Source organism: Bradyrhizobium sp. CB2312 (assembly GCF_029714425.1).
Taxonomy (GTDB): Bacteria; Pseudomonadota; Alphaproteobacteria; order Rhizobiales; family Xanthobacteraceae; genus Bradyrhizobium.
In genome coordinates, this window is sequence record NZ_CP121668.1 from 7,356,451 (window position 1) to 7,413,116 (window position 56,666).

A 56,666-nucleotide genomic window follows, 5' to 3' on the forward strand; every position below is an offset into this window, starting at 1 on the left:
GCGAGCATCCTGTCGATTGCCGCGGATGAAAGCCTCGACCTACTGGTCATGGGCGGTTACGGCCATTCTCGACTTCAGGAAACGGTGTTCGGCGGCGTCACGCGGGAGATGTTCCGCAGCATGACCGTTCCCGTCCTGATGTCGCACTGATGGAGCGCGACGTGACGAGAACCGTACGTGCCATCGCAGGCACCATATTTGCTGCGAGTTTGCTTCTCTCCTCAAACCCAACTGCGGCTTCAAGCGTCGAACAAGGCCGACGTCTTGCGCTGCAGTATTGTGCAAAGTGCCACTCGACGGACAAGGTCAGCCCCAGCCCGCTCAAGATCGCTCCCCCGCTCAGGACGTTACACGAACGATACCCGATCGAGATGCTGCAAGAGGCCCTGGCCGAAGGCATCGTCACTGGGCATCCGACAATGCCGGAATTTCGTTTCGATGCGGACCAGGTCGGCGATTTCATGGCGTTCCTGAAGACGTTAGAGCAATGAGGGCTCGTGGCGCTGCCTCCACAAGGCTCTGATTGACCTAGAAAGTTGAGTCGCTCCGTCCTAGCCTTCAGATGCATCCCTTTCGACTACTAGAACAATCAACTCGCGCGGTCTTTGGATTTTTCGGCGTGCTTCCCGGCCTTCGGATTGCGGCCATCGTGGTTCATCGAAAGTCGACCCGCAGAGCGCCGATCGGAAAGCCCGCCGCTGTTGTTGCGCGGAGCTGACTGTCTGCGAGGCATGAATGAATCGTCGATCCCTGCTTTTCGGAACGGGTGCCATGTACGCCGCCCGCATGCCGATGGCCCGCGCCTCGCAGCCCTCGACCTACGAGGAGGCCGTGCACCTTGTGTGGCGTCCACTCGACCCGGCGCGCGGAGCTCGCGAGCTCGTACGCGCAGCGACGCTGGCCGCGAACAGCCACAACACGCAGCCGTGGCGGTTCATCCTTTCCGACAACGAAATCACCATCCGACCGGATCTCGCCCGTCGTTGCCCCGCAGTCGATCCCGACGATCATCACCTCTTGCTTCACTTGACTGCGCGGCTGAGAACATCGTGCAGGCTGCCCCCATGCTCGGCTTGAATGCCAATGTTGCGGTCGACACCGCCGATCCGGGTTCGGTTTCCATCGCTCTCGACCGCACTGCGCCGTCGCACCACGCGCTCGCAGATGCGATCACGCAGCGGCAATGCACGCGCGCAAAGTATGATGGCCGTGCCGTCAGCTCAGAGGACCTGCGCACGGTCGAGACCGCCGGCGCGCTATGTGGCGTCGAGTGTTTCATTGTGACCGAGCGATCGCGCATGGAGGCAATTCTCGACTACATCATTCAGGGTAACACGATGCAGATGCGCGATCCCGCGTTCATGGCAGAGCTCATTTCCTGGATCCGCTTCAACGATTCCATGGCGATCGAGCGGTTGGACGGGCTCGCCGCGCGGAGCTCCGGCAATCCGGCGCTGCCGGCTTGGCTTGCGCGTCGCCTCCTGAAGTTCGTGCTCACCGAGAAGGGAGAGAACGACAAGTATGCCGAGCATGTCCGCTCGTCCGCGGGCATTGCCGTCTTCATCAGTCCGCGTAACGACAAGGCAGGCTGGGTTGCTGCCGGACGCGCCTACCAGCGTTTCGCGCTGCAAGCGACGAAGCTCGGAATTCGGAATGCTCTTCTCAATCAGCCGGTCGAGGTGTCTTCCCTGCGTCCGCAGATTGCAGACTATCTGGGGCTTGGCGTCCGGCGCCCGGACCTGATGGTGCGATTTGGCCGCGGCGCATCACTGCCACCTTCGCTGCGTCGGCCGGTGACCGCTGTGATTGATGCCTCCTGAAGCCCGAGCGAAACTTTCACTTGGGTTCATGCTGGTTGCCCTCATTTGTGCGGGCGCTTTGGTCTATTGGCGCGGCGCCTAAAAATCACCTCCGTCGTGGTCGTCCTCAAGGCGACCTTCGACCGCTTGTTGCGAAATCCCCAATCACGTGAAGCCGAGATTGCGGACCAGCATATAGATCGCCACCGCAAATATCAGGGCCGCGAATACGGTGTTCAATGCGCCTTTGCGCGCGGCGAGCGAGCTGGCCGAGCCGGCGCCGAGCATCCCGCCAAGAACTCCGCCGGAGATAAACAACGCGGCGAGATACCAATCCACGAAACCGGACAGGGCGTAGTTGGCCGCCGTCAGCCCGAAGGCTGTCACCGCCACAAGGGAGGAACCGACCGCATAGAGGATAGGCATGCCGGTGGCCGCAATCAGCGCCGGTACGACTAGAAAGCCACCGCCGATCCCGAAGAAGCCGGACAAGGCTCCCGTGAGACCTCCCAGCGCGAAGAGTTTCGGCAGGTTCTCTCGGTTGAGCCGGACCGATGGCTCGCCCGCGCCGGCGCGGCCCTTCAGCATCAGCGCGCCCACCGCCATCATGACGATAGCGAACAGCGCCAGCAACTTCTGTCCTTCGATGACCTTGCCAAGGGTAGAGCCGAGAAAGGCGCCGGCCATGCCTGCGAGCGCGAACACGGAGGCGCAACGCCACTTCACATTGCCAGCCCGAGCGTGGTTGACGAGGTTCACTGCAGCGTTTGCCGCAACTGCGATCGCACTGGTGCCGATCGCCACGTGCGGATCCGACACCCCGACGAGATAGACGAGAAGCGGCACGGCCAAGATCGAACCGCCTCCTCCGACCAGCCCGAGCGAAAAGCCGACCAACGAGCCAGAGGCGAGACCGAGCGCACCTTGGGTCAGCGACAGCATAGTGGGCAACTCCTCATTTTAAGGCACTGTCACGTGGCCCGCGTGGGCGGGGCGTAGACGCTGCGGTTCCAAGGCGCGCGCATGAGAATCCGGGCCATGCCGCAAAAGCCCGTGACACCAGCCGCGAACAGCCCCGCACCGACGAAGGCCGGCACAGCAAAGAACCACGGCGATACGAAGAGCCCGAGCAGCGTGCCCACGACAGCAAGACTGCCGGCCCCGATCTGCACTTGGCGCTGAAGCTCCAGCGGTTGGCGCCGGTCGTTCACGACCGGTAGGCCGGCCTTGCGCCAGGCGTCGAGCCCGCCTTCGACGATAAAGGCTTCGCAGGGTTCGCTCAGCTTCGTCGCGAGCCGTGGCGCGTTGGCCTGAGTGCGGGCGCCGCTTTTGCAATGAAAGATGACCGGCTTGCCCTGATGCAAGGCGAAGTCGGCCTCGTCGAGCTTCGACAGGGGAAGGTGCCGCGCGCCCGGAATTTTCGCGCGGGCGTGCTCATCAGCTTCGCGGATGTCGATCAGGAGGGCACCACTGTCGAGAAGGCGGCGTGCCTCGGTCGGCTTGATTGTGGGTAGTGACATGATTAGCTCCTCTACTCTCCTAAATCAGCTCTTCGCCTTGACGGGCTTGCAATAGAGCTGGTGCAGCGTCGCAAAGAGTTGCTCGATGCGCGGATCGGCGATCCGGTACCAGAGCGTCTGGCTTTCGCGCCGAAAGGTGACGAGGCCCTCGTCGCGCATCCTCGCGAGGTGCTGCGACAGCGCCGATTGCGACAGCCCCACGGCTTCCGCGAGGGCATTCACGTTGCTCTCGCCGCATTCGACGAGGTTGCACAGGATCATCAGGCGACGCTCGTTGGCGAGCGCGCGCAGGATTCCGGCGACCTCAACGGCCTTCTTTTCGAATGTCTCCAGATCGAAGGCCCGGGAGGCCATTGGTCAACTCCATATATTAGATATTTCTTATTTAGGACTTACTAATATATATGTCAAGTTCAAACGAACCGGTGACATCAGGAGATTCAAGCCATGTCAGGACAACCCATCATCCGAGCGTTCTTCGACGAGCCGACCAACACGGTGAGCTATCTGGTCGCCGATCCGGCGACCAAGAAGGCCGCTATCATCGACCCCGTATTTGACTACGACCACAATTCGGGCGAGGTGGACACGCGATCGGTTGCGTCCATGCTGAAGAGCGCCGTAGAGGCGGGCTACACGATCGAATGGGTGCTCGAGACGCATGCCCATGCCGACCATCTCTCGGGCGCCCCCTTCATCAAGGCGAAGACAGGTGCCCAAATCGGCATCGGCGAGCACATCAAGGACGTGCAGCGCATCTTCCGGCCGATCTTCAATGCCACCGACCTGAAGACGGACGGCAGCGACTTCGATCGCCTCTTCCGGGACGACGAGCGCTTCAAGGTCGGCGAACTCGACGTGGAGGTGATCTTCACGCCCGGGCACACGCCCGCCGACGTTTCTTACAAGATCGAGGATGCCCTGTTCGTCGGCGATACCCTGTTCATGCCGGACTACGGCACGGCGCGGGCCGACTTCCCAGGCGGCGACGCGCACAAGCTCTACCGGTCGATCAAGCGCCTCCTGGCGCTGCCGCCCGAGACACGGCTATTCATGTGTCACGACTACAAGGCGCCGGGCCGCGACACATACGCCTGGGAGACCACGGTGCACGAACAGCGCGAGAAGAATGTCCAGGCCAAGGAGGGCGTCACGGAGGCTGAGTTCGTGGCCATGCGCCAGGCGCGAGATGCCACGCTCTCGGCGCCCAGGCTGCTGCTGCCGTCTATCCAGGTCAACATCCGCGCCGGCAAATTTCCGCCTGCCGAAGCCAACGGAGTACGCTATCTCACCATTCCCGTGACGCTGAAAGGAGGAGCGGAGACCTGCGTTTGAGGCAGGCCAGCCGCTATCGTCAGTGATGTCGTCTTCTGGACCCAGAGCTGACGAAAGTGAAGCAAGATTACAGAATGCTACCGCTCATCGTCAGGGGGCTGGCGCCAACCTCTGGTCGCGGCGAGCGAGCAAAGCGGCTGATACGATTCCACTCACGAGCAGCCCCCAGTCCTGCGGCACGTGCAGCAGGATTGCCGCGCTGCCGCCGATGAGCGACCAGAGGACAGGAATGATCAGCAGCACGCGGGGAATCGGCCGGATTGCGAGCAGCAGCATCCCGAACGTGAAGATCGTGACGGGGCATGGCGTTACACCGAACGCAGGCAGTTCCGCAAGGTCATGACCGGTCGCCACGCCAAGAAGCGAGTAGATGGCTGCCGCATAGAGAACGAATGCAATGCCAATCCATGCTACCGGACCGTTGCTCCGGCCGAAAGTCATTCGCCCCTGTATGACACCAACGTATCCAAACGCCATGGCCTGAACTGCGAACAATGCACCGAATGCATAGGCCATCTTGTTGATGGGCGCGAAAAATATCAAATGATAGATGAGCCCCGTCCACGCCCACATCACAGCAAGGACACCGGCGATGATCTCGTCGGACCGCTTGCACCTGCGGAATACCAGTGCGAACGCCAGGCCCCCTATCATCAAGGCAACGATCTGTGCCGGCCAAATCGCTCTGTTGTAGCTTGCGAAGACCCCGAAAAATTGCTCGACAGAAAACGGCAACATAATCCTGTTCCGCTGGCGATTTAACGTTAGCTGCTTCCGATGCCTGTCATTTGACGCGGATCAAGTCGGAGGACCTGTTGAGGAGCCCGCCAGCCCCCGTTCGACCTGCCGCGTACCCGGAGACATTACGAGCGCATCGATCTCACTGAGGCGGCCGCATCGCCGGCGCCCCACGACCTCTCCATGCTTGAGGACCGGCGACGGGTTGATCTGTCGCAAATCGGGCTCCTCGGCGAGCCCTATCCTCGCTTCGCCGCGACAAAGAAGTTTTCATCGATGAACGCCATTCCACCCGCCCGCGCCCAGCTCAGATCCCGCCGTGTCAATCTCGACACCGGCCGGGAAAACGTCGTTGTAATCTCCCGCCGCTCAACGGCGCTGCGGCCGGACCTGTTTCGAGGATTTTCGAGAGTCGAGCTGCGTAGCGGCTCGAAGACGCAGCTGGCGACGGTCCTTCTCACCGATGACGACAGCCTGGTCGGGCCCGACGAGCTTGGCATGGCCGAGCCTGCTTTTCGCCGCTTTGGCCAGCCGGCAGGCAGCTACATTGCGGTCACCCCTGCTCCTTCGCCAGCAAGTCTGGACGCGGTTCGCTCCAAGATTCAGGGCAAGACCCTCGAGGCTTCCGAGATCGGCGCCGTCATCGACGATCTCGTGCACTATCGCTATTCGGATATGGAAATCGCCGCGTTCCTCGTCAGCTCCGCCAATTTCATGACATCCGGTGAGTTGATCGCTCTTACGGAGGCCATGGCGAGAGCCGGAACGCAGCTCAGATGGAATGCCAGGACCGTCGTCGACAAGCATTGCATTGGCGGCATTCCCGGCAATCGCACGTCCATGATCGTGGTCCCGATTGTGGCTGCGCACGGACTGACAATCCCGAAGACGTCGTCGCGCGCGATCACGTCGCCTGCCGGAACGGCCGATACCATGGAGGTACTGGCCCGGGTCGACCTCAGCGTCGAAGCGATGAAGGAGGTCGTTGCCTCCTGCAATGGCTGCCTTGCCTGGGGCGGACACGTCAATCTGTCGCCGGCAGATGACATCCTGATCGGCGTCGAGCGGCCGCTGGCGCTGGATACGCACGAACAGATGGTTGCATCCATTGTGTCGAAGAAGCTGGCCGCCGGCTCGACGCATCTTCTCATCGACCTTCCCGTCGGGCCTAACGCCAAGCTTACGACTGCATCGCAGGCTATGCGGCTCCGCAAGCTGTTTCAGTTCGTCGGCGATCGGTTTGGCCTCGAAGTGGAGGTCGTGACCACCGATGGACGGCAGCCCATCGGCAACGGTATCGGCCCGGCGCTTGAGGCCCAGGACGTGATGGCAGTCCTCGCCAATGAGCCCCAGGCCCCGCGCGATCTTCGAGAGAAGTCGCTACGCCTTGCCGCACACCTTCTGGAACACGACCCTGACTTGCGCGGAGGCGCTGGCTATGCACGTGCAAGCGAGCTCCTGGAGAGCGGGGCGGCGCTTCGACAGATGGTGAAGATCATCGAGGCCCAGGGCCCAGCGCCTTCCGCCAGCGAAATCGGTAGTCTTACCCTCGACATTCACGCCGCAAGAGACGGTGTCGTCTCCGCGATCGATTGCTTGCGCCTCAACCGGCTGGCGCGGACGGCAGGCGCCCCGCTCGACAAGGGCGCAGGCATCAAGTTGTTCAAGAAGATTGGCAATCGGGTCGAGCAAGGGGAGCCGCTCTATCGCATTCACGCGTTCGAGCCCTCGGGGTTTGACCTCGCTGTCGGCATGGCCCAGCTGGACTCTGCTTACCGGATCGAACCGCAAGCCGGGGCAGCGCCATGATCAGGAGTGCAGCTCAATGGCTGCCCACCTCCACCCATTTCGGGCCTCGGCTTGCTGAAATTCTGGGTATTGTCGGCCATGAAATCCTCTTGCATCGATTTCCCGATGGGGAGCTGCGGGCAACCGTCGGCCCAGCGGCGACCACCACGATAGTCTGTTGCTCGCTCAATCAACCTAATGAAAAGCTGATTGCGCTGCTGTTTGCTGCGGAGGCCTTGCGGCGCGATGGAGCCAAGCGTCTCGTGCTCGTTTCGCCATATCTCGGCTACATGCGCCAGGACGCGGCGTTCCATCCGGGTGAGGCGATTAGTCAGCGCGCAATCGGCACCCTTCTGGCGAACACCTTCGATTGCGTCATCACGTTTGATGCGCATCTCCATCGGACGCCGAACCTCGCCGAGGTCTTTCCTGGTATTGAAGCGCACAACCTGTCGGCGGCTCCTGCGATCGAAGCTGTGCTTCGTGCCGAGACAGTCGCGCCCACGACCGTTGTGGTCGGTCCCGATGAAGAATCGCGATCTTGGGTGGCCGACATTGCCGGCCGTCTCGGACTTGCGTACAGCGTGGCGCGAAAAGTACGCCGGAGTGATCAGTCGGTGCAGATCGCCTTCACAGACGCGTCGCTGTTCGCCGGCCGTCCCGTGCTCTTCATCGACGACATCGTGTCGTCCGGTGGGACCCTTACCGCCTGTGCGGAAGCTCTTGCCGCGTCAGGAGCCTCTTCTATCGAGGCCATCATCGTTCACGCACTATTTCCGCGCGCACTGATGACAGCGTTCGGTCGCGCCGGCATTCGTTCCGTCCGATCCACCAACAGCGTGCCACATCCAACCAACGCCATCCGCCTCGACGAACTTCTCGCTCGCGCGTTGCGGCGGGAAGTTGTTGGCATGCCGGAGACTGGGAGCCCCCCGTGAGCGTCACCATCCAGTTTTGCGGCGCCGCCCGCACCGTTACCGGCTCCTGCTATCTCTTTGCTACGCCGAAAGGACAATTCCTGGTCGATTGCGGGCTGTTCCAGGGACCGAAAACGTTGAAAGCGCTGAACTATGGTGCATTCCCGTTTTGCCCCGCGGATGTCGATGCCGTTTTGCTGACGCATGCCCACATCGACCACAGCGGGCTCCTGCCGAAGCTCAAGCGTGAGGGCTTTTCAGGCCCGATCGTGGCGACGCGCGGCACCATCGACCTCTGCTCCTACATGCTTCCCGACGCAGGCAACATCCAGGAAACGGAGGTTGCCGCCTTGAACCGCCGAAACGCCGCCCGAGGGCGGGCCGCCGTCACGCCCATCTACAGCCAGGCCGATGCGATTGCGACGCTCGATGCCTTCCGCCCGGTCGAATACCAGACGTGGCACACGGTGGTGCCGGGCGTACGCGCCCGCTATTGGAATGCCGGCCATTTGCTCGGCTCGGCTTCGATAGAGCTGGAATTCGCCGATCAAGGCAAAAACGGAGGGCCGTTGCGTGTCTTGATGTCGGGTGACATCGGCCCAGACGCCAAATTGCTGGAGCCGGATCCGGAGGCACCGACCAACTTCGATTACGTATTTTGCGAGTCGACCTACGGCGATAGCGACCGCCCGTCCACAACTCACGCGCTGCGGCGCGCGCATCTCGCCCAGGAGGTGCGCGATGCCGCCAGCGGACGCGGCGCGCTGCTAATCCCCGCTTTTGCGGTAGAACGCACCCAGGAGCTGATCGTCGACCTGGCCGACTTGATGGCCCGCGGCGAGATTCCGACCGCACCGATCTTCCTCGATTCGCCTTTGGCGATCCGTGCGACGGAAGTCTTCCGGAATAACGCGGCCAGCCTCGATCCGAGCGTCGGTCTGGACCGGCTTCTGACCTCCAGTCAGTTGCACTTCACGGAAACCGTTGATGAAAGCAAGTCGATCGCCAGGCTCTCCGGCTTTCACATCATCATTGCCGCAAGCGGAATGTGCGACGCCGGCCGCATCCGCCATCATCTGAAGCGATGGTTGTGGCGCAGGGAGTGCACGGTCCTGCTTGCGGGATTCCAGGCTCAAGGCACCCTAGGCCGCTTCCTGCGAGATGGCGCGAAAGCGGTGAGGATTCAGGGCGAAGAGATCAAAGTCGCTGCGAGGATTCGATATATCGACGAATACTCCGGGCACGCCGACGGTCCGGAACTCGCGCGCTGGATTGCCGCTCGGCGTCCCATTCATCGTGGTCTGTTGATCGTGCATGGGGAAGAGCACGCGCTCGGAGGCCTTCTGCACCGGGTCGCCGAACGGACCGTGCCAACAGCGCAGATTTTCACGCCGATGCTGGACGACGTCTACGAATTATCGACAGCCGCGCCGACACCGATCGACGTTGCTCGCCGCCGCAGGCTCGCTCCCGATGCAGTCGTCAACCTCGATTGGCACAACGATATGTCCAAACTGCTTCTCGATATCAACGACCAGATCGAAGCGGCCGCAGACGATCGATCACGGGGCGTGATCATCCGAAAATTGCGCAGAGCGCTCGAAGAGATGTGAACGGCCCGAAATGTCGAAGATGCACTTGATCAAAGTAGCCTTATTCGAGGCGCGGCAAGGCCAGTGAACCAGGTCAGCAAGGTGGCAAAGACGGTAAGAAGGGCGATGCCCGTGCCGCTGACTATGACTTGAGCGAGCACGCCGTCAAATACGGTTCTCAGAAAGATATATGCCGCAAGGGACAACAAGACGCCCACACAGTAGATCTCAAGCGAATTCTCTCCGCAACGAACGGCTCCCAGCAGCGCGCTCGACCGCAAAGCGGCCCAATGCGCCGGCACGAGATTGGTGATACAGATCGACAGCGCAAGGAAATGCAGAAGTCGCAGCGGATCAAGGTCCGGCTTGTTTATCGGGTAGATCAAGCCTTTCAGGAACTGCGGAACTGCGAGCTCAAGAGCCGGACTGATCCAGCTCATTGCAACAGCTAGCGACCAAATCAGGTATGCGGCCGACAGTGCGAACACCGGACGTGACGTCACGAGTGGCATTAGCCGCCAGCGCCCCACCACCACCCACCATCCACCCAGCGTGACGAGAAACTGCCAGGCGAGCGGGTTGAAGTACCAGTCGTTCGTCGGCCATCCCCGAAAATTCCAGCCGTATATCTGAACCAGGCCATACAACAGGGCCGAAGCGGCCAAAACGGCATTTGGCCATCTGAGCAAAAGCAAAAGCCACGGTGCAAACAGCAAATGGAAGAGCACGAAGGTCGGCAGCACATCCGTATTGACGGGCCGGTATTGCAGGATTGCCGCACGCGACAGCGCTTCTCCCGGCTTCTGCAAGACGATCGCCACATTTGCCTCGTCTGCGAGGTCGGCATCCATCCAATGAACGGCCACGACCAGAAATAGCGTCAACAGCAGAAATGCCGAATAAATCTCCCAGCTCCGTCGAACCGTATGACAGATCGTCGCCCAAGTCCCAGCGCTTCTGAACACGTGTCCATATGCCATCGTACACGTCAACCCCGAGACAAACATGAAGACTTCCGTGGTGTCGCTGAATCCATAGTGGCTCAAGGTGAGCCAACTGCAGATATTCCCCGGGATGTGGTTGATGAAGACGAACCAGAGTGCAATGCCTCTGCAGGCATCGAGCCGAATGTCTCGGTCTGGCATATCGTCGAGCGGGCCCATCGCAATTGTTCAGAATATCTCTGCCCGGCCAATCCTACTCCCTTAAGGCTCGCCCAGGCTCCCTAAGACAGCTCTCCAGCGCTGTAAGCATCTGCATTCGGCCAACGATACCCACGACCTTTCTCTTGCGGAGCACCGGCACCTGCGAGATCTGGTAGACATCCATTTCCTTGACGACCGCATCGATCGTCGCATTCTCGTCGACGCAAACGGGGTGACGGCTCATGACCGCTTCGACCCGCAGTCCCCTGGTTCGCTCACGAGCGAGCTCGCCTTCCTGCTTCCCCAGTAGCCATTCGAGCCAACACCCCTCGGGATAGGTGACGCCTAGCTCATGACGATGGAGGAAATCGCCTTCGGCAATGATGCCGACCAAGGCCCCTTCATTATCGAGGACCGGCAGGCCGCGTTGATTGGTCTCGAGCAGGAGATGGAGGGCCTCCAGCAACGGCGCTTCCGGCTTCACGGTTGCGAACGAGGTCCGCATGATATCTGACGCCCTCATTGCTTCTCTCCCATCGGAACCGTGTCTCGACCCTCATGATCGCGGCATTGAGCAGCCATTAATTGACCCGAATAGAAGGGGCGTTGCGCGCCTAGTGGGCCATCAGCAGGCAGACTCGCGCCTGTTGGAGGAGGCTATGCGTCATGCCGCCAAATATCCATTCGCCCAACCTGCTATGTCCATAGCCTCCAGTAACGATGAGGTCGGCACCGACGCCCGCGGCAAGGCGAATGAGATAGTCAGCATCCGGCTCCGCCGTATGCACACGAACTTCGTGCTCGCAGCTCACGCCATGTTTTTTGAGATAGTTGGCCACATCCCGGCCCCCGCCATGTGCCGCATCCTGTTCGTCCGGTGTGCAGATTTCGGCGATCGTGACCTTCGACGCCCGTATCAAGAACGGCAGCGCTTCGCGAACGGCGAGACGCGCTTCCCGAGTATCCTTCCAGCCGATCACGATGCGATCGCCGGCCAGTTCCGTCACACCGTCCGGCACCGAAAGCGTGGGACGGCCCATTCGCAACATGGCGCCGGCGGAATCGAGATACCGGGGGGTCATTGGCCTTAAGCTGTTTCGCTTGACGACAACAAGGTCAGCAGCCCTGGCTTGCTCAGCAAGAAACTCAGTCGGGAATCCGATTGCCGAGCGCCATTCAACCTTTTCGCTTGGAAGGCGGACAATTCGCCTGAACCACATCTCTTTGGCCGACAGCGTTGCCCGTATGCGCTCGAGATCCTCGGCTGTCGTCTCCTGGATTATCACGCCCTCGGCAGCTATCGTGGGTTCTGTCGCGATCGCCGCGACACCGAGGATGGACGCCTCAAATCCACGCGCGATGCCTTCCGCGACGGCAATCTGCCCTTCTTCCTGCTGCTCCGGATGGACGTAGACCATGACGCTGGCGAAAGACATGTCGGCACTCCGATGGACTAGAATTAGTGGTCAATAATCGCGCGTCGGGCCGCCTCACGGCTTGATGCACATCAAGCGCGAAAATGTGCTCTCGCAGCACAGGCTGCCCCCCTGCGAGCAACCTGCCCTACTCGTCCAGCAAATGCCTTTCGATGTCACCGACCGGATGCCTGGTGAGGTCTTTGGCAAGCTCCGCCACGATCCGTCGCTTTACATCAGGATGAAAATCCGACCGAAGCGCCGCCAGAGTGCGCGGCGGTGCGACGATGATCAGCGCCGTCGACGGCTCGCCGCGTACAATGCGCTCCACGGCAACCGCCACCTGCTTCACAAAGCGGCGCTCCTCGAGCTCATGCCAATCGGTGGCCTCCAAGGCGCTTCTCTGCCCGCTATGCGAGGCTTTGCTCACCCGGCCAGGCCGATCGCTTCCCTGGTCATGAGCCGGCGGGTTCTGATCCTCGAAGGCGGCTTCTACCTTCAAATGCGGGAACTTCTCGTCGCCTTCGTTCCGGAAGAATAGCGCCTTTCGCCCGTCGCCGACGAACACTACGGCACGATGCGGTATCTTGGTCATGCGAATTTCCTCCCTAGAAGGTCGACAATTCTGACCGCTCGGCAGGCCCCCTCGCTTGATCCCGATCAATCTCGACCGCTCTCAATCCGGCAAGATGCCGACAAACTGAAGCTGAGCGATTGATACGGAGGTTGTCATGCAGGCACGCACCGTCCGTGGCCGAACGAACGGCCATCCGCGTAGCGGCCGAAGCTATTCCTGGCGTCGTGACGGTGAATGATCACCTGCTTGAGACACCGACCTTCGTGTATTGACGCGAAGCAGAACGCCGGATTTGCGTCAGGAGGTATGCATGGCACATTTTGTCGTCCGCTTTATCAAAGATATAGTCGGCGACCAGGGCCAGCCTTGCGAGGCGTGCCAGCACACGATCGACGTCGATGCGCGGGACGAGACGGAAGCGGCTCGCCTGGCGAAGCAGAAATTCTGCGAGGGGCGCGCGATTCGGGACTGGTCACTTCACGCCGATCGGATCGACGTGGAGCCGGCCGACTTTCCGTCTTAAGCGGATCGGCAACGCGCTGTGGCGATCGATCGAGCAACGTGCCGGCCAAGAGATGCAGCGCCGCGACGATCTGCTCGCTGTTCGCCGCGGATCCTATAGCCGCGGCTCTCGCTTCTCATCAATCGACGAGCAGTCAGTGGATCGTGCTCAGTTGATGCAAATCAACCCACCAAGGCGCTGGGGGAGTAAGCAGACTCTGCAATCACGGGACGCTTCGGCTGCTCGGTGACAGAGGACATCCGTCATGCAACGCCGGCAGGCGCCTTTCCGTCCGAATCCAATTCGGAGCGGGACCTACGCTCTTCTTGCGCTCGCACTTAGTTTTCTGCCTTCAGTGTCGATGGCGGAAGACGAGGTGAAGCTAAGCGCCGCGCAGGCTCAGAATCTCGGAGTCCGGGTGACGCATCCGGTATCGAGCCGTACCGACCAGACGTTGCCCTACCCGGCACAGATCGTGATCCCAACGCCGCAATTATGGGTCGTCAGCGCTCCCGTTGCGGGGATGGTCTCCAATCTGGCTGTCGCTCGCGGAGATCGTGTCAACGCCGGCCAGCCGCTCGTCACGCTGGAAAGCCCAAGCTTCGTTTCGCAGCAACGCGAGTATCTGCAAGCGGTCGCGCAAGAAGTTCTGGCTGCCCAGCAGCTCAAGCGCAACGCCGACCTGTTTGAAGGCAAGGCGGTGCCGCAGCGTGTGCTGGAGGCGAGCCAGACCGAGGCGCGGCAAGCGAGCATCACGGTCGCAGAGCGACGCCAGATGTTGCGCCTGAGCGGATTGTCCGATGAAGCCGTCTCGCGGCTGACCAACGAGGCGGCGATCAGCGCGAGGCTGACCGTCCAGGCACCGCAGGCGGCTTCCGTCGTTGATATCGCGGTTTCGCCAGGCCAGCGGCTCGAGCAGTCCGCGCCGCTCGTCAAGCTCGCGCAGCTATCGTCACTCTGGGCAGAGATCGCGATTCCAGCGGCCAACATCCGTGCGATCCGCACCGGTGCGAAGATTGAAATCGAAGGCTATGCCATACCGGGCACCGTCGTGCTGGTCTCCGAGACCACGGATGCGGCAACTCAGACCATTTTGGTGCGCGCGGAAATCCCCAACAATGGTGAGCTGCATCCTGGCCAGACAGCTGCGGCACGCATCGGCTTCCTCTCCGCCGGCGAAAGCGCTTGGGAGATTCCCTATAGCGGGCTGGTCCGCCGCGGCGAACAGACTTCTGTCTTCGTGGCCATCGACGGCGGCTTCCGCGTCGTTCCAGTCACTCTGCTCGCGGAAGATCAGGACCACGTCGTGGTCTCCGGCCCTATCACGGACAAGAACGAGATCGCGATCGGTGGCATCTCGGCGCTTCGCGGTATTCTCTCTGGGTTGGGGCCATAGATGCTCCAGCGCCTCGTCGCATTTGCACTTTCGCAGCGACTGTTCGTCGTCCTGAGCGCGCTGCTGTTGATTGGTGCCGGCGCCGTGTTTCTGCCAAGCCTGCCGATCGACGCCTTTCCGGACGTATCACCGGTTCAGGTGAAGATCATCATGAAGGCGCCGGGCCTCACCCCCGAGGAGGTCGAACAGCGCATCACGGTTCCCATCGAGCTTGAGCTTCTCGGACTCCCCAACAAGAAGATTCTGCGCTCGACCACCAAATATGCGCTGGCCGACATTACCGTCGATTTCGAGGACGGCACCGACATTTACTGGGCGCGTAACCAGGTCTCGGAACGCCTGTCAAACATTTCACGCGATTTTCCGGACGGCGTGAGCGGTGGGCTTGCGCCGATCACGAGTCCGTTGGGCGAGATGTTCATGTTCACCATCGACAGCCCCGAGCTCTCACTCGCGGAGCGGAGGACCCTGCTCGACTGGGTGATCCGCCCGGCCTTGCGCACCGTTCCCGGCGTTGCTGATGTCAACGCGCTCGGCGGCTATGTGCGTGCCTTCGAGATCGTTCCGCGGAACGACGCACTTGCCGCCCGCGGCATCTCCTACGACCTGTTCCGCCGGGCCATCGAGGCCAACAGCCGCAATGACGGCGCGGGCCGCGTGAACCAGGGCGAAGACAGCGCGCTGGTTCGCATCGAAGGCAGCATTCGCGGCGTCGAAGATATCCGTTCCATCGTCGTCGATACCCGCGACGGCATTCCGATCCGGGTCAATGACGTGGCACGCGTCAAGGTCGGCGCGCTGACCCGCTACGGGGCGGTCACGACCGACGGCCGCGGCGAGACCGTCGAAGGGCTGGTGCTCGGCCTGCGTGGCGCCAATGCCGGCCAACTCGTCCGCGACGTCCGGGCGCGGATTGCGGAACTGCAGCCGTCGCTGCCAAAGAGCGTCTCGATCAACGTGTTCTACGACCGCAGCCATCTGGTCAACCGTGCCGTCGGCACCGTGGTGCGGGCGCTCGGCGAAGCCACTGTACTTGTGATCGTGCTTCTGCTGCTGTTCCTAGGTAACTGGCGTGCCTCGCTCGTGATCGCACTCAGCCTGCCGCTCGCCATCGTGATCGCGCTGCTCGTCATGCGTGCGGTCGGGATGTCGGCCAATCTGATGAGTCTCGGCGGCCTTGCGATCGCGATCGGAATGCTGATCGATGCACTTGTGGTCGTAGTCGAGAACATCGTCGGCAATCTCAGCAAGCACGATCCCGGCAGAGCCACGCCGCTGATCCACATCGTATTCCGCTCGGTTTGCGAAGTCCTGCAACCCGTCGCTTCCGGCGTCCTGATCATTATCATCGTGTTCGTGCCGCTCTTGACGCTGCAGGGACTGGAGGGAAAGCTCTTCATTCCCGTAGCGCTCGCAATCATTTTTGCCCTGGCCGGCTCGCTTCTGCTTGCACTCACCGTCGTGCCAGTCGCGACCTCCTTCGTGCTCAAGTCCGCCTCGCATGGCGATCCCCTCCTGATCCGGGCCGCGCAGCGCGCCTACGCGCCTGCCCTGGGTTGGGCGTTGAACAACGAGCGCAAGGTCGTCGCGGCAGCGCTGATCGGCCTGATCGCCGCAGGCTTTGCCTACACAAGACTCGGCAAGACCTTCATGCCGACCATGGATGAGGGCGACGTCATCGTCAGCGTGGAAACACTTCCTTCCGTTAACCTGGATGAATCGCTCGCCATCAATGCCAGGCTGCAATCCGCGCTGTTGAAGGTGCCGGACATTGGCGGCATCATCGCCCGGACCGGGTCGGACGAGCTCGGCCTCGATCCCATGGGGCCCAATCAAACCGATACGTTTCTCGTGCTCAAGCCGGCGGCAGAGAGACAGACTACGCACAGGGAGGCCCTGCTGCAGAAGCTTCGCGAGGTTCTGGCCGGCTTTCCCGGCATCTCGCTCAGCTTCACCCAGCCGATCGACATGCGTGTGCAGGAGATGATCAGCGGCGTACGCGGCGACGTCGCGGTCAAGATCTTCGGTCCGGACATCGTCAGGCTCAATGAGATCGCGGCGAAACTGTCCTCCACCCTGTCCGGCATCGATGGTGCCGAGGACGTCTACACCACGCTCAACGAAGGCGCCCAATACTACACTGTAGCCGTGAATCGGATGGAGGCCGGCCGCCTCGGCCTGACGGTCGATTCCATTGCGAACTCGCTGCGCACGCAGATCGAGGGCCGCACGATCGGGACGGCGCTCGAGGAGGGACGCCGCACGCCCATCCTGGTCCGCGGCAGCGAGACGACTCGGGAGGCGCCGACCCTGCTCGCCAGCCTGCCATTGACGCTCGCGTCCGGGCAGCACGTCGCGCTGTCGCAGGTCGCTCGTATCCAGCGCGTCGATGGACCCGTGAAGATCGACCGCGAAAACGGCAATCGCATGAGCGTAGTTCGCGCCAACGTCCGCGGCCGCGACATGGTCGGATTCGTCCAGGCAGCTCAGCAGAAGGTTGCCGCCGAGCTTCCGCTGCCAGACGGCTATCGGCTGACCTGGGGCGGCCAGTTCGAGAACCAGCAGCGCGCCGCCGCCCGGCTCTCAGTCGTGGTTCCGGTCGCCATCGGCCTGATCTTCGTGCTGCTGTTCACCACATTCGGCTCGGTCCGCCACGCCCTGCTGGTGCTGGTCAACATCCCCTTCGCCCTGATCGGCGGCGTATTCGCGCTGGTTTCGAGCGGCGAATATCTGTCCGTTCCGGCGTCGGTCGGATTCATCGCACTGCTCGGCATAGCCGTGCTGAACGGCGTCGTGCTGGTCTCCTACTTCAACCAGCTGCGCGCTCATGGGCTGAGCGAGGGGCGCATCGTCGTCGAAGGCGCCATGCGAAGACTGCGGCCCGTTCTAATGACGGCCAGTATCACGGCCCTCGGATTGATCCCGCTGTTGTTCGCCTCGGGTCCTGGATCCGAAGTGCAGCGACCGCTGGCCATCGTCGTCATCGGGGGTTTGGTCTCGTCCACACTGCTGACGCTGATCCTGCTGCCGATCCTGTACCGCCGCTACGGCGGCGCTGCGAAGGGGGCCAAATGACGAGCGATTCCGTCTGCCTCACGCTGATCCTTCCGAGCCCGCTTCGCGATGAGCTGTTCGACTATCTCGGCGAGCAAACCGATCTGGTGAGGGGGTTCACCGCCTCCGATGCTGCCGGACACGGCGCCGGCGTGCGGCTCCAAAGCCCGGCCGAACGCGTCAAAGGGCACGCCGATCAGGTCATTGTATGGATTATCCTGCCAGGGAGCGATGCCGAGCGCCTGCTGGACCGGGTTCGGGCTTCGTTTACCGGCACCAATCTCGTCTATTGGATCCTGCCCGTGGCAGAATTCGGCACTATCGACTAATCAACAGGGCTTTGTCGCCTGGCGCTTAGACTGCGTAAAGCTCGCCCCTGATTACTGCGCGGACACCGCTTCGTAAATGTCCTCCTCTTGAGCAGTATGCATGCGCACCAGCGTTTCGATCGCCTCGATAACACGTTGGGCGTCCCGTATAAGATAACGATCTATCTTTTCTGACGGTAGATCCGCCGCGATCCGCGCGAGCAGCCGCGCAAGGTGTAGGATCTCGCGGTGCGCGCGGCTCATAGCCGAGAGGCCGTGGCGTTCTCGCAGCACCTCTGCAATTTTGGGATAGACGCTGCCCTCGTCCTCGCGCTCGTGCGTCACAACGCTGCCCTGGACCAGGCGATGAGCCTCTTCGATCAAGGTCGCCGCGGTGTCTGGGGTCGCATCGTCAATCGCATCGACGATCTTGCGCAGCCGGTCGAGATCCCTGAATAGCGCCTGATGCTCGTGATGCAGCGCCAGCCCCTGCTCTGCGGAAATCCGGCGACTGGTAGTCCCATGGGCTGGAGTGAGCGCCCGAAGCGCGTTCAGGATGACGGCAACATCGATCACCTCCTGCACGATCGCTGCCGGCACGGGATTCAGCCAGCCGACGGTGGCGGCCACCATGGCCGCCATCGACAATCCCATACCAATAATGATGCTCTGGAGGGCAATACGCCGTGCTCGCTGCGCAATTATGATCGCTTCGCCCACGCGATCAAGCCGATCGGTCAGGATCACCACATCTGCCGCCTCGGACGAGGCGCTCGCGCCGCGCGCGCCGAGCGCGACTCCGATATCGGCCACGGCCAGTGCCGGGGCATCATTGATGCCATCGCCGACCATGATGGTCGGATGCAGCCGCTGTTCCGTGCGCACGGCCTCGACCTTGTCAGAGGGAACGCGATCGGCCAGCACGGCATCGAGGTCGAGCGCTGCTCCGATAGCCTGAGCCGCTGCAGCGCGATCGCCCGTGACCATCACCATTCGCGCAATGCCCGCATCGCGAAGTAACCGGATCGCTCGCGGCCTATCAGCCCGGAGCTCGTCGGCCAGCAGCAGCGCACCGACCGAGCGGCCGTCCACGGCAACAAAGACGATCAGCGCCGAGCGCCAAGATGCGCGCCGGATTGCCCGCAGCTCCCACGGCGACAGCTCGGCATGTGAGCGAACTAGCTCTCGCGAGCCGGCGGCGACATGGCGGCCGTCGATCAGGCCGGACAAGCCGGTGCCCATGGTCTCCTTGACCTGTTCGGGCGTTCTCAGTTTGAGGCCGCGATCGACGGCGGCAGCGACGACAGTCTTGGCGAGGACGTGATGCGAGGCCTGCTCAAGCGATGCCCCGAGGGCGAGGATCTCGTCCGGATTTTCCCCTGGGGCGACTTCAACCGAAAGCAGCCGGGCACCTCCCACCGTCAGCGTACCGGTCTTGTCGAACAGCACGGTGTGCGCGCGAGCCAGCGCCTCCAGCGCGCCTCCACCCTTGGCCAAGATTCCACGGCGGGCCGCTTGCGCCACGCCTGCGATGAAGGCGACCGGTGCGGCCAGAATCAGGGGACAAGGTGTCGCCGCCACCAGCACGGCGAGGCTGCGGGTCAGATCGCCGGAGATCTGCCACGCCAGGAAGGCGATGGCGAGGGTCACCGGGAGAAAGATCAGCGCATAGCGGTCGGCCAAGCGCACAAAAGGCGCCTTCGCCGTTTGCGCGGCCGTTACCATGCGCACAATACCAGCGTAGGTGCTCTCGCCGGCCGGTGCGGTAACGATCAACTCGAATGTCTCACCCGCATTCAGCGAACCAGAAAGAACGGCACTGCCCCGCGTCTTCTCGACTGGTATCGGCTCTCCCGTAACGGCGGACTCGTCGATGGTCGCCCCGGCCGAATGGACGATGCCGTCGACCGGAACGATCTCGCCGGCGCGTACCAGCAGCTCATCGCCGACGGAGACCACCTCGACCGACACCTCCTCGACCCGCTCGCCGGTCTTGCGATGTGCCTGGCGCGGCGCACGGTCGACCAGCGACCGCAAGTCGTGCTCCGCTCGTGCGATCGCGATATCCTCCAGCACGTTGCCGCCGGAATACATCAGCGCGACCACGGCGCCGGCAAGCGGCTGGCCGAGAGCCAATGCCGCGCTCATCGACAGGAGAGCGATCGCGTCCACCCCCAGGCGGCCGCCCAGCAAGTCCCTGACGATCGAGACCGCCAGTCCTCCTATCACGGGTGCCGTGCCGATTGCCCATGCGAGATCGGCCAGATCAGGCCGGCCCACGGCCCGCGCAACAATGCCCGCGGTCAATCCCACGATTGCGATCGCAACCAGGGTCCACGGCAAAACCCGCTCAAACGAGATGGTTTGGTTCGGCATTTTCACATGCAGATCACTCTCTTCCGAAGCCAGCCTCCTTGCTTGAGCGGAATCAACAACATTGGGAATGCTACGACCCTAGAGACGGCCACCCTGCAGAGATCGTTTCGGCTTCGGTGATTCCTGGACCGACTTCATGTAGTTTAGGACTGCCTCGGCATCATCCCTGTTGAAGCGAAAGGTCGGCATTGCAGGATGAATGCTGCTATAGCCATCCTGAAGTCGCTGCAGAAAGTCGCTGTCGTAGAGCTTGGTTTCGCTAAAGCTGCGAAAAGGTGGCGCCTGCCTGTTCGGACTCGCGCCGGTCCTGCCAACTGAGTGACAGCGGGCGCACATTTTTTGCAGCAGCTCCCTGCCATGTCGATGCTCCTCGTCGAACGCGTGGGCGCCGGTGCTCGACCAGAGAGTGATTGTCGAAAGTATAAGCAAGCATCGCATCATCGCAGTCGTTCCCGCGAAACAGTTCACCAGCGCGAGGTCGCCTTCCCACACGATGTCACCGCCGCTGAAGGCCAGCTTGATGCAGCTCAAAGGATGAGCTCGGTTGACGATAGGACTCGCAATAGCGGCAAGCATGACCACCAAATGGCACCGCGCCGCCCAAAGCGATTGGCGCAACTGCTCTCAGGGGTATAGACAGGCCAGTTGCGCCCAGGGTTGACGGCCGGCTGCTCCGATACTTGACCTGCCTCAAAACGTGCAAGCCACTTCGGGGCTACACTGGTCCAACTCGGAGGCGACCAATGGACGAAGCGTTCAGGCGGAAAATCCTTCGGCTCCTGGATCAGCACCGGACCACGAGGATCGCGACGTTGCGATCTGACGGCTGGCCCCAGGTGACCACTGTCGGCTACGCCAATGACGGGCTCGTCATCTATTTCCTTTGTGGAGCGGACAGCCAGAAGGCAGCTAACCTGGCGAGGGACGATCGAGTCTCGCTAACGGTGGACGACGATCCCGCCCAAGTGATGGAGATCGCCGGCCTATCGATGGCGGCACACGCGAAGCTTGTAACCGATCCCGCCGAATTTGAAAAAGCCTTGCGGCTCCTGATCTCGCGATATCCGAACCAAAAGGGCCTCGATCTTCCCATGCCGAAAACTTCGGATGTCTGCGTCTTCCGCCTGACACCGACGATCGTCTCCCTGCTCGACTACTCAAAGGGATTTGGACATACCGACCTGATCGCGTGCTAAGGAGCCGCGGCTTCCGCCAAGGCGCGGTTGCGCTCGGCCATTTTGCCTGCGTCCGCCGGAACCGCTGATCGGCAGGCGGTTTTGGCGATGAGGGTGCCCGCAGGCGCTCGCGCGATTTTGCTGTGAGTGCCCGACCGTGAGTTGAGACAGAACATGTTCCGCACCATACGCGTCGATATCAGTCTCGCGATCCTGATCGCACTAGCAGCATTGTTTCTCGTCCGCGTGCACAAGGCGGACGGATCCAAACTTGCTGCAGATAGGGCGTCGGAAGGACGTCGCCTCGCGGAAGCATGGTGCAAGCCATGCCATGCAATCGAACCGCACATGGCGGGGATATCGGATCAGGCACCGGGCTTTGCGGCAATCGCAAACAGGCATGGAACGACAGCTCTTTCGCTGAAAGTGTTCCTGAAGACCAGCCACCAGAACATGCCGAACCTGGTCATCGCACCCGATCAGGCCGACGCTCTCGCGAACTATATCCTTAGCCTAAAGACTCAGGACTAGGGCGTGGACTCATAACGCGCGGCCAACCATATCCTGATGGACGCGAGTTGAACGAAGGCCAGATAGTTGGCAGCAAGCCTGTCGTAGCGCGTCGCCACCCACGACATTGTTTGATCCTGTTGAAGAACCGCTCGACCCTGTTGCGGGCGCGGTAGAGATAGGGGCTGAAGCAGATCGGATCGCTGCGGTTGCTTTTCGGCGGGATATTGGCCGACGCGCCCTTTTTCAGGGCAAGCTCTCTGATCCAGTCTGCGTCATAGCCACGGTCAGCAAGCAGCATTGCCCCGATTTGAGACGAGACAACATTCTTCCTGCAAGTCGAACATCATGGGCCTCACCGGGACTCAGCGCCAACCGCACCGGCAAACCATTGCTATCGACCACCGCATGGATTTTGCTCATCAAGCCGCCGCGGGACCTTCCCATCGATTGGCGTCGGTTCCTTGTGATACAGGATCCATGCTGATGCACGCGGACAATTGAGGTATCGATCATCTGGACGGCGGCGTCATGCGCAGCGGCAAGCGCCTCTATGATGCGCCCCAGACACCAGCCCGCCGCCAGCGGACGAACCGGTTGTAGCAAGTGGTGTATGGGCCAAACGCCGCCGGCAGATCACGCCAGGGTGCTCCTGATCGAAGCACCCAGAAGATACCATTGAGGACACGTCGGTCGTTCACTGCATGTGCGGACGCAAGGATTGTTCCGCCTTCGTCAACGCTTCGGCGCACAAGTCGCTTCTCTCGCAACGAGTAAACGTTACACTCGCGCCATCATTCGTGACTCGCCTTCCACGACTACCGCGTGTATTTAGTGCGCGCCGCTCGGGAGGCGGCGGGGGCTGGGGCCGCACATGCACGACGAGACGTCACTGCGTTACGCCGGCTGGCGGGTCGTGCTTGCCTGCTTCTTGCTGGCGCTGTCGATTTTCGGCTTTGCTCTGTACGCGCAGGGTATCTACCTGGTCGAGCTGGAGCGTCTGAACGGCTGGCCGGCCTCGCTGATCTCGGGCGCCAGCACGCTGTCGCTCTTGATCGGCAATGTCATCGTCATCTTCACCGATGAGATCGTGCGGCGCCTCGGCCTGAAGCGCTTGGCGCTGGCAGGGATTGCGTGCCTCGCCACCTCAATGGTGCTGCTCCCCTTCGCGGCCGCGCCGTGGACCCTCTATGCGGCATTCGCGTTGATGTCGCTCGGCTGGGTCGGCATGGGCACCGTAATCATTCCGGCGGTGGTCGGCGCTTGGTTCGTGCGACGCCGAGGTCTTGCAATTAGCCTAGCCTTCCTCGGTGCTAGCTCCGGCGGCATCATCGTCACGCCACTACTGATGGTCCTGGTGGGCCACCTTGGATTTCAGACCGCAATGGTGGCCGCAAGCGCAGTCCTGCTGATCTTTCTACTTCCGACCACGTTCGCCTGGATCGGCCCGCCGCCGAATGTGTGCGCGACGACCGCAAGCGCTGACCAATTTTCGCCGGCGCCCGGTACTAGCATCTGCCGTGGCGAGATAGTGCGCCGGCCGGCGTTCTGGACAATCGCGGTTCCGTTTGCGCTCGGGATCATCGCTCAGGTCGGCTTCATCGTGCATCAGATCGCTATACTTGAACCGAAAATCGGGGCTCTTAAGGCGGGGCTCGCAGTCAGTGTAATGACTTCGATGGCGATTGTAGGAAGGGTCTCACTCAGCCTCGTCGCAGACCACCTCGATCCTCGGCTTGTTGCCGCCATCTCGCTGGTGAGCCAGGCCGTGGCGGTGTTCACCATCCACCTGAGCGACAACGTCCATCTCGTGCTGCTGGCCTCCGCGGTGTTCGGCTTTTCGATCGGAAACCTCATCACACTGCCGCCGCTGATCATCCATCGCGAGTTCGAAGTCCAAAACTTCACAGTGGTGATGGGGCTGTTCACCTCGATCAGCGGCACGGTCGGCGCCTTCGGTCCCGGATTGATCGGTCTAATCCGCGGCTGGAGAGGCGATTACGGCGCTGCGCTGCTGTTGACCATTGCGCTGGACGTGATCGCCGCCGCGATCGTCCTAGCGCGTGCCGGAAATCCAAGAGTGGCCAAGGAGTTCGATTGTGCGCGAAGGTAAGCCATGCTGTTTGAACGAGATCGCGTAGCTGCGGCGTTACTGCATTCTTGGTCCGTGCAAACCAGCGGACAATGGCTGGCCAGCAATCCAGCGCGCGGTCAGTGCAGTGTAACAGCATTGCTTGCCAATGAGTTCTTCGGCGGCGAAATCCTAAAGACACCGCTTGCCGAGGGGGACCACTTTTACAACCGAATCAATGGGAACTACCTGGATCTTAGATCAGGTCGAGATGAAGCTCTGGCTGGCACGTCGACCGCCAAGTACGAGTTCTTCAGGGCTGCCTTCTCTCGCTACTACAAAATTGAACTGTAGGAGTCCGCTACCTTCAGATCCTCTGCCGACTTTCCCATTCGTCTCTCGCGCGACAGATCTCCGACCGCTGGTTGCTGCAAGGTCGAAATTCACGGATGCTTGTCAATGATCCCAAAGCCCCTTAAGGCCGTCGTTTTCGATATGGACGGATTGCTGCTCGACACCGAGGCGCTCTACCGTGGGGCAATTTTCGCCGCGTGTGCGGCTCAAGGGCACCAAATGGTTGATCATGTGCATCTCAGCTTGATCGGCGCGCCGAAGGATCTAGGTGACGAAAAGCTTATTGGCTATTTTGGACGGGCGTTTGATCTTGATCGCTACCATTTAGACTGCGAGGAACATTTTGACGGCCTGTGCGCAATTGAAGTCCCACTTCGCCCTGGTGTTATTGATCTCCTCAAAGTTCTGCGCGACGCCGCGATCCCCATGGCCGTCGCAACGTCAACCGCACGACCGAAATCTGAAGCGCAGCTGAAGAAGGCAGACATCTTCCACAATTTTGATGTGCTAGTCACGCGAAGCGACGTTGAGATAGGCAAGCCCCATCCCGAGACTTTCCTAAAGGCGGCCACACTCCTCAGTGTCGATCCACCAAGTTGCTTAGCACTCGAAGACTCGCACAATGGAGTTCGTGCGGCAGCGGCGGCGGGAATGTCTACGATTATGATCCCCGATCTCCTCCAACCGACGCCGGAGATCGCGGGTCTATGCGTCGGCGTGTTGCGGAGCCTGAATGACGTTCGGATCAGGATTTCTCAGCAGTTATAACGGAGGCAGCTTCTTGGATGCCCCTTTTTGGCACGCTACCTGTTCGTCATCAATCTAAAGACTGTGAAGTCGATTGGGCTCGAAATTCCATCGACACTGGCGGCGCTCACGGACGAGGTAATCGAATAGGCCAGCGACTTCCGTTCATGGTTCGCTGCTGACTTCATGCGAACCACCGCAGCGTCCGCCATCCGGCGTAGACCGGACCAGCCCTGAAACGGGGTTGAAGTCGCAGTTTGGACCCATAGCGGACATGCGGAAAGCGGATGCTGCAATTCACCAGTCTCGCGGCGCGATGCTGGGGCACAATTTTTTGAACCAGTCGTGGATTTCGGCGTAGCTGCATGCGCCACAATCATCGACAAGTCTGTTATTCTTCACGTCAAGCACAGCCCACTTCGCATACGCCACGTCGCCGCTGTCAACGAACTGGCTCCGATCCACCGTCTCGATACGACCTAGAAGGCGGTAGCGTAAGCCATTCAAGCCGGTCCATTCTTTTGCTTGACAATCAGCCGTGATCGTCCTGTTTCGACTTTGGGCGCGTTCCTGATATGCCTCTTCTGCGGCTGTCTGCGAGTAGCTTTCGCCCATCGTTTGGCCAATGGTATAGTACAAGGCAGCCCGTCGGCTTGGTTTCGTGTGGATCACAGCGTGGCTTGTATCCAGCCCGACGGCGCTCTCGATTTCATCGTCCATGCCATCCCTCTCGCCGTAAGCAACGAACAACTTCTTGTCACGAGGGCCAAGATAGATGTCTTGGTCGAGAGACCAAGCGCAAACATACGTTGTGCGGTCGCTCCAACATCCAGCCGCCTGTCTCAGCTTCCCAAGCGGCCAGTCACGAGGTGTTTTATGTGGGCCTGTCCAGCTCGCAATGCCTTCGTGCGGAGCGGTCACCTTAACCTCGGCTTCAATACCTGATCCACTGGTGTTCGCAATGCGAAAGGAGCCCTTCTTGTCTATGGGCGTAAACTCGCATGGCGAACCAATATAGTGCGCTCCATCAATTTCAAAGAGGCACTTCGCCTGCCTTGCTTTCGCGGGTGTTGCGAAAGCATGCACGGCGGTGAGCAAAAGCAGTAGGGACAGCGTGTGTCTCATCGCGATCCAATTCATCAGAACCACATCAGATCAAGCTGGCCTCCGTATATCTCTACGCAACAGCGAGCGGAAGAGTTCGCTGATACTTGATACGTCGCCTTCTAGCCCTTCTCGGACCTCATGCAGTGCCCGTTTCAACGCCCCTGTTGGGGGATAAGCGGACATCGTGGATTTATGAGTACACGCCCTTCTGTAATGGGCCCGATGATGTCAAGCCTCCCGAGTGAACGCCACGCCGCCGAGCTCATGCTTCTGTTCGTGGTCGACGCCTGGCCGCCACATCATGCTGTCAGAGGGAGCGGTGAGCCTATCTAGATACGCGTGGTTCGTCGGACGACGCCACTGGGCGTGTAACGGCTTCACCGCATCCACCGTCCCGGCGACGGGACTTCGGGCACCGGGCTTCAGTTCATCCCGGTTGCGTTCTTGATCTCCTCCACGTCTTCTATGCTGCGATTGAGCCCGCTTCGGCCCATCGGTAAGTCGTGCCATCGACCCAGATCCGATGCAGGATCACTGCGAGCTTGCGTGCCAAGGCGACCTTTGCGCGCTTCGAGCCTCTCCGCTTGGCGACGTCCATCCCCCAGCGTTTGAGTTTTGAGAACCGCGTGATGCGCGATAGCAGAACGTTGGCGGCTTCATACAAGGCCGTCCGCACCGTCTCATCGCCGGCCAGCGTGATTCCGCCCGTGACGTCCTTTTCTCCCGATTGATATTTCTTTGGCGTGAGCCCGAACAGCGCGCCTGCTGCCTTTGACTTTACAATGCGATGAGGATCATCAATCGCCGATTTGTAGGTGATGGCCACCAGGGGACCAACGCCTGGTACTGTCATAAGCCGGCGGCAGACTGCATCATCACGCACAATTGCCAGCACAGCCTTGTGTAGTCTTCCGTATTCTGCCTTCAGGGCCGATCGTGCCGAAAGCATCGCACCAGCAATGCGCTCCAATGTCGCCTGGCCTGCAACCAACTCTCGAATCCGCGCTTCGAAATTCCTTCGCGTCACCGGGCCAACCTTCAGACCGAAGCCGCGCAAAATCCCTCGGATACTTAATTCTACATCGATCAGCCGCCCGAGAAGCTGTTTGCGTGCGATCAGGAGTGCCCGGATCTCTTGCGCATCAACCGACTTTGCGTGTACCTGCCGAAACCATCCCATCCGGATCAACTGGGCGATCCCGCGGGCATCCTTGCGATCCGTCTTGACCGTCATTGCAGATAATGCGGCCTTCACGTGCCGCGTTTCCAGCAGAACTGTTTCAAATCCTGCACCTTTCAGGCCTGCATGCAGCCATTGCGACAGCGGCCCAGCCTCCAGCCCGATCCGCTTCACTGCAAAGCCGAGCGTCTCAAAAAACTCAACTAAGGCGTCGGGTTCGCTTGCGACCTTCGCTTCCTTCAGGATCTTACCCTGGGCGTCCACAACACACACGCTCGACAGTTCCAATGACACGTCGATTCCGGCATAATTCTCCACGGCTGTCCTCCGTCTCCAGATGCTTGGGGCCGACTCAAGTCGTGACCCCGTTTCATCATCTATCGGGGGACAGCCACCATCATGACCCCTTGCTCCGGAGCCGGGCCCATTACCGCATCTAGTCACGTGAATCTAAAGTTCGCCACATAAAGTCTGCTGGGCTTTGTGGCAGAAGCGTTTGACGGAAGCCAAAATCTGGTCTGCGGACTTGGTCCATTTGAAGGGCTTGGGATTTTTGTTGTGCAGGTCGATGAAGGTACGGATGTCGGCCTCGAGCTGCCTGACGGAGGTGTGAACACCTCGCTGGATCTGCTTTCGGGTGAGCTCAGCGAACCAGCGTTCGACCTGATTGATCCATGACGCGGAAGTCGGCGTGAAGTGGACATGATAATGCGGCCGACGGGCGAGCCACGCTTTGATCTTGGGTGTTTTGTGAGTGGCGTAGTTGTCCATGACGATATGGACATCGATCCCTTCAGGGACTTGAGCGTCGATCTCTTTGAGGAACTTCAAGAACTCGACTGCCCGGTGGCGCTTGTAGCATTTGCCGATGACGAATCCAGAGGCGACATCGAGCGCGGCAAACAGCGAGGTCGTACCATGCCGCACATAGCTGTGCGTGCGCCGTTCCGGTACGCCCGGCATCATCGGCAGGACCGGCTGCTCGCGATCCAGGGCCTGGATCTGGCTTTTCTCATCGACACTGAGGACAAGGGCTCGGTTCGGTGGGGAAAGGTAAAGGCCGACGATATCGCGGACCTTGTCGACGAACAGCGGGTCGCTCGACAGCTTGAATGTCTGGCTGCGGTGCGGCTGCAGGCCGAACGCCGTCCACATTCGGCGGATCGTGGTGTGGGAAAAGCCAGTTTCCGCAGCCATTGAGCGGATCGACCAGTGCGTCGCGTCGGGTGGCGTTGTACGCAATGTCCGCTCAATTACCTCAGCAACCTGATCGTCGTTGATGGTTCGAGGGCGGCCCGGGCGGGCCTCGTCAAGCAGGCCATCACAGCGATCCTTCAAAAATCGGCGGCGCCACTTGCCGACGGTGTGTTCGTGGAGGCCGAGTTCGACAGCCACAGACTTGCTTGGCAAGCCATCCGCACACCGCAGGATCGCGCGGCAGCGCTCAGATAGCGATCGGGCAACGCGATGACGACGAACTTGTCTCTCCAAGTACGCCCGCTCCGGCGGACTAAGCACCAACGGCGCGATCGGCCGGCCTCGCTCACCTGCATTCGCCACAAGCTCTCTCCTCTGTAGAGATTCGAGCTATCAACTAATGTGACGAACTTGCGTTCCAGATGACTAGTCACGTGAATCTAAAGTTCGCCACATAAAGTCTGCTGGGCTTTGTGGCAGAAGCGTTTGACGGAAGCCAAAATCTGGTCTGCGGACTTGGTCCATTTGAAGGGCTTGGGATTTTTGTTGTGCAGGTCGATGAAGGTACGGATGTCGGCCTCGAGCTGCCTGACGGAGGTGTGAACACCTCGCTGGATCTGCTTTCGGGTGAGCTCAGCGAACCAGCGTTCGACCTGATTGATCCATGACGCGGAAGTCGGCGTGAAGTGGACATGATAATGCGGCCGACGGGCGAGCCACGCTTTGATCTTGGGTGTTTTGTGAGTGGCGTAGTTGTCCATGACGATATGGACATCGATCCCTTCAGGGACTTGAGCGTCGATCTCTTTGAGGAACTTCAAGAACTCGACTGCCCGGTGGCGCTTGTAGCATTTGCCGATGACGAATCCAGAGGCGACATCGAGCGCGGCAAACAGCGAGGTCGTACCATGCCGCACATAGCTGTGCGTGCGCCGTTCCGGTACGCCCGGCATCATCGGCAGGACCGGCTGCTCGCGATCCAGGGCCTGGATCTGGCTTTTCTCATCGACACTGAGGACAAGGGCTCGGTTCGGTGGGGAAAGGTAAAGGCCGACGATATCGCGGACCTTGTCGACGAACAGCGGGTCGCTCGACAGCTTGAATGTCTGGCTGCGGTGCGGCTGCAGGCCGAACGCCGTCCACATTCGGCGGATCGTGGTGTGGGAAAAGCCAGTTTCCGCAGCCATTGAGCGGATCGACCAGTGCGTCGCGTCGGGTGGCGTTGTACGCAATGTCCGCTCAATTACCTCAGCAACCTGATCGTCGTTGATGGTTCGAGGGCGGCCCGGGCGGGCCTCGTCAAGCAGGCCATCACAGCGATCCTTCAAAAATCGGCGGCGCCACTTGCCGACGGTGTGTTCGTGGAGGCCGAGTTCGACAGCCACAGACTTGCTTGGCAAGCCATCCGCACACCGCAGGATCGCGCGGCAGCGCTCAGATAGCGATCGGGCAACGCGATGACGACGAACTTGTCTCTCCAAGTACGCCCGCTCCGGCGGACTAAGCACCAACGGCGCGATCGGCCGGCCTCGCTCACCTGCATTCGCCACAAGCTCTCTCCTCTGTAGAGATTCGAGCTATCAACTAATGTGACGAACTTGCGTTCCAGATGACTAGAACGCTGATCGCCGCGACAGTATCGTAGGCTGGGCTCTTAACGAGCCCGGTCGGCCCGCAAGGTCTCGAAGAACGCCACGATCGCGTCAATCTGGTATTCGACAAGTTTTGGCTTGAGCATTGCTTCGTTCGGGCCTACTCGACGGTGGCTTGACGCCAACAACAGTCGGAGATCGTTGGCTGAGAAAGATGGTCGACTGGCAATTTCGCTGAAGCTTGGCGCGGGGAAGCGAAAGGCTGGTGTCTCCTTTGAAGAATCCGAGATGACGTGACAGAGGCCGCAGGTCCCGCGAGCCAGCGCACGCCCCTCCGCGATCTGATCCGCGAACAGCTGATCGCCGAACGGCGAATTGACCGGCACCTGGATGGTGATCGAACCGAATCCGCTCGCGCGGTGGCAGGTATTGCATCCGCTCGTGAAATCCGCGTAAGCCTTCGCGAAAGCTGCACTATCCTTCAGTTCAATCGCACGATCCAAGGCTTGTAACTGCTCGTTAGTTTGGGACAATCGCGAGCTTTCGGATGGATAGAGCATTGCCTTCCGCCAGCTGGCTTCGATCTGTCGAAGCTCGTAATTCGCCAAGCTCCAGTTGCCGAGCTTTCCGGCGAACCATAGTTTGATGTGTTGGAATTGGAGCGCGACCATAAGGTCGGATAGTTGCGTTGACGTATTGCCAGCAGGCTGGTTCTCTGCCCCCGCATTGAATAGTGGAAGCATGGCGACGATCCCGGCGGCCATCAGCGTCCGACACTTCATACCAGCGCTCGAAAAGATGAAGCAACGCCAGCCTCGGCGCCGATTCCGATCAACACCTTTCCAAATGACTGACGTCATGCGCGCGTACCAAAGCGATTTCTCGACGCACCGACCGAGCGCATCAGACGAATTCCCTTGTCGATCGGCCCAGCCGTCGTTGATTAGACAAGCAGGTTCGTAAAGAACGGCTCGGCAATCTCAGCGACTGATGGCTCTATCCCGTCAGATGCGACGGCGGTGATAAATTCGCGCTTACAGTTCCAGCAGCGCCAGAGCTCTTGGGCTTCGCGAGCATTGATGCGTTCACGCCACTCGAGATCGACCAACCCGGAACCACAGCGAGGGCATTTTTTGTCATGTGGTGCTGAGACCGATGCCATATGGGCTTTCCTCGTTTTCGACGCGTAGCATGCGTTCTTGGCGGTATAGCGAAATGATCTAGATCAACGACCTGCTCGCTCTTCCCCATAGCTGACTTGAGGTGTAAGCCATCGTCCGCAATTTTCGCCGAGGCCACTGCGTATCTGCCATTGGGACGCTCACCAACTGGCTAACCCCACTGCACGCTTCTAACGCCGTTCGACTTCGGACTCTTGCTCCATCTGCAAGATGCGCGCTCGTAGCGCGTCGAAGGTTTCTTCGGCGGCCTCGCTGAACAGCGGATCCTCATGATTGACTGTCGCCGAGGCGATCTCAGCCCAATCTGCCGGCTTGAGAGCCTTGAGGGCGGCGGGGAAGAAATCGCGGTCTTCGATCATGATGTGACGCCGCTCGCTCTCCATGAAATCGCGAACGATGTTGTCCACATTCTGCCGAAGAATCTCTCGATCCGCCAAAACACTGTCGATCGCCTGAGCGACGCGGCGCAAACGCTGGGTCCCTTTTTGGTGTTCGAGCGTCAGATCGCCGATCCTTGCCGCCGCAGCGGGGTCTCGAAGCTTTAGCTTGGAAAAGACCAATTCTTCTTGGGGATGATGATACAGTTCCGGATAGAGCTCAAAGTAGCTGATAATCGCGCGAATGACCTCATAGTCGGGATGGTCCCCGCGATCGAAAATCTCAAGCTCGCGATCGAGTACGGCGAGTAGCGTCTCGATGTTGCGATGTTCCCGGGATAGACGCTCAATGATCATTGCGACCTCCAATGAACCATTGAATGATGGAAGCTATCTTGAAAACGATCCCAGTTTCTTGCGCTAGATCAAACACGGAGGATCGGTCGCGACGTCGACGGGGACGACATACTGCTGTCTGGAAGGTCGAGGTGGCGCCGGTGCGGGTTCCCCCGAACGTCCGCTTTGCGCCAGCAGCAGTCGCTTCGAAGGTCTGAGGCGTCTCTATCTTCCTCGCTGCGCAATCCTGCTTTGGTCAACAATTCGGTCGCTTGGACTGCGGGAGCGAATCGCGAAGCTTGTCGTTTCGTCACGCCTCTGCAAGATGGCGCGCGATCAACTGAACTGCGAATTTGAGGAAATCGCGCTGGTCGAGGGCGGCGGGATCTTCGGCGACGCTTGCCAACAAAGCTTCTCCTGACATCGCAGCATGCATGTGGGCTGCGCTCAGGATAGCGATGGCGTATTGCGTGTCGGAGATCCGCGGTGCGCGCCGCCTCGCCTTCCGCGCCGCTTGGATCCGCGCTCGATGAACTCGCTCGACCAGCGACTTGAGCATGCCTGATCCCTTTGGCCGCCAGCCAGCGAGACTAAGCCAGAGGGCGAGTCTCGCGGCCCGTTCGTCGGCATAGGCGCGCTGAAAGAGCCGTCCAAGGGCAGCGACGTCGATTTGATCGGGCGCCCAGCTTTCGATGGTCGCTTCAATGTCATCTACCAGCCGGCGCCCTATGCGCCGCAGGAGCGCGTCCATCAAGGCTTCGCGGGTGCCGAAGTGGTAGTGGATAGCCGCGTCCGTAATGCCCAGATCTGCGGCGATGCGCTGGATGCGCACGCCTTCGGGGCCCTCGTCGTGCAGCCGCCGCTCCGCGGCATCCAGGATCGCGAATTTCGCCGCTTGTGGTGTTCGACGTTGTCGCGTGGCCATTGACATACCTGCGTTCGTGGGTCTTACTTAGGATACCCTAAGTAAGGGGTTGTGGGTGAACGATTGGCATCCCGAGGCGCTGGCGACAATAGCCGATCGGCTCGGTATTGCCTTTACCGACCTCGCGCCGCCGCGCTCAACGCGTTTCCGCACGCATGGCGGACCCACTATCCACGTCCTCGATTGGGGCGGCCAAGGACCTCCGGCGGTGCTGCTGCACGGCGGCGCGCTGACCGCCCGCACCTGGGATTATGTCGCCATTGCACTGCGGCCTGATTTCCGGCTCTTAGCACTCGACATGCGCGGCCATGGCGCCAGCGGTTGGGCCGACGATTATTCAATCGAAAGCTGTGCGACGGACCTCGTGGCAGTTATCGACGGCCTCGGGATTCAACGCGCGCGCATCGTTGGCATGTCGTTGGGAGGAATGGTGGCCTGCGAGTTCGCGCTGCGCCACCCGGACCGCACCGAAAGTCTCGCGATGGTCGATGTGACCTCACGACCGGTGTTTGCTGCAACGGCGCGGATGCGCACCTTCATGACGGACTTTCGTGGCGCAGCGACAGTGGACGAAGTGGTCGAGATGGCGCTTGCAGTTAGTCCCAGGAGCGATCCAGAGCGCCTTCACTATCGAATGCGCACCCTGCTGAAGCGTGACGACGATGGGCGCCTCGTGTGGAAGAGCGACCGCCGTCGTCCGGCGGATTATCCCATGATCCTTAGGCATCTCGCGGGCTTCGAGGCTCGCATCCCGGACATGGCCGCGCCTTTCCTGCTGGCCAGGGGTGGTGAAAGCCTCATCGTCTCCAAGGATGCCGCCCATGACTTCACCGCGCGCTTTCCTGACGGGCGGTGGATCAACATCAAGGGCGCGGGCCACAACGTCCAGGAAGACAATCCGCGCGATCTGGCCGACGCGCTCAGAGCCTTCTGGGGCGGACGTCTGCGGAGCATGACGCAGAAAGGCATTCAATGAAGACTTGCCAGGTCTTTGCCGCATATGATCGCGACGCGACCACGCAACATGGCTGGGCCTACTGCCCTATGTGCGGCTCCGGCCTGGTCCGACCAACAAGAGGAGAACCGGAGAAGACATGTGAAAACCCGGCCTGTGCCTTCGTGCTGTACCGAAATCCAACGCCGATCATCGCCGTTCTCATCGTCGACGGTGACAGGTTTTTGTTGTGCAGGCGGAAGCGAGAGACCTTCGAGGGAGGCAAGTGGTGCCTGCCGTGCGGTTACATCGAATTTCATGAGGATTATCTGACGGCAGGCAGGCGCGAGGTGAAAGAGGAGACCGGCCTTGAGGTAGAGATTACTGCCCTGCTCAGTGTCGCTTCCAACTTCCTTCGCCCGGACATCCACACGCTGGCAGTTTGCGTGCTCGCCAAGCCGGTGGGCGGAGCAGCCTGTCCCGACGACGACGTCGACGAATTGGGATGGTTTTCCCTTGGAGACAAATTGCCGAGCTTTGCATTCTCAGCCGATCGTCACATGGTGGAGCGCTACTTTGCGACGCGCCTGTCGGGCGCGCCCGTCGATCTCGCCTACGCCCGGCAGGTGTGAACTGGACGTGGCTCGAATTCGCCGGACACACGAAGCCGGTTAATTCTCAACGGCGCTTGAGAATTTCTATTTCCAAACGCGGTAAGAATTTTGACCGCAACAGAGTTTGTTCATCCAACGAACTCCGCAACTTAACTGCTGGCTGGGGCGGCATCGAACCTCCGAATGGCGGAATCAAAACCTGCTTGATTATTCAATGATTTCATCGCGCATTTGGAAAAAATGGTCAAAATGCGCTTCAGTAATTTCAATAGCTTGGCTGCCATTTCCAAATGAAAACGCTCTGAAGCTTGAAAGCGATCGACTGAGCAGCTCAGCTAAGTTGAAACTCGCTTGGCCGTGGGCTGGCGATATCACGCATGCAACCGTTTACGCGTAGGCACCCTGAAATCCTGACCGAGCTAATTAAGAGACAGCCCCGGCCTGAGAAAAATCAATGACTTACGGATCGCATCACTGGACTTAACCGGCCGAAGCTGGGCATTCGTCGCACGATCATAGTGTTGCACTGCCTGATATCCGAACCCGCGCTACTTGGACTTTACCGGGTCAACTGGGACGACCAAACCATCGGTCGATAGGTTCAAATCGAGGAGGCGCAGCCTCCGATACCGACATCCGCTTCAAATATTGGTTCGACGAAAGTACCCCATTTTCCCGGCGCAACTGTGAGACAGAACGGAGTGATGACCGCTCTCAAGGCCTCCCGTTGATACGCTTTTCAAGCTGCAACGTTCGCTCGACCAAATCATCCAATTCAAAAGACTGCGAGTCGAGGAACGCAATGGACCCATTGTTGGGGTCAGCAGCCAGACGGTGGATCTCGCTCAAATGATGTTTGAGCCAGGTCCTGGTACAAGCGCGTCAGCGAGCCGGACACAGCGAACGAATCCTTAGAAAGCGATGCTTCGGCGAACGCACGTAGAGATGTTTTCGCATCTGGTTCATTAGCTAAGTGACAGTGCGTCATTGACGCGCATTCGCTTAGGCATGGCGGACCAAGACGTTTAGTTCGTTTCGACCCTAAGCTGACTTCCTCTCTTGGCCTCGCACGGTCCGCTTCCGGGGGCTGAGCGGAAAGCCATCGTGGACACGCCGAGGGCAGCCTTTGACCCCAAGCGGACATCGTTGCGTCGCGAGAGCCGCACTGCGCGGGGACAGTCATGCCACCAATGGTGCAGCAGTCAAGGCCATTCAAGCTGTGCCACGCGCGGCTGCCGCCTGTCGCGCCGCTTTCTCTTGTGCGAGAGTTGATTCCAGCCGCGAGATGTTTTCCTGGAGGCGCTGGTTGTTTTCCAGGAGACGCTGGCTGATCAGGACGAGGATATAGTAGCCGAATTGCTGATCACTTTGAAAATAGATTTCAAGTAACCTTTCATAAGTTATGGTCAGGACTTGGCCGTCTTCTATGCACTCGATCGTTCCGGTTCGCCGGTTATTGGGCGTAAGGAAGCCAAGTTCTCCCATGAAACACCCCGGCGGAAGCTCGACGCCGATTTCTTTGACGAGAAACTTCCCGGTGACGGTGAGGAACATTTCCGTAGCGGGATCACCCTTCCTGAATAGTCTGTCGCCCCGGCGATATCTACGTTCGGTCATGAATGGTTTGAGCCATTCCATCGACCTGTCACCCTGCGTCGCGTTACGTGCCTTCTTAACGAGCTTGAGCAGTTGACGGAGGCGAACGGCATTGACTGGCAACAGCAGCAGATAAAGCAGAAAGGTGGCGACACTTCCGGAAAGCGCGCCGGAAATTGTGAAGAATGTACAGCCAACCATATTCGCGACCCGCAGCGGCACCATTCTCTGCATCAGCAAGGTAGCGACAAAGAAGATGGCGCCAACCAAGGCGAACATGTTGGCGAGCGTGATATTGGCCAACACAATTTCAAACAGCCGATTAAACAGTGCGTCGTAGGTGATGTTGTTGGGATCAAGTCCCATTTGAACGAGAATCTTTGCGATCCTGAGATTATCCGCGGCCGCATCAAGGATGCGGTTTAGAATTGTCGAAAGATCTGCACTGGAATTCATCGGATCACCCCTATGCAAACAGTCGGTTATGTCGGAACTCGCGGATACCCGACAATCGAAGTCTGACAAGCACAAGCGGTATTGGATCAATTTTACCCGGCGCTGTTGTTTTCGGCAATCGCAGGCGCGTGGCCAGTAGCGTACTCGCGCTCACATCGGAAATGGCTCCCGCTCGCTTCGACCCGCGATGCATGAGTCCGCTCCTGGCCTTAACCGCCTGAATGTCGGCTTTCCGACCGCGAGCGGACTATAGGCTAATGGAGCCACCACGCCCGCTTGTGACTCACAAGAGACATCGGAGCGAAACCAACCGACGGCACCTTGTAGAACGGCTTACGCCGATGCTTTCGCGTCCGGTCGCCTTGCAACGAGGATGGTGCCGATGCATTGCAAGGCGATTTCGTTTCTTTGATTACATAATCGGATTTGATTGCGCACGATACCGCGATCAGGTTTCGATTTTGATTCCAGCTTCTCCAGGATAGTCGCTTCGAGACTAAGTTCATCTCCTGGGCGTACCGGGTTCGGCAACCTCAGCTCATCCCAGCCCATTCCGGCGAGGACATGGAGAGGCCGAGGCTGGAGCTTGGGCGTGAGCGAGATGAAGACTGCAAACGTGTGGGCGCTCGATGCGGTCAATCCACCAAAAATCGAACGTGCTGCTGCCTCCTCATCGATGTGGCGCGGTATCGGATCGTATTGCTTGGCGAACTGAATAATCTCTTCCTTCGAGACCAAATAAGGACCCGCCTTTCTGGCGGTACCAATTTCGGCATCTTCGAAATATATACGGGTCATTGGTCAATCCTTTGCGAGCGGACAAACTACAGGGATGGCAAACGCCACTATAGTTCGGTGATCGCGGAACCGTTGACTTGGCTCAACGGGCGGACAATCGCCCGGGCCGACCATCCTGACATGGCCGAGTCCGAGAAACTGAGCGACGTGAAAGAGCCAAAGCCATCCCGGCTGGAGGACGCGCGGCGGATCATCGAGGAATACGCCGCCAGCCTCCGAGAGATCATCAAGCAGCTCCGCCGTCCCGGTGGTCGAATGAGGACATCAGATGGTGGACGGCTGCGTTTTGGGCCCATCGAAAAGCTTTCTTCAGGAATCGCTTGTGGGGGATCCGCACCCGCGCACGCAACAAGGCGGCGATGACGTCGTGTTCGATTTCTCCAAAAGGGTACGGCACGCCGTCACGTCGGATGACGTCGGGGACGCTTCGCGGCCATGGACCCGTCCTAAAGTGCGCCCAGGAAGCACTGCCATTTCAAAAGTTTGACGCAGAATGCGCTGTACGACTGCGAGCACATGGTATTCAATCCCTGGAACTGTCTGCCTGGGCACGGGCCGCTCGGCAGCGTCCACTGGATGCGGCTCGCCGTCTATCTTGCCTCGCGGCAGGTACGGCGGAAAGTGAACTTGGTGGGTCATGAGCAGCGAGCCGAAGCCCGATCGTTTGGGCGGACTTCAGCGGACACAGGGGCCGCCGAATGTCGAGAATGAGGCTCCGCATGCCGAACGCCGCCAGCTCACCGTGACATTTATCGATATCGTCGGTTCGACACCCCTGAGCGAGCGGATCGATCCCGAGGAGTTCTTCGCGATTATCAGAAATTACCGCGATATCTGCGACGAGCAGATTCGCCGCTACGGCGGTCATATCGCCAGAATGATTGGTGACGGGTTACTCGCATTCTTTGGCGTCCCGCAAGCCCATGAAAATGATCCTGAGCGCGCGGTCCGCGCCTCTCTGGCGATTGCCGCGGCGATCAAGGAACACAAGTTTCTGCTGTCGGACGGCAGCTTCGTTCGCCTGGGCGTGCGCATCGGGGTCAACACCGGGGTCGTCGTCGTCGGCAGCGTGCCCGGCGAGCCCCCCGATCGACGGGAAGTGTTCGGCAGTACGGCGCATGTCGCTGCCCGCCTCCAAGGACTCGCGAGTGAGAACGGTATCGTAGTCGGCTCGAGCACTTACGATCTGACCCGCAGAACCTTCAGCTATGCGCCGCTTGGCCGACAAGCTCTCAAGGGCGTGGAGGAGCCGGTCGAGGCTTGGCGTGCAGAGGCGCTTGGGTCAAACGAAAGCAGGTTCGACCGCGCGCGGAGGTCGCCTCTTGCCCCGATGATAAACCGAACCAGCGAAAGTGCGTTACTTGCCGAGATGTGGCAGCAGACTCTCGCCGGCTCGGGGCAAGTTGGCGTCATTTCCGGCGAGCCCGGCATCGGCAAGTCACGTTTGATCCGCCAGTTCCGCAGTTCGCTCGGTGCGTCTCCGCGTGATGTTCTGTCGCTGCAATGTTCACCGTTCCACATCAACACGCCGCTTGCTCCGGAAATCGAGCGCCTCATGCGCGCGACCGGCATCCACGAGACCGACAACGCGGAACTCGCGCTGGCAAAACTGCAATCGCTGTTGGCGAGCACCGTCACTGATCTCAAGCAGGCGCTTCGTTACTACGGGGCGGTGCTATCGATCCCCGCATGCGCGGGATACGAGCCCGCGGATTTCGGATCTCCCCTGGAGCGCGAGCGTGCGTTTCAGGTGTTCGTCGACGCTCTTGTCGCCGCCTCGCGTAAGCAGCCGATCCTCGGGATCGTCGAGGACGTTCAGTGGATGGACCCGACCACCATCGAACTGCTGCTACGCGTGATGGCTCGCTGTCCTGGCGAGCGGATCATGGTCCTTATCACGCATCGCGATGATTACAAGGCCGACTGGTTGTCAAGCACGGCAATTAGACGGGTCCCCCTCCGGAAGCTGGCAGCGCATGAATGCGAGCAGATGGTCGCAGCCGTCGCCGGCAGCGATTTCGTGCCGCGCCAGATTACCAGCCAGATCGTGGAAAGGACTGACGGCGTGCCACTCTTTGTCGAGGAGTTCACGCGGGCCGTCGTCGATGCCGGTGCGGTCCCGCCGGCCGCCGAAAGCCCTGTGCCGAAGTTGCCGGAACCCCTGGTGCCGTCAAGTATTCACGATTCCCTGATGGAGCGCCTTGATCGTCTCGGTCCTGCCAAGCGCGTCGCCCAGATCGCCTCCGTTTTCGGAAGGCGTTTCGACTATGAAGGCATTTTCAACGTGTTTCCGGATAAGAGCCAGACGCTGCCACAGGCGTTGCGAGCTCTCGAGAGAGCGGGGATCGTGTATCGCAGCAAGGAACCTCAAGGCGAGGTCTTCACGTTCAAACATGCGATGATACAGGAAGTCGCCTACTCCTCGTTGCTCATGGAGGAAAGGCGTGAACTCCATGCGCGCGTGGCCTCGTGGCTGCTCCAGGAAGCCTCCATTGAAGAAAGCGGCCAGCCGGCGGTATTAGGCTATCATTATGCGCGCGCAGGCAACATTCCGGAGGCGATCGAGGCCTGGCTCCAGGCTGGCAAATCCGCGCTGCGCAGATCTGCCACCAAGGAAGCCGTGGCTCACCTTCGCGAAGGCCTCTCGCTGATATCCAAGATGCCGGCGTCGCCACGGCGCTTCGAGGCTGAAATCGGACTGCAATCCAATCTGGCGATGGCGTACACGGCCAACGCCGGATGGTCCGACCCGAACGTCTATGGCCCCTACAGTCGTGCACTCGAGCTTTGCGCGAGCCATGGCACCATTCGCGAGAAGGCGACGGTGCTGTGGGGAAGTACCATAGCCAAGCTGGTCAACTGCGAGCTCGCCAAGGGCCTCGAACACGCGGAAAATTTCGTCCGGCGGGCAGAAGAGTGGCGCAACGACGAGGCCGCCCTCATGGCCTACACCGCCGCCGTGATCGCCAATTTCTTCCTCGGTCGTTTGCGGCAGGCGAGTGAGCTCGCGGCTCTGGTCAGCGCTCGCTACAATCCGCGCGAGCACGGCAAGCTGGTCCAGATCTATCAGCATGATCCATTAATTGTATCGCTCGTCTATTCCGGACACATTGAATGGCTGTTGGGCCGGCCCGGCCGGGCCAGAGAGTGCTGCGTGACGGCGCGGCAGCTTGCGAATGAGATCGGACATCCGTTCATGGTGGCTTTTGCCTCCATTCTCGGCGTCGCCGATCACTGGTACGAGGGTGACCTTGCGGAGAACCTTGCCAGCGTGAAGCGTGGTCTGAAGGTCGCTGACGAGTATGGCTATCCGATGTACCGGGTCATCGGTCCATTGTGGGCAACCGCAGCGTTGGCGGCACGAGGCCCCGCGCCGGACGTGCTCGAGCAGCTATGCGGCCTGCTTGATAAGCTGCCCGCCGAGAACCGGTGCATCCAGATGCCGCTCTATCGAATTCTGCTTGCCACGGAATTCGGACGGATCGGGCAGATGGGCAGGGCTCGAAACTTCGCTGCCTCGGCTGAGGCCCTGGTGAAGCAAACCGGCGAGCGCTGGGCTGCTCCCGAGATTTACCGGATCCACGGCTCGCTGCTGTGTCGCGATCCATCGCGGGACGACCGGGCCGCCATGCGCTTGTTCAAGCGCTCGCTTGCCTCTGCCAGGAAGCTCGGGGCGGTCGGTTGGGAATTGCGCACGGCGATCAGCATCGCGCGCCTGGTCAGCGCAGGCGAGAGCGCATCCGGACGCACCGAGGCACGAGACCTGCTAATATCGACCCGGGCGAAATTCGCATCCGCGGAAACTTCCCGCGATCTGCGCGAGGCTGACGATCTGGTGAGAGTGTTGAACTAGTGTTGGCGCCTGAGATCGGACCGTTGGAGCCGGTGATGCGCAGAGCCCGGAGGCCAAGACTCAGCCAATCGCAGGACATAGCCTCGAACTTGGCGCTAGAGACGTCAGCCATGATGGCCTCCCCAATTAGTGAGGCGGGCCATTTTGGAGCCGGTAAACTCCTGAATGTAGGTCGGCTCTTGGACCGTTTGAGACTTAGTTTGGATGGGATCAACCGACCAAGCGACACTTTTGACCAAAGGCGACCTTGACGGTTTGCGCCGTCAAGCGCCACCTCAGGCGTCATGTTTGCCAATCAATCAGGCATTGGTCCCGCCATCGACCGTCAAATTTGCTCCAGTGATGTATGACGAGTCGTCGCTGGCTACGAATGCCACGAGCGCAGCTACTTCTTCTACCTCACCGTAGCGATTGAGGGCCGTGACCGCCCTCTGCGGGGTGGCCCCTCATGCTGGTTGCTTACTCGACGATTCCGGACGTGCGCGCCAACCGACCGCAATGAGCCACTCCTCATAGTCGTGCTCGAACCGTTCACGGTCGGCCGGCACTGGCTGCGGTTTTGCGCGCGCAAGTACTTGGGCGAGAGGTTCGAGACCAACCGCGCGGCGTCGTTCGTCCACTCCCTCTGCATCCTTGATCGCGTGTGGCCGCATGTTGCCGTGCTCATCGGGCTCGAGCTGTGTGCCGTAGAGCTGCGGCCTACCTTCGAATACACGGATCCTGTCGTCTAGCATGGCCGGCTGCCAGGCCGGGACCAGGTGCTCGCGCGCGGCCATAGCAAGGAACTCAAGGCACGAGCGCTGGAATTGCGGGAGCGCGATGGCATGCTGAGCGATCAGCCAGGCTGCCTCCGCGGCTCGTTCGCCGACGAGGCGCTCCGTCGGCCATCCGATCTGGGCCATGATCTACCGGAGCCGCAGCGCATTCTTTTCGTGAACTGCGGCCATACGTGGATCATAGCCCTCGTACAGCGCCCCCGACGCCGCCAGCTCATCACTGACTTTACGGTCGTATGACGTTGATGACATTGCTCGCCGACGGGGTGAGAGGAAGTGCGCGGAATTGCGCGGTGGGTGCCGTCGGCGAAGCGGCGTTGCGTCCGTGGGATGAATTATGACTCTGGAGTAGTGAGCGAATAATTACTTGCGATAGTCCGGTCCTGTTGAACCTATCGGATGAGAAAACCCGCAGCCGTCCCCATTCTCATTCGGCTGTGCATGATACCCACGCCTTCCGTTTCTGCGCTGCACGATGCCCGGCAATGCAATGCAACGACTCTACTCCCCGCGTTGCACCTTTGGGCTTTTGCCCCCAAGATCGGCCAGCATCGGTATGAAGTCACCGCTTTTCCGAATTAAGCGCCAATGTGCAGGAACGCGCCTCAAAGGATCGCATTGTTTCCATGCTCTACTTTTGAGGTCGACGATGCGTACTCTTTGCAGACTAGCCGCGATTGCAGCCGTACCAGCGTGGATGTGCACTTATGCAAACTCTGCCGCTGCACAAGACTTCAATGAAAGGTGGTCTATCATTCCAAAGGCACATGCCGAGCCCGCTCCTGAGCCGCCGGAGCAGACCAACCAGAGTCCACAGAAACAACCTCGTATCGAACAGGAGCCGACGCGCAAATCGGGAGATCCTTCAGCTCCTCAATCTCTCAATCGAGTGTTTTCCGGGAAAGCTTCCTACTACTCTTATTCGAAACGGAAAACAGCGAGCGGCGCCGCGTTCGATAGGAATTCGTTTACTGCTGCTCATCGCAACCTGCCATTCGGCACGCTCGTTCGCGTCACGGACCTTAAGAGCAGCAAATCGGTGGTCGTCCGCATCACCGATCGCGGACCATGGGTCCCCAGTCGTGTCATCGACCTCTCACTTGGCGCAGCTCGCAGCTTGGGAATCACCGATCGTGGCATCGCCCAAGTTCGCGGTGTGGTGCTTTAGCTGGCGACCGATCAAGGCAGATCTATAAACTGCCTGTTCTCATGATACTTGCGCAGCTCCGCGCAGAGCTCCTCGAAGCGAGCATCGCGGTCGGCGCACCCCCCATTGATGGGCCACCCGGGTGCAATTTTTCTGATGACAGCTCACACTGTTTCCCTGTCACCCGAGTTTGCCGCTCCGCCAGCGAGCTGCGCTTCCAAGTTTATAGGTGAATGGCGGCATTCCGGAGGGAATAAGGAGACGCTCACGCTGACTGCAGGCGATCTGTAGGGAGCACGCGGCGTATCAGGATGACGGCACCTGGACCTGCTTTGGAAACGATTGACCTACAAGACCAGCCTGGGCTCGTGAGTCTGCACGCTGCAGCCCGAAGGCGCGATTACGACCAGCGTATCGACCGTACCGTGCGGATCGGCGGAGCGCCCACGACCGCAGTCAGCCCGCTCAGATTGTAGCAAAGCACCTGCTTTCGGTGACCAAAACTCACAACTGCTAAGCCGACGAAGAAGTAGCGGCGTCAGTGGAAAGGTGAACGGCGTCGAACTGAAGTTAATGAAGGCGATGAAGCACCGCCGAAGGCCGCGGCACAGATGCCGGCGCCGACAACTCAGCCCGCCAAGCCACCGCAGGCCACCTCCGACGCGGTGTCCGGATCGAAGCGCGCCCGGGATGCCATTGCGGATGTTTCGCGGGACTTCAGATGGCCCTCGAGAACGCATCGCTACTTTAGTAAATGCGAAGATTAACCCTTCACGCCTGAGCCGGTTGTCGAAGAACCCGCGCGCGCCTAGGCAAAGTAGAAGCAAACAGAAACCCCCAGTGGAGCGCGAATTCTGAACGATCCGGAATCCAAAAATTAGCGGAGCGTCTTTGCGGAATTGCGCGGTGGGTGCCGTCGGCGAAGCGGCGTTGCGTCCGTGAGGCGAAATGTAACTCAGACGCGGTTGTTGAGAAGTTTATGGGCTGTGGCGAAGCCCTCTGGCGCAAACTCGCTCCGCGTCCCTCCGGAATGAAGCGTTATCGTCGATTCAAAGCGGACATTGGAGACGCGGCATCATTTCCCAGCTTGCACACGAGCGTAAGGATGAGTGCTCCTAGCCGCATGGTCTTGTGCTAAATCAACCGAGTTTCGCGACGGTTTTGAGCAGCGATTACCGTCAACGCAAAGGGCAAGGGATGATGGGCAACCAAGGAGACTAGACCTTTCGCGGGCGAGGCATGGAGCGTGCCCGGGATCGCGAGATGCGCTCTCGCTCCGGTCATGCATCCGCTTTCGACGACAGACTTGGTCAGCTCCTCGATGAACAATGGCACGCCATCAGTGCGATCGATTTTTCTTCAATTAGCACTAGCTGCACGATAGCGGGCTTTCTTAGCACATTCCAAAGGTCGCCTGGGGAAGTAGTTTCGTGCATGGATGGCTTGTGAAAGTATGATCTTGCAAGCCAAACCGTTGACAAAGCAACGGGCCGAAGATCCGGCAGGGCGTCTGTTCGCTATGCAGGACGGGTCAAAGATCACTACGCTCATTGACCAGCTCAATGCTGCGTTCAGGGAAGCAGGTATCGAGCGGAGCACTGGCGAGACGTACTCAGTGTATAGTTTGCGCCACTTCTATGCAGTGAATGCGCTGCGGAATGGCGTTGGTGTGTTTGAGGTGGCCCGCAATATGGGCACTTCAGTGCAGATGATTCAGGAGTACTACGGGAAGCAAGCTACGGCGGCCGTGTTTGCGACGAGATTAGGCGACTAGATGGAAGTCATCGTGATGTAATTGTGCCGACGTGACACCAAAGAGCGTGACACTGTCGCCATGCCCATCCGATATAACAGCTCCACTAGGGCTGTCAGCAGTGTGAGCCAGAATGTCCCGCAGCCCGTGGAATATGCCGTCATCGAACTGCAACGTGTCCTGATGGGTATTGAAATTCTTGATCGTGTCGGTCCCGAAATCCGGGCGAAACAAGAAGGTGTCTTCCCCCTTTCCCGCAATGAGCGTATCGTCAGGGCCGCCAATTAGAACGCTGCCGCTCTTCCCTGCGATGAGCGTGTCACCACCGGCTGAACCATCTAGAACGTAATGGCCTTTCCCTGCTGTCAGCGTCGTGTTGGTGCCGGAGAGGTACGTCGTGCCTCGATCAAAGACCACGATGGTAAGCGTAGCACTTGACGTACCACCATGGCCATCTGAGACCGTATAAGTGAACACATCTTGCGCTATGCCCTGCTGTTGCTCAAAGCCGTGATAATGATCGTCCTGGGAATGATGATCATGGGCATGATGGTCCGCTACATAGGTGTAACTACCGTCAATGTTGAGGGCAAGTGAGCCGTATTCGCCTTTGATCGCATGGCCCACGGCAGACGCCTTGCCGGAGACCGCTAACACGGCCAAGTGATCGTTTGAATCGGGGTCGGTATCGTTGGCCAGTACTCCCTTTGCCGCTGAGATAGAAATCGTTGCACCTTTGGCGACGCCATTTGTATCAGAATGTGCCACTGGTGGATTATTGAGTCCGAGACTGAGGGTGTAGCCCAAGACATCCAGTACCTTCAGATCAGTGTCGCTTATCGGCAATACTTCGCCCGAATAACCGTATCCAAAGGAATCCGGAATGCCGTCATCCGACCAGTCAGCCGAATCTTGCGCAGTATCGAAGTTCTTCAGATCGGTAAGGCCGCCATCGATCGAAAAGTATGCCGGTTGATGGTCGACGAGTTGGAGTTGGCCCGCAGCTTGGTACCGAAAAAGATCCAACGACTCGTACCAACCTAGAGCATATTGAAGCCCGGCGATACGACCAAGCGCATGCGTAAGTTCGTGAAGCGCTACCCCATTGAAATCAATCTGGCCTGAACCGATGCCATTGGTTGGATCAAAATCCCAGTTCTGCGTGGCACCAAAACCTATTGTTCCGTCTATTTCGGTGCTGTTTGCCGCTAATAATCCGAGCGCCTTTTCCTGCGCTCCTCCAACATAAAATTGCCCGCCATTGGTCGGGTCGATAGTTGGAAGGTAGCTGTAGGCTAAATTGTCAACCGACGTTGTCGCGTGCGATCTCAGCGCATTCACAAGGTCATTATACGAATATCCCATCCCTCCGCGCGGAGCTCCGTTTGCAATGATGGAGCCAAGCGCCACTCCCTCATTTTCGCCCCAACCGATCTGAAATGTGACTGCGATCGAACTTGTGATGAGACTGTCGAGGTAACTTACAGCAGCATCCAGAGCGATTTTGAACTGCGCTGGTGCGGCGTTGACGCTACTGTCGTAATCAAGATTGATTATCATCGCACTCTACTCTTTGCTGTAATGTTGACACCTGCGAGCTGCGATCACCGCCCCATCGCTTAAGGGCAACTATGCAATTAAGTGGAAGCCCTGGTGATGCAGTTGAGCAGATGTGATGCCGAGAAGCGTAGCCATCGAGGCCCCCGTTCTCTAAGGGTCCTAACTAACTACGTCGTCTGAACGAAAGTGAATGTCCGTCGCAGCATGTAAAGTCGGCGACGTCTCCTTCTCGATTCACATGAACGATGCGAGATGCCACAACCGGAGCCCCGCTTTCCCAGTGCGCAGAAAGGAGCTTTCCGCCACCGGCGTCGATCGGCGCCCGCAACGCTTGTCGCATCGTGATGGATTGTCAATTGCGCAATCGGAGTAGTGCATCTGAATGATGCGCACGCTCGGAAGCAACCATTGCGCGATGGGCTGCCGATCAGGGTGTCATCGAAAACGACCTGGTAATATCGGCGGCGTTCAAAGAAGAGGTGGTACGAAGAGATGCAATCCCCCGGTCAGTCGCTGCTAACGATCCTGGCGGCAGCTTTTCGTTGTCCCGACGGATCTTACCGTCATCGATCAGCTAAATGCGGCGTTGCGGGAAGCAGCCCAAGACGATGCCCGATGATGCGTTTGGACTAGCTGCGGGGTCCGAGACTGGGTCGAACTCGAAATGCATCAGAGACTCTGGGAGAGCTAAGGCGCGACGTCAGCCCACGATGCACAGGAGAAGAGACATGGTTCTCGACAAAAGACCGACACCGCAAATTTCAGGGCTGCAAGCTGCTGAAACAATTCCGCAATTTGACTTCCACTACAAGTACAAGCACTGGCATCCCATCCTTCTTCAAGCAGAGGATTCAGCTATGCGCGACCTTCGCGATGCCAAGACTATGGCGCAAACACTACGCGCTTCTCTTACCGAAAAAGGTCTCAAGACCTCGATTTGACAGAGCCTCGAAATGGTCGCCGAGCTGTTTGGCGTGGCGGATTGGAACACGCGCGGCAATTCGACGTGAAGCCGCCCGTGCCGCATATCGGCAGAAGCTTGGCCAGTACCTTCATGCAACCGGCGCACGACGCCGCACCAACGGTGCATGAGTCCGGTTATGGGCCTTCGCTGCTTATTGCAGCGCCGCGTGATCTCCGTCGTGAACGGGGAATAGCGGAAGCCGACGAGCGGCCCTCTATCGCAGAGGGCAACGCTCGTGACGCATAGCGGTCCTTGACACGCAGCCGATCGAAGGTGGCCCGTCTGAAGAGGGGCCGCTCTGCCTTTTGCTCCGGCGCCACTATTCAGCCAATGGACTCTCGTACGGATTGGCGCAATCGTGCAATCGCAAGTGGTCCAAGCGCAGGGGGCTAACTATTTAGTCAACCACCAGATATCGGGAGGACAACAACATGAGGACGCAGGGCAAGACGCTAGTGGCCTCCATCCTGGCTGCCGTGATATTCACGGCAACAGCCAGCGCTCAACAGGCGCCATCCCCACCTCCGATAACGCCTTATGGAGCGCCACTTGGGCTTGAGGCGGCCAAGAAAGTGATGGCTGCCGCGGAAGCGGAGGCCGTAAAGAACAACTGGGCAATGGCCATCGTCGTCCTCGACAGCACGGGCCACATGGTGATGTTGCACAAGCTCGACAATACCCAATACGGCTCTCTCATGGCTGCCGAGGACAAGGCACAGAGCGCGATTAACTACAGGCGCCCCAGCAAGGTGTTCGAGGATCTCGTGGCTCAGGGCGGCATCGGTTTGCGTTCCTTGGCACTCCGTGGGGCATCCCCGCTAGAAGGCGGCATTCCCATTAATGTGGATGGCAAGATTGTCGGGGCGATCGGCGTCTCTGGCGGGACGTCAGTTCAGGATGGCCAAGTTGCAAAGGCGGGTGCCGACGCAGCGAAGTGAAACCCGCCGCTTGCTCGCAATCACCGAGGCCATCCCGTCGGGCGGCCTCAACGCGTGCTCTATGTCGCTTAGTCCTCACGCAATTGGCCCACGTCCGTTGTTGGCCCGAAGCCGCCCATCGCAGCAACTCCCGCTTGGCTGCTCTTACGAGCAGAGCGGACGTACGACAGAACTGACCCCCACCGCCCGTTTTGACCCAGACCCGACATTGCCCCTACGGACATCATGATGGCGGCCGCGTGCGGTGGTCGTAGGAAAAAGCCAACGCTAGGCTGTTCCAGCCTGATCATTTTCATCCGGAAGCGCGTTCCAAGGGCGACGCCGTCGGATAAAATCATTGGGCCGGGCGAACCCGGCCCTCGCAAAAACGGTCCCAGGAGGAGCGTCATGTTTAGATGGAAAATACTGGCAACGACGGCGCTGGCCTCGATGCTGGTCACTGCAACAGCGGTACTGCCGGTCTCGGCGCGCGAGCTCCAGCCTCTCGCTACGGCAACGCCTGAACAGGTCGGCATGTCGGTGGAGCGCCTTGGGCGCATCACCACCATGCTCAAAAAGGAGATTGCCGACGGCAAGCTGACGGGTGCGGTGGTCATGGTCGCCCGCAAGGGGAAGATAGTCTATTCGGACGCCATCGGCTTCCAAGACAAGGGTTCGGAAGCGCCGATGAAGCTCGATTCGATCTTCCGCATCTATTCAATGACCAAGCCGCTTGTCTCGGTAGCTGCTATGATGCTGGTCGAAGATGGCGCTATTCAGCTCACAGATCCCATCTCCAAATTCCTGCCGGCCTTCAAAGACATGCAAGTGAGCGTGGCGGGCACAGGCACCGACGGCAAGGCCACCTATACGAATGTTCCGGCGGCCAAGCCGATCACCGTGCAGGATCTTCTGCGGCATAGTGCAGGTATCGCCTATGCCGAGATCACCAAGAACGAACCGGTGAAGTCAGCCTACGTCGAGGCCAAGTTCTCCCAGCCGGGCGTGCATGAGTACGACTCTCGGGATATGACGCCGGCCGATCAAGTCGCGCGCATGGCAAAAATACCCCTCATTCAGCAGCCGGGCACGATGTGGGAGTACAGCATGGCCGTCGATATTCTCGGCCGCGTGATTGAGGCAGCGTCGGGTAAGCGGCTTGCCGTGTTCTTGGACGAACGACTGTTTACGCCGCTCAAAATGGTGGATTCGGGCTTCTGGGTGCCGTCGTCGAAGATCTCGCGCCTCGCGCAGCCGCTGCCGGTCGACATGGCGTCAGGCATGAAGACGAGCGTCCTCGATGTGTCGGCAGAACCGAAGAATGATTCCGGCGGCGCCGGCGCAGTTTCGACCGCCACGGACTATTTGCGATTCGGCCAGATGCTCCTGAATGGCGGCGAGCTGGACGGCGTACGCATCTTGAGCCGCTCGACCATAAAGCTGATGACGTCAGACCATCTCGGCACGCGCGTCGCGGCGCCGATCCAGCCGGGTGAGCTCCTGCTGGGAACTCCCGGTTATACGTTCGGCCTAGGCTTTGCAGTGCGTCAGGGCGACGGCGTAGCTGGTGTGCCCGGCTCGGCGGGCGAGTTCATGTGGGCAGGTTACGCCGGGACCTTTTTCTGGGTCGATCCCCAGGAAGAGATCGTCGGTGTCTACATGACACAGGCCCCGAGCCCAATACGCGCCTACTACCGCAAGATGTTCAAGGCGCTCGTCTATCAGGCGCTCGTGGACTGAAGCCGTCACGCTGCCCTCGATCGCATTCCGAATGCGAGGCAACGATCTCTCGCTGCCTCGCTGTTCGACTGCCCCTTTTCGCGGGCAGAGAAACCTTATGCCCTAGCGAGACAAGGCAGGCAGTCAAGACAGTAACGGTACGCCGTCGAAGCCCGTGAACTAAGCCGTGCCCTGAGCCGACCTGCGGCACGCCGTTGGCGCCTAAACCGGCAACAACTGCGCTTATCGAGGTCGCTTCAATGGCCATCTCGTGTTTGATGCTGGCCCTCCATTTCAGAGCTCTGTCTGCTTGTGGCTCGTGGCTGACCTCAGCCCAGAGCGCGGCGATGTCGGCTTCCGAGAGATGACCCGACCAAGGGTAGGCTGGCTGCAGAGGGCAGCCTTTGACCCATTGCAGAAATGTCCTGTCTTGGCCATCGGCCGCTGCGGTGGATTTTTCCCCCTCCCTGACGGCTCGCCAATTTGATATAAAATACCGGCCCGCAGTGAGTGGATAACATCGCGCTTCGTCCGTGGAAGTTTGGCTCCACTGGGAGGAGAGCATCATGGGACATCGCAAATCCAAGGGCGTGACGATTGACGCCGACGTGGTCGCCGGAAACGGATTGCTTGATCGACGCGTTTTCCTGGGCGGCGCCGCCATGGCGGCAGCAACCGGAGGCATTACGTTCCCGGACACGGCAGCGGGCGATCCGTTGCCGGTTGAATCTTGGATGAAGACGCCGGGCGCGCCATTCGTCCCCTATGGGCAACCGTCTGAATACGAAAATAAGGTCGTGCGAACCTTCACGACGGCCCCGGGCACCACCGGCACCGGCGCGTCGCGAACACCTCATCATCTGCTCGATGGGATGATCACGCCGAACGGCTTGCATTTCGAACGCCACCACAGCGGAATTCCCGACATCAACCCCGATGCCCACAGATTGGTCATCCACGGCCTGGTCAAGCGCTCACTCGTCTTCACGCTCGATGAGCTCACGCGTTATCCAATGGAGTCACGGATCGCCTTCATCGAATGCGGCGGCAACGGCCAACTGCTTTATCAGAAGGAGCCCGCGCAAGTCGGAGTCCAGCAGATGCAGGGTCAAGTCTCTTGCGCCGAGTGGACGGGTGTCAAGCTGGCGGCCCTGCTGCAGGAAGCTGGCGTAGACCCGAAAGCGAAGTGGATTCTGGCGGAAGGTGCCGATGCCGCCGGCATGAGCCGCAGCCTGCCGCTCGCAGAGATCATGCAGGATGCATTGATTGCCTTATACCAGAACGGCGAGCGCGTGCGGCCGGCGAATGGCTATCCCATCCGGCTGCTGCTCCCGGGATTCGAAGGCAACATGAACGTGAAATGGCTTCGGCGCATCAAGCTGACCGAAGGCCCAACAATGACCAAGGACGAGACGTCGAAATACACGATCACGATGCCTGACGGCAAATCGCTACAATTCGTTTTTCCGCAGGAAGGCAAGTCGGTGATCACGCGTCCGTCGCCGGGACTCACGATGAAGGAACCGGGCGTCTACGAGATTACAGGGCTCGCCTGGTCGGGCTACGGCAAGATCGCCAAGGTCGAAATTTCGGCCGATGGCGGCAAGAGTTGGGCTCCCGCAGCTCTGCAGGAGCCGGTGCTGTCGAAAGCGTTGACGCGTTTCCGCATGGCGTGGCGCTGGAGCGGCGGCCCCGCTGTCCTGCAAAGCCGCGCGACCGACGACATAGGCTACGTCCAGCCGACGCGCGAGAAAATGATCGCTGATCGTGGGAGCAGGACGATCTACCACTCCAATGCGGTCACGACGTGGGGCGTGTCCGAGAACGGAGAGGTGAAGCATGTCTACGCATAACTCTGCCCTGGCTGCCGCTTGCGCACTTGGCTTACTTTCATCTGCGGCGCTGGCCGACAGCCCGAACCTCGGCAAGGTCATAACTCCCGAGCAAGTCGCCCCGTGGGACATCAGCATAAGTCCTGACGGCGCCGGTCTGCCGCCCGGCAGCGGGACACCAAAGCAGGGTGAGGCCGTGTACGCGTCGAAATGCCTCGCCTGTCACGGCGATAAGGGAGCGGGCAAACCGAACGATGCACTGGTGGGAGGGATCGGGTCGCTTGTCGGAGACAAACCTGCCATAAAGACGGTCGGAAGCTTCTGGCCCTATGCCACAACAATTTTCGATTACGTTCGGCGAGCAATGCCCTACAACGAATCGAAAACGCTGACCAATGAGGAACTCTACGCAGTGGCCGCCTATATCCTGCAGCTCAACGGCATCATCGGAGAGAACGAGACGATGAATGCCCAGACGCTGCCGAGGGTACGTATGCCGAATCGGGATGGCTTTGTGACGTTCGTCCCGGCAAAGCCGAAGTAGGTGATCGCAGTAGTTCCTTCAATGCACCTGCGGCGGTCCACCATGAGGACGTATGCCGCCTTTGATGTCGTGGGATTCTGCGCGCGGTTCTCGCTGCCGCAGCCGAGGTGATCGCGTGAGGCATTGCAGCCCGCGTGCTTCTTTTGCTGCGGCGCATGAGTCCGTTTGTGGCCCATCAGCGAAGTCGCGGCACAAGTCACTACGGTCCGCTTTGTAGAGCGGAGCGGACTGGATTTGCCCACTCTGAGGTCTTCGCATTTTGCCCCAACTCCGACACGACGACCTGCGTCGTCGTGCAGCCGACTAACTCGACTTCGCCGAATGAAGCCTCCGAGCTGACGCTCCAGACAGCGATCACGCGGCAACCGCCAATCCTACCTGCTGAGCATACTTCCAGCGACCCGGCGCTATCAGCCACGGCGGAGTTCCCGCGCGTCACCGCGTGCTGCCCGTCGTAATCTCTTGCGAGTGCACCGGGATCATCAGGTGCTCGTTGGGTTTGCCGGGGTACATGACGAAAGGCTGCGTCGCGTCTTTGACATCCACATCGCGCGGATAGGGACTGAGCATCTCGTGTGCTGCGCCGCCGACGATCATCACATGTGGCCCGGTCTGGACCCAATGCTGGTGGGTGTGCCGTTCGGTGGAATCATGATTGCTCGTGCCAGTGTCCCCGGCCAGCATGAAGATGAAGCCAATCTTGTTCGGCGGGGCTTGATTGGCCTGCAGAGCTTTGCGCCATTCCATGGCGTTCTGGTCATCGCATTCGGGCGTTCCGTCCTTGCCGATAAAACACGTGAAACCGTTCGATCCGGCTTGGACGGTCTTAGAAGATCCATCCGGCTGCGGCATGGTGATCGTCGCGTTGTTCACGACCGACGCCGGGGCGGCGGTCTTCGCCTTGGCGATGTACTCTGGTTCGCTCTTCGGGACTTCCTCGCTTGGAAATGCCGATGCGGACGTGATGAGGGCTGCCGAAGCTACGCAGAACCCAGCCGAAGCGAGAGCGTAGAGCCTGTTCATGGCTTACCTCCTATAGTGGTCGACCAGCATGAAATTGTACCCCAGAAGCAAGTGGGTGCATCCTCCAAAAGGCATCTCAGGCGGACATCCTCGGCGAGGTGCCGCCGCCGCCAAGGCGGAAGGAACGGGCTACCGTTGGCCTAATGGAGAACCGCGGTGAGCGAGTGCGGGCGCCGTTGCCGGCGCACAACACGCGGTAACTAAATCGCTAAAGCCCTCGTCCCTGCGCCCCGGCATTGTCAGTTGCCTCGACCACGGCCCCACCTTGGGCTAGCCTGTGGCGCATGGTTGACCGATGCGTCGAGGACTAGAACGATTTCTTCCCATCGTCCTGCTCGCGCTGGTGATGCAGATCCTGGCGCCAATTGCGGCGTGCTGGGCTACCACCGTCGCGATAGTCGATCCGCTGCAAACGGCCAGCATTTGCCACGGCAGCGCCGGCAACCGTTCGGGCGACCAGGACCGCGGAAGTTTTGCGCACGATGGACTTTGCGCGGTGTGCGTGTCGCATGCAGGAGGAGCCGTCGATGCGCCAAGAGCGCACACCGTCGCGGCTCATCCAGAGCAGGTCCTGATTGTTCAATGGCCGGCACAGGCAGCGCCCGCATGGGCCCGGATCGCCTCGAACATTCAAGCGCGTGGGCCTCCGGCGTTGGCGTGAGCATGGCGGCCTGCGCTGCTGCATCTGCACGTCGACACTTGTGGAGACCTTTCATGTCCATCTTTCGTGCGCAAGCGGGCCTTTGGGGTGCCGCAATCGCGCTTGTTCCCCTTTCCGGAAGCCTGGCCCACGAGATTGTGGGCAACCGCTTCTTCCCGGCAACCCTCAGCATCGATGATCCCGGCGTGAACGATGAACTGTCGATTCCCACGGTCGATAGTTTCAAGACCGGCGACGTTCCGCCAGTTCGACAACGGGATGTGTCCGGCGAGTTTTCCAAACGGATCACCGAGGACTTCGCGATCGCGCTTGGCTCGACCTACACCTTTCTCAGTCCAACAGATCCGACCATTCCCGGCGCCAACGGATTTCAGAACCTGGAGACCACGTTCAAATACCGCGTGTTCAGGGACCCTGCGCATGAGTTCGTCATGTCGGTCGGCCTCAGCATCGAATGGGGCGGCACCGGCTCTCAGAACGTCGGGGCCGATCCGTTCAACACCTACACGCCGATGCTGTGGTTTGGCAAAGGCTTCGGCGACCTGCCGGACACGTTTTCATGGCTGCGCCCGGTGGCTGTCACCGGCCAGGTCGGCTACGCGATTCCGGCCAGGAACTTCACGACGACGTTTGGGATCGACCCCGATACCGGCGAGCTTACTGCCGATACCGAATTCCACCCGCGCGTGCTGAACTGGGGCGGAACGATCCAGTACAGCATGCCCTATCTCAAATCCTCGGTCGTGGATCTGGGCTTGTCCGAGTTCGTCAATCACCTGATCCCGCTGGTCGAAGTAAATTTGCAGACCCCGGTGGCGAACACGCTCACCTCGGGCACGACAACGACGGGTACAATCAACCCCGGCGTGCTCTGGGTCGGCAACAAGTTTCAGGTGGGCATCGAGGCGCTGATCCCGATCAACCGACAAAGCGGGACCAACGTCGGCGTGATTGCTCAATTGCACCTCTACCTCGACGACATCGATCCGCGCGGTATTGGCAAGCCGATCTTTGGCGGGCCGGTGCAGCCGGCGAGCCCCTTTGCAAGGTAACAATCCATGCAACCCTCACGTCTGATTCCGGTCGCCTCGCTGCTGCTCCTGGTCACGGCCGCTGAAGTCAGAGCACATGCGTTTCTCGACCACGCCGAGCCGCGCGTCGGCAACAAGGTCGCGACGCCGCCGCGTCAGGTGACGCTCTGGTTCACTCAAAAGCTGGAGCCCGCTTTCAGCAGCGTCACCGTCACCGGGCCAGGTGGCCAGCGGGTCGATACTGGCAAGGCTCGTGTCAGCGGCGAGCAGATGTCGGTCTCGTTGAAGCCGAGTGGCACCGGAACGTATCACGTGAACTGGCGCGTGCTGTCGGTTGACACACATACGACCGATGGCAGCTTTACCTTCCAGGTCGGCCAATAGGAGATCGGCGCTGCCGATGGACTGGTCCGCGACAGGCGTAGCAATGGTCGCGGCGCGTGCGATCCACTTCGCCGCGACTGCGGTGATAGTCGGAACCCTGGTCTTCCGGACCAACATCGCGAAGGCGGCATTGCGCTCGAAAGAAAACGTCGCAATTCCGTTCTGGACACAAACGCTGCACCTGCTGTGGGCTTGTCTTGCCGTCGGGGTGATCTCCGGGCTCGTCTGGCTATTGCTGCAAGCAGTCTCGATGAGCGGGCTGCCATTCGGCGAGGCGGTAAGCGCGGACGTCCTGTCGACGGTATTGAACGAAACCCAGTTCGGGCGACTCATGGAGGTCCGCGCTGGCCTGGCAGTCGCTCTGGCGGCCTGCCTCGCGTTTGATCGCGCGGCACTCGCGGAGTGGCTTGCGCTCGCGGCGGGGCTCGGCCTCGCCGCCAGCCTTGCCTGGACCGGCCATGCCGGCTCGACCCTTGGGGCAATGGGCGACGTGCATCTCGCTGCAGATGCACTGCATTTGATCGCCGCCGCGACCTGGATCGGTGGTCTCGTGTCGCTGGTTCTTTTCTTCGCTGCAGCCCGGAATCAGGCGACCGCCTGGGCACCGGTTGCGGGCGATGCGGCCGAACGCTTTTCGATCTTGGGCATGGTCAGCGTGGCCACGCTTTCCGTCACCGGCATTGTCAACGCCTGGATCCTGGTCGGCTCGTTTCGTGGGCTGTTTACAACCGAATATGGCCGGGTGTTGATGCTCAAGCTCGGCATATTCGCCGCCATGCTCGCAGTTGCCGCGATTAACCGATTCTACCTGATGCCGCGGCTCGCCCTGCCATCCGCCACCGGAGTGCAGTCGGACTCACTCCGGCAACTCACGCGCAACAGCGTTATCG

The 56,666-nt window shown here is 60.0% G+C and carries 53 protein-coding genes and 2 pseudogenes (2 of these 55 only partly in view); 30 read left to right on the top strand and 25 right to left on the bottom strand.

The window, feature by feature from the left end; genetic code table 11:
• The 3 genes from QA642_RS35690 to QA642_RS35700 form a co-directional block, all read left to right on the top strand.
• Positions 1-150, top strand: the final stretch of a protein-coding gene (locus QA642_RS35690) for a universal stress protein (RefSeq protein WP_283081086.1). The gene continues 684 nt to the left of window position 1, outside the view; the window shows 150 of its 834 coding nt (coding positions 685-834); its start codon lies beyond the left edge, outside the window; the stop codon is at positions 148-150.
• A complete protein-coding gene (locus QA642_RS35695; RefSeq protein ID WP_283081087.1) occupies positions 150-491 on the top strand; it encodes a c-type cytochrome in 342 nt (113 codons plus the stop codon). The genes QA642_RS35690 and QA642_RS35695 overlap by 1 nt, the downstream gene beginning before the upstream one ends.
• A 573-nt stretch (positions 492-1,064) precedes the next feature.
• A complete protein-coding gene (locus QA642_RS35700; protein ID WP_283081088.1) occupies positions 1,065-1,820 on the top strand; it encodes a Tat pathway signal protein in 756 nt (251 codons plus the stop codon).
• A 144-nt stretch (positions 1,821-1,964) separates the two neighbouring features.
• Here the strand turns inward: QA642_RS35700 and QA642_RS35705 are convergent, their stop codons facing one another.
• Genes QA642_RS35705 through QA642_RS35715 form a run of 3 tightly spaced genes read right to left on the bottom strand, consistent with a single transcriptional unit; the run spans position 1,965 to position 3,673 of the window.
• Positions 1,965-2,741, bottom strand: a complete 777-nt coding sequence (locus QA642_RS35705; protein WP_283081089.1) for a sulfite exporter TauE/SafE family protein — start codon at positions 2,739-2,741, stop codon at positions 1,965-1,967.
• Positions 2,742-2,770: 29 nt separating this feature from the next.
• Positions 2,771-3,319 carry a rhodanese family protein gene (locus QA642_RS35710; protein WP_283081090.1) on the bottom strand — a complete coding sequence of 183 codons (549 nt, stop codon included), beginning with the start codon at positions 3,317-3,319 and terminating at the stop codon, positions 2,771-2,773.
• Positions 3,320-3,343: 24 nt separating this feature from the next.
• The gene (locus tag QA642_RS35715; RefSeq protein WP_283081091.1) at positions 3,344-3,673 is read right to left on the bottom strand and encodes a metalloregulator ArsR/SmtB family transcription factor; all 330 of its coding nucleotides are present in this window, start codon (positions 3,671-3,673) and stop codon (positions 3,344-3,346) included.
• A 93-nt stretch (positions 3,674-3,766) separates the two neighbouring features.
• On the opposite strand from QA642_RS35715, the gene QA642_RS35720 reads away from it, so the two are divergent.
• Complete coding sequence (locus tag QA642_RS35720) at positions 3,767-4,654, top strand: MBL fold metallo-hydrolase (RefSeq protein ID WP_283081092.1); 888 nt, start codon at positions 3,767-3,769, stop codon at positions 4,652-4,654.
• Positions 4,655-4,744: 90 nt separating this feature from the next.
• Here QA642_RS35720 and QA642_RS35725 read toward each other — a convergent pair whose 3' ends face one another.
• Complete coding sequence (locus tag QA642_RS35725) at positions 4,745-5,392, bottom strand: DUF6064 family protein (RefSeq protein ID WP_283081093.1); 648 nt, start codon at positions 5,390-5,392, stop codon at positions 4,745-4,747.
• A 276-nt stretch (positions 5,393-5,668) separates the two neighbouring features.
• Between QA642_RS35725 and QA642_RS35730 the strand changes: the two genes are divergently transcribed.
• The 3 genes from QA642_RS35730 to QA642_RS35740 are packed head-to-tail and all read left to right on the top strand — an operon-like array spanning position 5,669 to position 9,710.
• Positions 5,669-7,201 (top strand): thymidine phosphorylase family protein, encoded by a 1,533-nt coding sequence (locus QA642_RS35730; RefSeq protein WP_283087047.1) that lies wholly within the window; start codon positions 5,669-5,671, stop codon positions 7,199-7,201.
• Positions 7,198-8,118: a ribose-phosphate diphosphokinase gene (locus tag QA642_RS35735; protein WP_283081094.1), complete on the top strand. Its 921-nt coding sequence runs from the start codon at positions 7,198-7,200 to the stop codon at positions 8,116-8,118. The genes QA642_RS35730 and QA642_RS35735 overlap by 4 nt, the downstream gene beginning before the upstream one ends.
• On the top strand, positions 8,115-9,710 hold the full coding sequence (locus QA642_RS35740; protein ID WP_283081095.1) for an MBL fold metallo-hydrolase: 1,596 nt from the start codon (positions 8,115-8,117) through the stop codon (positions 9,708-9,710). Before QA642_RS35735 ends, QA642_RS35740 begins: the two co-directional genes overlap by 4 nt.
• 29 nt (positions 9,711-9,739) lie before the next feature.
• On the opposite strand, the gene QA642_RS35745 is transcribed toward QA642_RS35740, so the two are convergent.
• From QA642_RS35745 to QA642_RS35760, 4 genes are all read right to left on the bottom strand, one after another.
• Positions 9,740-10,852: an OpgC domain-containing protein gene (locus QA642_RS35745; RefSeq protein WP_283081096.1), complete on the bottom strand. Its 1,113-nt coding sequence runs from the start codon at positions 10,850-10,852 to the stop codon at positions 9,740-9,742.
• Positions 10,853-10,886: 34 nt separating this feature from the next.
• Positions 10,887-11,357, bottom strand: a complete 471-nt coding sequence (locus tag QA642_RS35750; protein WP_283081097.1) for a CBS domain-containing protein — start codon at positions 11,355-11,357, stop codon at positions 10,887-10,889.
• Between the two features lie 91 nt (positions 11,358-11,448).
• Positions 11,449-12,270 (bottom strand): universal stress protein, encoded by an 822-nt coding sequence (locus tag QA642_RS35755; RefSeq protein WP_283081098.1) that lies wholly within the window; start codon positions 12,268-12,270, stop codon positions 11,449-11,451.
• Positions 12,271-12,397: 127 nt separating this feature from the next.
• Positions 12,398-12,844, bottom strand: coding sequence for a host attachment family protein (locus tag QA642_RS35760; protein ID WP_283081099.1), 447 nt, complete (start codon positions 12,842-12,844; stop codon positions 12,398-12,400).
• A 292-nt stretch (positions 12,845-13,136) separates the two neighbouring features.
• Here QA642_RS35760 and QA642_RS35765 point away from each other — a divergent pair, with 292 nt between their 5' ends.
• From QA642_RS35765 to QA642_RS35780, 4 genes are all read left to right on the top strand, one after another.
• Complete coding sequence (locus tag QA642_RS35765) at positions 13,137-13,349, top strand: hypothetical protein (protein WP_283081100.1); 213 nt, start codon at positions 13,137-13,139, stop codon at positions 13,347-13,349.
• A 340-nt stretch (positions 13,350-13,689) separates the two neighbouring features.
• Positions 13,690-14,724 carry an efflux RND transporter periplasmic adaptor subunit gene (locus tag QA642_RS35770; protein WP_283087048.1) on the top strand — a complete coding sequence of 345 codons (1,035 nt, stop codon included), beginning with the start codon at positions 13,690-13,692 and terminating at the stop codon, positions 14,722-14,724.
• Positions 14,725-17,799, top strand: a complete 3,075-nt coding sequence (locus tag QA642_RS35775; protein ID WP_283081101.1) for a CusA/CzcA family heavy metal efflux RND transporter — start codon at positions 14,725-14,727, stop codon at positions 17,797-17,799.
• Complete coding sequence (locus QA642_RS35780) at positions 17,796-18,107, top strand: DUF3240 family protein (protein ID WP_283081102.1); 312 nt, start codon at positions 17,796-17,798, stop codon at positions 18,105-18,107. Before QA642_RS35775 ends, QA642_RS35780 begins: the two co-directional genes overlap by 4 nt.
• A 51-nt stretch (positions 18,108-18,158) precedes the next feature.
• Here the strand turns inward: QA642_RS35780 and QA642_RS35785 are convergent, their stop codons facing one another.
• Together QA642_RS35785 and QA642_RS35790 are read right to left on the bottom strand one after the other, a co-directional pair.
• A complete protein-coding gene (locus QA642_RS35785; protein WP_283081103.1) occupies positions 18,159-20,462 on the bottom strand; it encodes a heavy metal translocating P-type ATPase in 2,304 nt (767 codons plus the stop codon).
• A gap of 78 nt (positions 20,463-20,540) precedes the next feature.
• The gene (locus QA642_RS35790) at positions 20,541-21,038 is read right to left on the bottom strand and encodes a cytochrome c (RefSeq protein WP_349253885.1); all 498 of its coding nucleotides are present in this window, start codon (positions 21,036-21,038) and stop codon (positions 20,541-20,543) included.
• A 167-nt stretch (positions 21,039-21,205) separates the two neighbouring features.
• Between QA642_RS35790 and QA642_RS35795 the strand changes: the two genes are divergently transcribed.
• Both QA642_RS35795 and QA642_RS35800 read left to right on the top strand, forming a co-directional pair.
• Entirely contained in the window at positions 21,206-21,658 is a 453-nt protein-coding gene (locus tag QA642_RS35795; RefSeq protein ID WP_283081104.1) for a pyridoxamine 5'-phosphate oxidase family protein, read from the top strand.
• A gap of 153 nt (positions 21,659-21,811) precedes the next feature.
• A complete protein-coding gene (locus QA642_RS35800; protein ID WP_283081105.1) occupies positions 21,812-22,168 on the top strand; it encodes a cytochrome c in 357 nt (118 codons plus the stop codon).
• Here QA642_RS35800 and QA642_RS35805 read toward each other — a convergent pair.
• A pseudogene (locus QA642_RS35805) lies at positions 22,165-22,839 on the bottom strand (IS5 family transposase); the annotation flags it as partial. The gene QA642_RS35800 and the pseudogene QA642_RS35805 sit on opposite strands and share 4 nt — an antisense overlap.
• Positions 22,840-23,021: 182 nt before the next feature.
• Between QA642_RS35805 and QA642_RS35810 the strand changes: the two are divergent.
• From QA642_RS35810 to QA642_RS35820, 3 genes are all read left to right on the top strand, one after another.
• Positions 23,022-24,260 (top strand): MFS transporter, encoded by a 1,239-nt coding sequence (locus tag QA642_RS35810; protein WP_283081106.1) that lies wholly within the window; start codon positions 23,022-23,024, stop codon positions 24,258-24,260.
• A 3-nt stretch (positions 24,261-24,263) separates the two neighbouring features.
• Positions 24,264-24,572 carry a hypothetical protein gene (locus tag QA642_RS35815; protein WP_283081107.1) on the top strand — a complete coding sequence of 103 codons (309 nt, stop codon included), beginning with the start codon at positions 24,264-24,266 and terminating at the stop codon, positions 24,570-24,572.
• A gap of 105 nt (positions 24,573-24,677) precedes the next feature.
• Entirely contained in the window at positions 24,678-25,340 is a 663-nt protein-coding gene (locus tag QA642_RS35820) for an HAD family phosphatase (protein ID WP_283081108.1), read from the top strand.
• A gap of 276 nt (positions 25,341-25,616) precedes the next feature.
• Here QA642_RS35820 and QA642_RS35825 read toward each other — a convergent pair whose 3' ends face one another.
• The 8 genes from QA642_RS35825 to QA642_RS35860 form a co-directional block, all read right to left on the bottom strand.
• Complete coding sequence (locus QA642_RS35825; RefSeq protein ID WP_283081109.1) at positions 25,617-26,459, bottom strand: hypothetical protein; 843 nt, start codon at positions 26,457-26,459, stop codon at positions 25,617-25,619.
• A 430-nt stretch (positions 26,460-26,889) separates the two neighbouring features.
• Positions 26,890-27,924, bottom strand: a complete 1,035-nt coding sequence (locus tag QA642_RS35830; protein ID WP_283080660.1) for an IS110 family transposase — start codon at positions 27,922-27,924, stop codon at positions 26,890-26,892.
• A 132-nt stretch (positions 27,925-28,056) separates the two neighbouring features.
• Positions 28,057-29,166, bottom strand: coding sequence for an IS630 family transposase (locus QA642_RS35835; protein WP_080137402.1), 1,110 nt, complete (start codon positions 29,164-29,166; stop codon positions 28,057-28,059).
• A gap of 77 nt (positions 29,167-29,243) precedes the next feature.
• Positions 29,244-30,353: an IS630 family transposase gene (locus QA642_RS35840; RefSeq protein ID WP_080137402.1), complete on the bottom strand. Its 1,110-nt coding sequence runs from the start codon at positions 30,351-30,353 to the stop codon at positions 29,244-29,246.
• Between the two features lie 104 nt (positions 30,354-30,457).
• Positions 30,458-31,159: a hypothetical protein gene (locus QA642_RS35845; RefSeq protein WP_283081110.1), complete on the bottom strand. Its 702-nt coding sequence runs from the start codon at positions 31,157-31,159 to the stop codon at positions 30,458-30,460.
• A gap of 179 nt (positions 31,160-31,338) precedes the next feature.
• Positions 31,339-31,557, bottom strand: coding sequence for a hypothetical protein (locus QA642_RS35850; RefSeq protein ID WP_283081111.1), 219 nt, complete (start codon positions 31,555-31,557; stop codon positions 31,339-31,341).
• 189 nt (positions 31,558-31,746) lie between these two features.
• The gene (locus QA642_RS35855; RefSeq protein ID WP_283081112.1) at positions 31,747-32,310 is read right to left on the bottom strand and encodes a hemerythrin domain-containing protein; all 564 of its coding nucleotides are present in this window, start codon (positions 32,308-32,310) and stop codon (positions 31,747-31,749) included.
• Positions 32,311-32,599: 289 nt separating this feature from the next.
• Positions 32,600-33,214 carry a TetR/AcrR family transcriptional regulator gene (locus QA642_RS35860; protein WP_283081113.1) on the bottom strand — a complete coding sequence of 205 codons (615 nt, stop codon included), beginning with the start codon at positions 33,212-33,214 and terminating at the stop codon, positions 32,600-32,602.
• Between the two features lie 55 nt (positions 33,215-33,269).
• Here QA642_RS35860 and QA642_RS35865 point away from each other — a divergent pair, with 55 nt between their 5' ends.
• Both QA642_RS35865 and QA642_RS35870 read left to right on the top strand, forming a co-directional pair.
• Positions 33,270-34,190 carry an alpha/beta hydrolase gene (locus tag QA642_RS35865; protein ID WP_283081114.1) on the top strand — a complete coding sequence of 307 codons (921 nt, stop codon included), beginning with the start codon at positions 33,270-33,272 and terminating at the stop codon, positions 34,188-34,190.
• Positions 34,187-34,780 carry an NUDIX hydrolase gene (locus tag QA642_RS35870; protein ID WP_283081115.1) on the top strand — a complete coding sequence of 198 codons (594 nt, stop codon included), beginning with the start codon at positions 34,187-34,189 and terminating at the stop codon, positions 34,778-34,780. Before QA642_RS35865 ends, QA642_RS35870 begins: the two co-directional genes overlap by 4 nt.
• Before the next feature lie 1,194 nt (positions 34,781-35,974).
• Here the strand turns inward: QA642_RS35870 and QA642_RS35875 are convergent.
• Both QA642_RS35875 and QA642_RS35880 read right to left on the bottom strand, forming a co-directional pair.
• Positions 35,975-36,814, bottom strand: a complete 840-nt coding sequence (locus QA642_RS35875) for a cyclic nucleotide-binding domain-containing protein (RefSeq protein ID WP_283081116.1) — start codon at positions 36,812-36,814, stop codon at positions 35,975-35,977.
• 333 nt (positions 36,815-37,147) lie between these two features.
• Positions 37,148-37,612 carry a MaoC/PaaZ C-terminal domain-containing protein gene (locus tag QA642_RS35880; RefSeq protein WP_283081117.1) on the bottom strand — a complete coding sequence of 155 codons (465 nt, stop codon included), beginning with the start codon at positions 37,610-37,612 and terminating at the stop codon, positions 37,148-37,150.
• 637 nt (positions 37,613-38,249) lie between these two features.
• Between QA642_RS35880 and QA642_RS35885 the strand changes: the two genes are divergently transcribed.
• Positions 38,250-41,465, top strand: a complete 3,216-nt coding sequence (locus tag QA642_RS35885; RefSeq protein WP_283081118.1) for an adenylate/guanylate cyclase domain-containing protein — start codon at positions 38,250-38,252, stop codon at positions 41,463-41,465.
• 299 nt (positions 41,466-41,764) lie between these two features.
• On the opposite strand, the pseudogene QA642_RS46625 reads toward QA642_RS35885, so the two are convergent.
• Together QA642_RS46625 and QA642_RS35890 are read right to left on the bottom strand one after the other, a co-directional pair.
• Positions 41,765-41,899, bottom strand: a pseudogene (locus tag QA642_RS46625) (SDR family oxidoreductase); the annotation flags it as partial.
• Positions 41,900-41,911: 12 nt separating this feature from the next.
• Positions 41,912-42,367: a DUF6624 domain-containing protein gene (locus tag QA642_RS35890; protein WP_283081119.1), complete on the bottom strand. Its 456-nt coding sequence runs from the start codon at positions 42,365-42,367 to the stop codon at positions 41,912-41,914.
• 523 nt (positions 42,368-42,890) lie between these two features.
• On the opposite strand from QA642_RS35890, the gene QA642_RS35895 reads away from it, so the two are divergent.
• Positions 42,891-43,409, top strand: a complete 519-nt coding sequence (locus QA642_RS35895; protein ID WP_283081120.1) for a septal ring lytic transglycosylase RlpA family protein — start codon at positions 42,891-42,893, stop codon at positions 43,407-43,409.
• A 1,432-nt stretch (positions 43,410-44,841) separates the two neighbouring features.
• Entirely contained in the window at positions 44,842-45,162 is a 321-nt protein-coding gene (locus QA642_RS35900; RefSeq protein ID WP_283081121.1) for a hypothetical protein, read from the top strand.
• Here the strand turns inward: QA642_RS35900 and QA642_RS35905 are convergent.
• On the bottom strand, positions 45,151-46,701 hold the full coding sequence (locus QA642_RS35905; protein ID WP_283081122.1) for an NF038122 family metalloprotease: 1,551 nt from the start codon (positions 46,699-46,701) through the stop codon (positions 45,151-45,153). The genes QA642_RS35900 and QA642_RS35905 overlap by 12 nt on opposite strands.
• 728 nt (positions 46,702-47,429) lie before the next feature.
• Here QA642_RS35905 and QA642_RS35910 point away from each other — a divergent pair.
• From QA642_RS35910 to QA642_RS35930, 5 genes are all read left to right on the top strand, one after another.
• The gene (locus QA642_RS35910; protein WP_283081123.1) at positions 47,430-47,642 is read left to right on the top strand and encodes a hypothetical protein; all 213 of its coding nucleotides are present in this window, start codon (positions 47,430-47,432) and stop codon (positions 47,640-47,642) included.
• A 454-nt stretch (positions 47,643-48,096) separates the two neighbouring features.
• Entirely contained in the window at positions 48,097-48,603 is a 507-nt protein-coding gene (locus tag QA642_RS35915) for a heme-binding protein (RefSeq protein WP_283081124.1), read from the top strand.
• 387 nt (positions 48,604-48,990) lie between these two features.
• Entirely contained in the window at positions 48,991-50,322 is a 1,332-nt protein-coding gene (locus tag QA642_RS35920; RefSeq protein ID WP_283081125.1) for a serine hydrolase domain-containing protein, read from the top strand.
• Between the two features lie 545 nt (positions 50,323-50,867).
• Positions 50,868-52,154, top strand: a complete 1,287-nt coding sequence (gene soxC / locus QA642_RS35925; RefSeq protein ID WP_283081126.1) for a sulfite dehydrogenase — start codon at positions 50,868-50,870, stop codon at positions 52,152-52,154.
• Entirely contained in the window at positions 52,141-52,677 is a 537-nt protein-coding gene (locus tag QA642_RS35930) for a cytochrome c (protein ID WP_283081127.1), read from the top strand. Before soxC ends, QA642_RS35930 begins: the two co-directional genes overlap by 14 nt.
• Positions 52,678-53,112: 435 nt before the next feature.
• On the opposite strand, the gene QA642_RS35935 is transcribed toward QA642_RS35930, so the two are convergent.
• Positions 53,113-53,700, bottom strand: a complete 588-nt coding sequence (locus tag QA642_RS35935) for a hypothetical protein (protein WP_092214326.1) — start codon at positions 53,698-53,700, stop codon at positions 53,113-53,115.
• A 346-nt stretch (positions 53,701-54,046) separates the two neighbouring features.
• Here QA642_RS35935 and QA642_RS35940 point away from each other — a divergent pair, with 346 nt between their 5' ends.
• The 4 genes in view from QA642_RS35940 to copD are tightly spaced (at most 53 nt apart) and all read left to right on the top strand, a layout consistent with a single transcriptional unit that may run on beyond the window.
• On the top strand, positions 54,047-54,361 hold the full coding sequence (locus tag QA642_RS35940) for a DUF2946 domain-containing protein (RefSeq protein WP_283081128.1): 315 nt from the start codon (positions 54,047-54,049) through the stop codon (positions 54,359-54,361).
• A 53-nt stretch (positions 54,362-54,414) separates the two neighbouring features.
• A complete protein-coding gene (locus tag QA642_RS35945; protein WP_283081129.1) occupies positions 54,415-55,413 on the top strand; it encodes a hypothetical protein in 999 nt (332 codons plus the stop codon).
• Between the two features lie 6 nt (positions 55,414-55,419).
• Positions 55,420-55,776 (top strand): copper resistance CopC family protein, encoded by a 357-nt coding sequence (locus QA642_RS35950; protein ID WP_283081130.1) that lies wholly within the window; start codon positions 55,420-55,422, stop codon positions 55,774-55,776.
• Between the two features lie 16 nt (positions 55,777-55,792).
• A protein-coding gene (gene copD / locus QA642_RS35955) for a copper homeostasis membrane protein CopD (RefSeq protein WP_283081131.1) crosses the window boundary here: on the top strand, positions 55,793-56,666 show its 5' portion. 83 nt of this gene lie beyond the right edge of the window; only the first 874 of its 957 coding nucleotides appear in the window; its start codon is at positions 55,793-55,795; its stop codon lies off the right edge, out of view.

Excerpts from the sequence above, each read along its gene's own strand:
- QA642_RS35695 (WP_283081087.1), top strand. The coding sequence starts at position 150 with ATGGAGCGCGACGTGACGAGAACCGTACGTGCCATCGCAGGCACCATA.
- QA642_RS35700 (WP_283081088.1), top strand. The coding sequence starts at position 1,065 with ATGCTCGGCTTGAATGCCAATGTTGCGGTCGACACCGCCGATCCGGGT.
- QA642_RS35705 (WP_283081089.1), bottom strand. The coding sequence starts at position 2,741 with ATGCTGTCGCTGACCCAAGGTGCGCTCGGTCTCGCCTCTGGCTCGTTG.
- QA642_RS35710 (WP_283081090.1), bottom strand. The coding sequence starts at position 3,319 with ATGTCACTACCCACAATCAAGCCGACCGAGGCACGCCGCCTTCTCGAC.
- QA642_RS35715 (WP_283081091.1), bottom strand. The coding sequence starts at position 3,673 with ATGGCCTCCCGGGCCTTCGATCTGGAGACATTCGAAAAGAAGGCCGTT.
- QA642_RS35720 (WP_283081092.1), top strand. The coding sequence starts at position 3,767 with ATGTCAGGACAACCCATCATCCGAGCGTTCTTCGACGAGCCGACCAAC.
- QA642_RS35725 (WP_283081093.1), bottom strand. The coding sequence starts at position 5,392 with ATGTTGCCGTTTTCTGTCGAGCAATTTTTCGGGGTCTTCGCAAGCTAC.
- QA642_RS35730 (WP_283087047.1), top strand. The coding sequence starts at position 5,669 with ATGAACGCCATTCCACCCGCCCGCGCCCAGCTCAGATCCCGCCGTGTC.
- QA642_RS35735 (WP_283081094.1), top strand. The coding sequence starts at position 7,198 with ATGATCAGGAGTGCAGCTCAATGGCTGCCCACCTCCACCCATTTCGGG.
- QA642_RS35745 (WP_283081096.1), bottom strand. The coding sequence starts at position 10,852 with ATGGGCCCGCTCGACGATATGCCAGACCGAGACATTCGGCTCGATGCC.
- QA642_RS35750 (WP_283081097.1), bottom strand. The coding sequence starts at position 11,357 with ATGAGGGCGTCAGATATCATGCGGACCTCGTTCGCAACCGTGAAGCCG.
- QA642_RS35755 (WP_283081098.1), bottom strand. The coding sequence starts at position 12,270 with ATGTCTTTCGCCAGCGTCATGGTCTACGTCCATCCGGAGCAGCAGGAA.
- QA642_RS35760 (WP_283081099.1), bottom strand. The coding sequence starts at position 12,844 with ATGACCAAGATACCGCATCGTGCCGTAGTGTTCGTCGGCGACGGGCGA.
- QA642_RS35765 (WP_283081100.1), top strand. The coding sequence starts at position 13,137 with ATGGCACATTTTGTCGTCCGCTTTATCAAAGATATAGTCGGCGACCAG.
- QA642_RS35770 (WP_283087048.1), top strand. The coding sequence starts at position 13,690 with ATGGCGGAAGACGAGGTGAAGCTAAGCGCCGCGCAGGCTCAGAATCTC.
- QA642_RS35775 (WP_283081101.1), top strand. The coding sequence starts at position 14,725 with ATGCTCCAGCGCCTCGTCGCATTTGCACTTTCGCAGCGACTGTTCGTC.
- QA642_RS35780 (WP_283081102.1), top strand. The coding sequence starts at position 17,796 with ATGACGAGCGATTCCGTCTGCCTCACGCTGATCCTTCCGAGCCCGCTT.
- QA642_RS35785 (WP_283081103.1), bottom strand. The coding sequence starts at position 20,462 with ATGCCGAACCAAACCATCTCGTTTGAGCGGGTTTTGCCGTGGACCCTG.
- QA642_RS35790 (WP_349253885.1), bottom strand. The coding sequence starts at position 21,038 with ATGCTTGCCGCTATTGCGAGTCCTATCGTCAACCGAGCTCATCCTTTG.
- QA642_RS35795 (WP_283081104.1), top strand. The coding sequence starts at position 21,206 with ATGGACGAAGCGTTCAGGCGGAAAATCCTTCGGCTCCTGGATCAGCAC.
- QA642_RS35800 (WP_283081105.1), top strand. The coding sequence starts at position 21,812 with ATGTTCCGCACCATACGCGTCGATATCAGTCTCGCGATCCTGATCGCA.
- QA642_RS35810 (WP_283081106.1), top strand. The coding sequence starts at position 23,022 with ATGCACGACGAGACGTCACTGCGTTACGCCGGCTGGCGGGTCGTGCTT.
- QA642_RS35815 (WP_283081107.1), top strand. The coding sequence starts at position 24,264 with ATGCTGTTTGAACGAGATCGCGTAGCTGCGGCGTTACTGCATTCTTGG.
- QA642_RS35820 (WP_283081108.1), top strand. The coding sequence starts at position 24,678 with ATGATCCCAAAGCCCCTTAAGGCCGTCGTTTTCGATATGGACGGATTG.
- QA642_RS35825 (WP_283081109.1), bottom strand. The coding sequence starts at position 26,459 with ATGAATTGGATCGCGATGAGACACACGCTGTCCCTACTGCTTTTGCTC.
- QA642_RS35845 (WP_283081110.1), bottom strand. The coding sequence starts at position 31,159 with ATGGCCGCCGGGATCGTCGCCATGCTTCCACTATTCAATGCGGGGGCA.
- QA642_RS35850 (WP_283081111.1), bottom strand. The coding sequence starts at position 31,557 with ATGGCATCGGTCTCAGCACCACATGACAAAAAATGCCCTCGCTGTGGT.
- QA642_RS35855 (WP_283081112.1), bottom strand. The coding sequence starts at position 32,310 with ATGATCATTGAGCGTCTATCCCGGGAACATCGCAACATCGAGACGCTA.
- QA642_RS35860 (WP_283081113.1), bottom strand. The coding sequence starts at position 33,214 with ATGGCCACGCGACAACGTCGAACACCACAAGCGGCGAAATTCGCGATC.
- QA642_RS35870 (WP_283081115.1), top strand. The coding sequence starts at position 34,187 with ATGAAGACTTGCCAGGTCTTTGCCGCATATGATCGCGACGCGACCACG.
- QA642_RS35875 (WP_283081116.1), bottom strand. The coding sequence starts at position 36,814 with ATGAATTCCAGTGCAGATCTTTCGACAATTCTAAACCGCATCCTTGAT.
- QA642_RS35880 (WP_283081117.1), bottom strand. The coding sequence starts at position 37,612 with ATGACCCGTATATATTTCGAAGATGCCGAAATTGGTACCGCCAGAAAG.
- QA642_RS35885 (WP_283081118.1), top strand. The coding sequence starts at position 38,250 with ATGAGCAGCGAGCCGAAGCCCGATCGTTTGGGCGGACTTCAGCGGACA.
- QA642_RS35890 (WP_283081119.1), bottom strand. The coding sequence starts at position 42,367 with ATGGCCCAGATCGGATGGCCGACGGAGCGCCTCGTCGGCGAACGAGCC.
- QA642_RS35895 (WP_283081120.1), top strand. The coding sequence starts at position 42,891 with ATGCGTACTCTTTGCAGACTAGCCGCGATTGCAGCCGTACCAGCGTGG.
- QA642_RS35900 (WP_283081121.1), top strand. The coding sequence starts at position 44,842 with ATGATCTTGCAAGCCAAACCGTTGACAAAGCAACGGGCCGAAGATCCG.
- QA642_RS35905 (WP_283081122.1), bottom strand. The coding sequence starts at position 46,701 with ATGATAATCAATCTTGATTACGACAGTAGCGTCAACGCCGCACCAGCG.
- QA642_RS35910 (WP_283081123.1), top strand. The coding sequence starts at position 47,430 with ATGGTTCTCGACAAAAGACCGACACCGCAAATTTCAGGGCTGCAAGCT.
- QA642_RS35915 (WP_283081124.1), top strand. The coding sequence starts at position 48,097 with ATGAGGACGCAGGGCAAGACGCTAGTGGCCTCCATCCTGGCTGCCGTG.
- QA642_RS35920 (WP_283081125.1), top strand. The coding sequence starts at position 48,991 with ATGTTTAGATGGAAAATACTGGCAACGACGGCGCTGGCCTCGATGCTG.
- soxC (WP_283081126.1), top strand. The coding sequence starts at position 50,868 with ATGGGACATCGCAAATCCAAGGGCGTGACGATTGACGCCGACGTGGTC.
- QA642_RS35930 (WP_283081127.1), top strand. The coding sequence starts at position 52,141 with ATGTCTACGCATAACTCTGCCCTGGCTGCCGCTTGCGCACTTGGCTTA.
- QA642_RS35935 (WP_092214326.1), bottom strand. The coding sequence starts at position 53,700 with ATGAACAGGCTCTACGCTCTCGCTTCGGCTGGGTTCTGCGTAGCTTCG.
- QA642_RS35940 (WP_283081128.1), top strand. The coding sequence starts at position 54,047 with ATGCAGATCCTGGCGCCAATTGCGGCGTGCTGGGCTACCACCGTCGCG.
- QA642_RS35945 (WP_283081129.1), top strand. The coding sequence starts at position 54,415 with ATGTCCATCTTTCGTGCGCAAGCGGGCCTTTGGGGTGCCGCAATCGCG.
- QA642_RS35950 (WP_283081130.1), top strand. The coding sequence starts at position 55,420 with ATGCAACCCTCACGTCTGATTCCGGTCGCCTCGCTGCTGCTCCTGGTC.